Genomic DNA, 56,184 nt, shown 5'->3' on the forward strand with positions numbered 1-56,184 from the left:
GCGGTGACGAACCACGGATGGCGAGGGTTACTTACCCGCTTTCTTATCGACTTTCTTGTCCGCCGGGGTTTCTGCCAGCAATACCACCTTTTTCAGGATGATGGGGCTGGTCGGCACATCGTTGGCACGCAGAATGGGGCTGTAACCGGTCTGCACCTGAGCCAGCTTGTCCAGCACCTCCATCCCCTGCACCACCTGGCCGAACACGGTATAACCGGCGGCACCATTGGCGTTGAGGTTGTTGTTATCGACCAGATTGAAATAGAACTGGCGAGTGGCGCTGTCGACCGCCTGGGTACGGGCCATGGCGATGGTGCCACGCTGGTTGGGTAGACCACCACGAGACTCGTTGACCACCGGCTCATAGGTAGGCAGTTGCTGGAACTGCTGGTTGTAGCCGCCCCCCTGTACCACGAAGTTCTGGATCACCCGATGGAAGATGCTGCCATCGTAGCTACCATCGGCCACGTAGCGCAGGAAGTTCTTTACCGTCTGCGGCGCCTGCTTGGACGCCAGCTCCACCACGATATTGCCGTGGTTGGTCTCCATTCTGACTTTCGGGCCCGCGAACGCCAGCGGGGTGATAAACATGACCAGCAACCAGATTTTTTTCATCATCAGACCCCTGCACCGTTCGGTTGACCTTTCAGATAACCGCGCAGCGCCTCGTCGGCCATGATCTGCTGCAGTGCGCTACCCAGTTGCAGGTTGAGGGTGGATTCCAGATCCGCCATGCTTGGCTCGCTCGGGCTCTCCTTGCTGGAGGACATGTTGAACTGCTTGGTCAGACGGTTGCCCTGAAAATCGGCGATCACCTGCAGGCTGACGCGAGATTTGGTGACATAGGTAAAGGTCTTCTCTTCCACATTAACTGCGGCGTTGGAGATCACCAGCGTCAGGTTGGTGGTGCCACTGTTGCCCACCTCCAGGCCCTGGCTGCGCAGCCCTTCGGCCAACCGCTCGGCCATCAACAGATTAAGCGGACGCTCGCTATTGACCAGTACCGGCGCTTTCTCTTTATGTTTGATGGAGAAGACGTAGGCAGCCGCACGCTTGTCTACCCCTTCCATGGTGATGCGATTGCCAGAGTAGTATTGCTGGTTGGCGGGGATCACCTGCGGATTGAGCAGCGCCGTCTCCGGCCAATGAGTGGCACACCCGCCCAGCATCAGGGCGGCCAGCAGCAAGAGTGACTTTTTCATCATGGTTTTCCTTTGGCTTTAGCGTTTGATGGCTTTCAAAATAACGAATTTGCTGTTTGACGCAACGACTTGTGCGTTGGCAAACAAGCGCTTGAGTTTGTTGTGATAGTCCAGATGACGGTTGCCTACTATCCAGAGTTCCCCCCCCTGAGGCAACACCCGGTGCGCATCGCTGAACATCTGCCAGGCGATATGATCGGTGATCGCCTGCAACTGATGGAAAGGAGGGTTGCAGAGGATCCGATCCGCCGAGCCGACCGCCACCCCGTCGAGACAGTTATTGACCATAAAGCGGGCGCGCGGCAGAGCATCGGGCAGGTTGTGCTCGACGTTGAGCCGGGCCGAGGCGACCGCCATATAGGATTCATCGATAAAGGTCACCTCCACCTCGCTGTCTTTGGCGAGCAGCGACAACCCCAGCACCCCGTTGCCACAGCCCAGATCGATCACCTTGCGGGCACTGTGGATGGGCAAGTTGTCCAGCATAAAGCGGGCACCGATATCGAGACTGGTGCGCGAGAAGACATTGGCATGGTTGTGGATGAGCATGTCAGTTCCCTCCAGCGGCCACACGGTCGGGAAGGGATTGGCCAGCGCGGGACGCTCTGCCTGCGGCTCGCAGTGAATGAGACGCGCCTTTTTCCAGGCCAGCGAGGTACGAGTAGGCCCCAGATACTTCTCGAACAATTTAAGCGTAGAGGTATGAATATCCTTCGCCTTGCCAGCAGCGATGACGCGGGTTGCCGGTGTCACCACCTCCCGCAGCGCCAACAGTTGCTGCTCCAGCAAAGCCTGATATTTGGATACCTTAATCACCACCAGCTCAGGGGCATCGGGCAGCGGCGCCAGCGCATCCTGCAAGCGGATCCCGCCCGCATCCAGCCCGTTTTCGGCCAGATTGGCCAGGGTCGCCCGCTCGCTGATGTAGGAGTCGGTGACGCAGCAGGGGGAGTGCGGGTGCAGATAGGCGGCCAGCGCGCCAAAGTTGTCATTCATGATGATGACGGGGCCCGCCTGCTCGAGGGTGGACTCCGCCAGGGTATTGATCAGATATTCGTCAGCCGCATCCCAGGCTTGCAGGGTCTCCTGACTCTGGCGCGGATAGCGGTAGAGCGTGAGCTGGCAATGGGGAGTGTCGAGAAGGGTTTGCATAGGAAGAGTCCAACCTCGGCTTGATTCGTGTATCCAGGCGCCAGGGGCGACGCAAAGTGGCGCTATTCTAGCGAGGAGCAGGAATTTCACCAGTTCGATGCGTATTAAGAGGACAACTGACCGGTGATTTCCCCCTTACGGGGGCTTATTCCATCGCGCGACTGCCGATAGAATGGCCCGACATTCACTCTGGAAACCGATCCGATGACCATCCAACAACTGATTGAAGCCAAGCTGACCGCCGCCCTCTCCCCCACCGTGCTGGAGGTGATCAACGAGAGCCACATGCACCGGGTGGAACCGGGCTCAGAGAGTCACTTCAAGGTGGTGATCGTCAGCGAGCAATTTGCAGGGCAGCGGCTGCTGGCCCGTCATCGGCAGGTCAATGCCGTGCTGGCCGACGAGCTGGCCGGCGCGATTCATGCACTGGCGCTGCATACCTACACAGAGCACGAGTGGCAGGAAAAAGGCCACGCCCCGCGCACCCCGAGCTGCGTTGGCAAACCGTCACTCTCCTGAGCCCCGCGCTCATCCTTGCATAGGCGCTCTGCACACAAAAATCTAACAAACCACCCCTATACCCCCCCAAAAAAAACGACATCAATAGGGGTATTTTCAAACATTACAGGTTCTTCTTAACCGTCTACACCCAACAACAAATACCCCCATCGAGGTATCTAAATAAAAAACCTTTAAAACCACTACTTACAAGGGGTTCTGGCGTTATTCATTACAAGTTAATTTTGTGATGGCACGGGGGGTTTTGCCCATTTGGCATGGCAGAAAATGCACCTTAAGTGGTAAACTCTGCCACCTCTGAGTGAGCTTGCATGTTGAATAATTGTTGGGCCTGACCGTCTGGCGCAACCACAACATCAACACATTCAACCACCCGTCGTGATGTATTTCTCGGCGCTAACCAATCTCTCCCGTAACGGTAGTGCAATTGAGTATGATTACAATCAAAAGAGGACTGGACATCCCCGTGCTGGGTGCGCCAGAGCAAGTAATCTACGATGGCCCCGCCATCACCCGTGTTGCGACACTGGGCGAGGAGTTTGTGGGGATGCGACCTACTATGTTCGTCAAAGTAGGTGATCGCGTCATCAAAGGTCAGGATCTTTTTGAAGACAAGAAGAATCCGGGCGTTAAATTCACAGCTCCTGCCACCGGTGTGGTTTCAGAAATCAACCGTGGTGCCAAACGTGTTCTCCAGTCCGTGGTCATCGACCTCGATGGCTCCGATGAACAGGTGACCTTTGAGCATTTTGCCTCTGCCGAGCTGGCCAAGCTCGAGCGCAGCAAGGTGCAAGAGATCCTGGTCGCATCAGGTCAGTGGACTGCGTTTCGTACCCGTCCGTTCAGCAAAGTCCCCGCGGTAGGCTCCGCCCCGCGCGCCATCTTTGTGACGGCAATGGACACCAACCCGCTGGCAGCCAATAGCGATCTGATCATCAAGGAACAGCCACAAGCCTTCCTCGATGGCTTGGCCGTATTGACCCGTCTGACCGACGGCACCGTTTACGTCTGTAAAGGGGAAGGCAGCCTGCCCCACTCTCCGCTGGCTCAGGTCAAGGAAGAGATCTTCGTTGGTCCGCACCCTGCCGGTCTGCCAGGTACCCATATCCACTTCCTGGATCCGGTCAGCAGCACCAAGGTGCAGTGGCACATCAACTATCAGGACGTGATCGCATTCGGCAAGCTGTTCACCACCGGCCAGATTTGCACTGACAAGGTGATCGCGCTGGCAGGCCCGAACGTGCTCAAGCCGCGTCTGCTGCGTACCCGCATGGGTGCCTGCATCAGCCAGCTCACCAACAACGAGCTGCGCGCTGACGAAAACCGCGTCATCTCCGGTTCTCTGCTGAGCGGTGCCAAGGCTGACGGTGTTCACGACTATCTGGGTCGCTACCACAATCAGGTTTGCGTACTGGGCGAAGGTCGCGAGAAAGAGTTCCTGGGCTGGATCAACCCCAGCGCCAACAAGTTCTCCATCACCCGCACCACCCTTTCTCATCTGATGAAGGGCAAGCTGATCAACTTCACCACCACTACCAACGGTAGTGACCGTGCCATGGTGCCTATCGGCAACTATGAGCGGGTGATGCCACTCGACATCCTGCCGACCCTGCTGCTGCGGGACATGATCTCCGGCGATAGCGATGGTGCGCAAGCACTGGGCTGCCTGGAGCTGGATGAGGAAGATTTGGCGCTCTGTACTTTTGTCTGCCCCGGCAAGACAGAGTACGGCCCAGTCTTGCGTGAGTGCCTGACCAAGATTGAACTGGAAGGTTAAGCGATGAGTTTCAAGCAACTTCTTGAAAATATGGAACACCACTTCGAACCGGGTGGAAAGTACGCCAAGTACTACGCCCTGTTCGAAGCGGCGTACACCCTGTTCTACACCCCGGGTACCGTTACCCGCAACGCCTCCCACGTTCGTGATGCGCTCGATCTGAAGCGCATGATGATCATGGTGTGGCTGGCCGTGTTCCCGGCCATGTTCTGGGGCATGTTCAACGTGGGTAACCAGGCGATTGCCGCCATTGCCCACATGGGCTCGGCTGCGGGTGCCAGCAGCTGGCAATATGCGCTGGCCACCATGCTGGGCGCCTCCCTCGATCCGGCAGTTGCCGGTATCGGCAGCAAGATGCTGATTGGCGCCACCCACTTCTTCCCGATCTACCTGACCGCGTTCCTGGTCGGTGGTTTCTGGGAAGTGCTGTTCGCCATGGTGCGCAAACACGAGATTAACGAAGGCTTCTTCGTGACCTCCATTCTGTTTGCTCTGATCGTGCCGCCCGAGCTGCCCTTGTGGCAAGCTGCGCTGGGTATCACCTTCGGTGTGGTGATGGCCAAAGAGGTGTTCGGTGGTACCGGCAAGAACTTCCTGAACCCGGCGCTGGCTGGTCGTGCGTTCCTGTTCTTCGCCTACCCGGGCCAGATCTCCGGTGACGCCGTATGGGTTGCCGTCGATGGCTACTCCGGTGCAACCGCGCTGAGCCAGTGGGCCCAAGGCGGCCAGATGGCGCTGATCAACGGTGCAACCGGCCAGGCTATCAGCTGGATGGACGCTTTCCTCGGCAACCTGCCGGGTTCCATCGGTGAAGTCTCTACCCTGATGATCCTGCTGGGTGCGGCCATGATCGTTTACATGCGCATCGCCTCCTGGCGCATCATCGCCGGTGTGATGATCGGTATGATCGCCACCTCCCTGCTGTTCAACGTCATCGGTTCCGACACCAACGCCATGTTCAACATGCCGTGGCACTGGCATCTGGTACTGGGTGGCTTCGCCTTCGGTATGGCCTTCATGGCGACTGACCCTGTCTCCGCTGCCTTTACCAACAAGGGCAAGTGGTGGTATGGCGCCCTGATCGGCGTAATGGTCGTGCTGGTGCGCGTGGTCAACCCTGCGTTCCCGGAAGGCATGATGCTGGCCATTCTGTTTGCGAACCTGTTTGCCCCCCTGTTTGACCACTTCGTCGCTCAGGCAAACATCAAGCGGAGGATTGCTCGTGGCGTTTAATAAAGATTCAACCCTCGGCACCGTCAGCGTGGTCACCGGCCTCTGTCTGGCCTGTTCCATCGTGGTATCCGTTGCCGCTGTGGGCCTGCGTTCTACCCAGCAGGAAAACAAGGCGCTCGACAAGCAGAGCAACATTCTCGCCGTAGCCGGTGTGGATGTGAGCGAAGTGGCCAAGCGCGACCTTGCCAAACTGTATGGCGACAAGATCGAAGCCCGTCTGGTAGATCTGACCACCGGTGATTTTGTTGACGGCGATGCCGACAACTTCGACACCAAGCAGGCAGCCAAAGATCCGGCCCGCAGCATCCGTCTTGCCGCCGCTGACGACAAGGCCAGCCTGCGTCAGATCTCCAAGCAGATCCCGGTATTCTTCGCCAAGGATGCCGAAGGCAAGATCGACAGCATCATCCTGCCCATCTACGGTCAGGGTCTGTGGTCGACCATGTATGCCTTCGTCGCCGTCGCCGCTGATGGCCAGACCATCAAGGGCATCACCTACTACGACCACGGTGAAACCCCGGGCCTGGGTGGCGAGATCGAAAACCCGGCCTGGCAGGCGCTGTTCAAGGACAAGAAACTGTTCGACCAGAATGGCATGCCGGCGCTGCGCGTCATCAAGGGCCATGCTCCGGAAGGTTCCGAGCATGATATCGATGGCCTGTCCGGCGCTACCCTGACCGGTAACGGCGTACAGCATACCTTCGACTTCTGGATGGGTCCCAAGGGCTTCGGTCCTTTCCTTGCCAAGGTTCGTGCAGGAGAAATCAACAATGGCTGACAAGAGCGAAATGAAGAAGTTGCTGTTGACGCCTGTGCTGGGCAACAACCCCATCGCCTTGCAGGTGCTGGGTGTCTGTTCTGCACTGGCGGTTACCAGCCAGATGAAAACTGCGTTTGTAATGACCCTGGCGGTCATGGCGGTCACCGCCTTCTCAAACCTGTTCATCTCCCTGATCCGCAACCAGATCCCGAACAGCGTCCGGATCATCGTGCAGATGGCGATCATCGCCTCACTGGTTATCGTGGTTGACCAGGTGCTCAAGGCCTATGCCTATGACATCTCCAAGCAACTGTCGGTGTTCGTGGGTCTGATCATCACCAACTGTATCGTGATGGGCCGCGCCGAAGCCTACGCCATGAAGAGTGCCCCGCTGCCCTCCTTCCTGGATGGTATCGGTAACGGTCTGGGCTATGGCGCCATTCTGCTGAGCGTGGCGACCGTGCGTGAACTGCTGGGCTCCGGCACCTGGTTCGGCATCGAACTGCTGCCACTGGTGAACAACGGTGGCTGGTATGTGCCCAACGGCCTGCTGCTGCTGCCGCCGAGTGCATTCTTCATCATTGGTCTGATCATTTGGGGCGTACGCACCAAGGATCCCAAGCAGGTGGAGGCGAAGGATTAAGGTATGGAACACTATCTGAGTCTGTTGATTAAATCGATCTTCATCGAAAACCTGGCACTCTCCTTCTTCCTGGGGATGTGTACCTTCCTGGCGGTGTCCAAGAAGGTAAAGACCTCCATGGGTCTGGGTATTGCCGTTATTGTGGTGCAGACCATCGCGGTTCCTGCCAACAACCTGATCTACAACTACGTGCTTAAAGATGGCGCTCTGGTATCCGGTCTGGATCTGAGCTTCCTGAGCTTCATCACCTTCATCGGTGTGATTGCAGCACTGGTACAGATCCTGGAGATGGCGCTGGACAAGTACTTCCCGGCACTCTACAACGCGCTGGGTATCTTCCTGCCGCTCATCACCGTGAACTGCGCCATCTTCGGTGGCGTCTCCTTCATGGTGCAGCGTGACTACAACTTCATGGAGTCTGTGGTCTACGGTGTGGGTTCAGGGGCAGGCTGGATGCTGGCGATCGTTGCGTTGGCAGGTATCCGCGAGAAGATGAAGTACTCCGATGTTCCACAAGGCCTGCGCGGTCTGGGCATCACCTTCATCACCGCCGGCCTGATGGCGCTGGGCTTCATGTCCTTCTCTGGTATCTCCCTGTAATCGGCTTTCCTGCAATCAGAAAGGAACGATAGATGGAAATTATTTTGGGTGTGGTCATGTTTACCGTGATCCTGCTGGCACTGGTGGCAGTCATTCTGTTCGCCAAGTCCAAGCTGGTGACCGCGGGCGACGTGACAATCAGCATCAATGGTGACCCGGCCAAGGCTGTGACCAGCCCGGCCGGTGGCAAGCTGCTCGGCGTGCTGGCTGGCAGCGGTATCTTCGTCTCCTCCGCCTGTGGCGGCGGTGGCTCCTGCGGCCAGTGCAAGGTACGGGTGAAATCCGGTGGCGGCGATATCCTGCCGACCGAACTGGATCACATCAGCAAGGGCGAAGCCCGTCACGGCGAGCGCCTGGCCTGTCAGGTTACCGTTCGCTCCGACATGGATATCGAACTGCCGGAAGAGATCTTCGGAGTGAAGAAGTGGGAATGTACGGTTATCTCCAACGATAACAAGGCCACCTTCATCAAGGAGCTCAAGCTGCAGATCCCCGATGGCGAGAGCGTACCGTTCCGCGCCGGTGGTTATATCCAGATTGAAGCCCCGGCTCACCACGTGCACTACAAGAACTTCGATATTCCCGAGGAGTATCGCGGTGACTGGGATCGCTTCAAGATTTTTGAGCTGGAGTCCAAGGTCGATGAGCCGATCATCCGTGCCTACTCCATGGCCAACTATCCGGAAGAGTTCGGCATCATCATGCTGAACGTGCGTATCGCAACGCCCCCCCCGAGCAACTGGACTGCCCCTCCGGGACAGATGTCCTCCTACATCTTCAGCCTGAAGGCTGGCGACAAGGTGACTATCTCCGGTCCGTTCGGTGAATTCTTCGCCAAGGAAAGCGATGCCGAAATGGTGTTCATCGGTGGTGGTGCAGGTATGGCGCCGATGCGTTCCCATATCTTCGACCAACTGCGTCGCCTGAAGTCCAAGCGCAAGATGAGCTTCTGGTACGGTGCCCGTTCCAAGCGCGAAATGTTTTATGTCGAAGACTTTGACATGCTCGCCGCCGAGAACGAGAACTTCACCTGGAACGTCGCCCTGTCTGATCCGCAACCGGAAGACAACTGGGACGGCTACACCGGCTTCATCCACAACGTGCTCTACGAGAACTATCTCAAGAACCACGAAGCACCGGAAGATTGCGAGTTCTACATGTGTGGACCTCCGGTGATGAACGCTGCCGTCATCAACATGCTCAAAGATCTGGGCGTTGAAGACGAAAACATCCTGTTGGATGACTTTGGTGGTTAATCCATGCACAGTGTTGTAAAGACCTGGCTAGCCTTCGGGCTAGCCTTTTTCTTGACTGGGTGCGGTCAGGAGATGGTCCAATCCAAACCGGAGATCCATATCACCGGTAGCACCATGGGCACTTACTACTCCATCAAGGTGGCGGACAGCGCCATCAGCGATCCGGCCAAATTACAGGCCGAGGTCGATGTCTTGCTGGAGCGGGTCAACGATCAGATGTCGACCTATCGCCCCGATTCCGAACTGTCGCGCTTCAACCAGAGCCGTGACAACAAACCGGTAGTGGTCTCCCGCGATACCGCACGGGTCGTCACAGAGGCCATTCACATTGGCCGTGAGAGCCAGGGGGCGCTGGACGTCACCGTTGGCCCCTTGGTCAATCTGTGGGGCTTTGGCCCGGACAAGAAGCCGACCAAGATCCCTTCTGACGAGCTGATCACCCAGACTCGCCAGAAGACCGGCCTGGGCAACCTGCACGTCATCACCTCGGTGGATGCCGACACCCTGCAAAAAGATATTCCGGATCTCTACGTCGATCTCTCCGCCATCGCCAAGGGCTTTGGGGTGGACAAGGTGGCCGAGTATCTGGAGTCCCTGGGTGCGCGTAACTATCTGGTGGAGATTGGCGGCGAGCTGCGGATCAATGGCGTCAACGGCAAGGGGCACCCCTGGCGCGTGGCCATAGAAAAACCCACTGCGGGCACCGGCACGGTGCAAGAGGTGATTGTGCCCGGTGACAACGGGGTTGCCACCTCCGGCGATTACCGCAACTACTATGAACTGGATGGTCAGCGCTTCTCCCACACCATAGATCCGCGCAGCGGCAAACCGATCCAGCACCGTCTGGTGTCGGTCACCGTGATCCACCCTTCCTGCATGACCGCAGACGGGTTGGCCACCGTGTTTATGGTGATGGGGACCGAGAAGAGCCTGGCCTATGCCAACGAGCGAGGCCTGGCGATCTTCGTGATCACCAAGACCGACAAGGGCTTTGAAGAGGCCTATTCCGATGCCTTCAAGCCCTATCTGGTCAAGAAGTAAGAGGTAGAGATGCAAATTTTTCTGATCACCTTCGGGGTATTCATGCTGGTGATAGCCGCCATGGCTATCGGTTACATCTTCCAGAAGAAGACTATCTCCGGCTCCTGCGGCGGTCTGGGTAGCGTCGGCATCGAGAAAGAGTGCGATTGCCCGGAACCCTGCGACAACCGCAAGAAGAAGATGGCCAAGGAAGAGGCCCGTCGCAAGATGCTGGAAGAGAACCGCATCATCTGATGACCCTGATTTTTCAGTAAACAAAAGCGCGCCATTTGCGCGCTTTTTGCTGGCCGTTATCTTGCGTTAACGGTCAGGGCAGACGTTCGATATAGAGGATCACCTCGCCAAGATGGATACCGAACTTGCTGATGGCGGCGCGGTTGATCAGGCGATCCTCATCCAGCAGATACATCCAGTCATCGAAGCTCACCCGCACCACCTCGCCATCCGGCAGCGCCAGATCGAGCTGGTAACGCCAGTTGAGGGCAAACCCTTGGGTTTTACCCACCGCCTCCCCCACCACATCGGAAGCGCTACCGCGCCAGTGACCATCATCGCCCTGGCGCAGATACCAGGTCCGGGTCTGCTGGCGGCCATCGTCAAAGTAGAACTGCTCGAACAACTCCCCCTTACCGTTCTGCCAGCGCCCCACCATCTCGACCCGAAAGCGACTGGTCACTTCGCCGCTGCGGTCGGTCACCAGGCCGTGAGCCACCAACTTGCCGTTGAAGAAACGGGCGAGATCCCAGTTAGGCCCCTGCCCCCGATAGTCATCGAGACTGGCACCACAGCCGCTCAACAACAAAAAGGGGAGCAACAGCAACCAGCGGTATGCACGATAGAAAGACATCAGAAACTCCATGTTCAGGGTTGGCCACGCAGGCGGCGGGTCAGGGCGGGATCGCGGCTGTTGTCAGCCAGCCAGATGGCGAGGAAGGCAGCCGAGAATTGCGGATCGGCCAGGGTGCCGAGCGGCTTCTCCTGCCACCAGAAGTGGCCTGCCCCTCCCTTGTCGACATAGAAGGTGAGCTTGTCGCCCGCCTGTACATCGGGCCAGAGTGCGGCGAGCTGGCCGAGCCAGCGCTGACGCTCGGCCTCAGTGCCAAGACCGAGCCGCTGCCACTCGGCGGCGGTGGCGCTCAGCAGATCTTCCCGCTCGATGGATCTGGCATAGGTGAGGGTCAGAGCCTGTGGATAGTGACCGGGCTGATAGCGCCCGCTCACGCTGTAGAGGGTGGCATCGTAGAGCTTGAACCAGAGCCAGTTCATCTCCCCCTGCCCGACCGGGCGCAGCTGCTGCCAGGGGGCGGCAGAAGCCTGCACCGCGGTTGCAGCAAAGAGCGTAAACGCCAACAGCAGCGGGTTAATTCCACCCCATATGCCAGTGGTTGGGGTCTTCCAGTTCATGCCAGTCCATCTCCTGTTCCTGCAGGGTATTGATATCCTGCATCACCACCTGCACCAGCTGCCCCTGCGCATCCCGCTGGCAGGCAACCACCAGATAGAAGCGATCAGTGAGCTCGTACTGGCTCTCTTTGGTCCATTTGGAAAAAAGCAACGTGTCGGTCGAAAAGGCGTTCATCATGACTCACCCTCCAGCTTGACCATTACCCACAGGAGTACGGGTAACCACCACATCCAGATCACTGCCAGCAGCGCCGTACTGATCCAGATGCCCCAGGGTAAGTGTACTGCCCCCATGGCGGCCCCCGCCACATAGGAGGAGGCACCGCCAAACACGCCAAACAGCGCCTGCTGCCAGCGAGGCAAGCGCAGCAGCCAGCGCATGCCGTGGCCCAGCGTCAGGGCAAAACCGAGCCAGAGCAGCACCAGCCAGAGGGGAAAACCGGACGGGAACCGGAACAAGCCGAGCTGCCAGAGCAGCGCATCCAGCAGGCAGCCGGCAACCGCGATGGGGAGCAGCCGCCAGTCACGCTGGCGGCTGGGTGAGAAGAGAAAGTGCAGCAGCAACATTGCCAGCAGCGGGCCCGGTTGCTGCCACTTCACCGCCAGCAACCAGTAGAGGTTGAACCCCAGCAGATGAGCCCACTGCCACATGGTCAGTGACCGCTTACTGGCACATCACCCGACCAGCCAGCGGGCCCCGGCTTGGCGGCCTCCAGCTGCACCAGACTGATGCTGCGCTCCCAGAATCCCCCCTCGCAATAGGCGAAGTAGAAGTGCCACAACCGGATGAAATCCTGGCTGTAACCGAGCTTGGGCAGCTCGGGCGCCAGCGCCAGAAAGCGCTCGCACCAGTGAGCCAGTGTGCGGGCATAGTGATGGCCGTGATCGTGCAACCGCACCAGCTGCATGTCGGTCTCCCGCGCCAGCAACCCCGCCATCTGGGAGACGCTGGGCAGGCAGCCACCGGGGAAGATGTAGCGCTGGATAAAATCGACCCCGCGCAGATACTGGGCATGACGCTGATCGGCGATGGTGATGGCCTGAATGAGCAGACGACCACCGGGCTTGAGCAGCCGTGACAACTGGCGGAAATAGTCGGGCAGGAAGGCGTGACCTACCGCCTCGATCATCTCAATGGAGACCAGCTTGTCATAGGTACCCTCCAGCTTGCGATAATCCTCCAGCAGCAAGGTGATGCGATCCCCCAGCCCCTCCCGCGCAATCCACTCCTTGGCATAGTCGTGCTGGGCCCGGGAGATGGTAGTGGTGGTCACCCGGCAGCCATAGTGGCGGGCGGCATAGACGGCGAGGCCGCCCCAGCCGGTACCGATCTCCAGCAGATGATCGTCAGGCCCCAGTTCCAGCCGCTCGCAGATGGTGCGCAGCTTGGCCTGCTGCCCCTCTTCGAGGGTGGCCTCGGCGCTCGGATAGATGGCGCTCGAGTACTGCATATGGCCGTCGAGAAAGCCCTGATAGAGGGTATTGCCGAGATCGTAGTGGGCGGCGATGTTGGAGCGCGAGCCGGTCAGAGTATTGCGGTTGAGCCAGTGGCGCACCTTGTTGAAGGGAAAACTGAGCCAGCCGAGGCGCCGCTCGAGGGAGTCAAGCAGGGTCAGGTTGCGAGCCAGCAGCCGCACCAGTGCCACCGGATCCGGGCTGGTCCAGAGCCCCTCCACCCAGGTCTCCCCGGCGGCAATGCTGCCCCCCAGCAACAGGCGGCGATAGAAGGCCGGATCCTGCACCACCAGTTCGGCATGCAGATCGGTGCCCGCCACGCCAAAACTATGGCGCTCACCGCCATCCCGCAGCAGCAGTTGACCATGTTCGAGACGACCCAGCAGTTTGAGCAGCAATTGCCTTGCACTTTTATCGATGAATGAGGCTGAGAGGGTTGATTGAGCAAGTTCCATTAGCGGCTCTCCGGATGGGTAAAAATCGGGGTTCGTTTGATAAAAAGACGCAGGGCCTGCCAGTAGATCCCGAGCAGCACCTTCATGGTCATCCAGGGCCAGCGGGCCAGCAGGGCCACCAGCCCCTTGCGCGACAAGGGTTCGCGAGTGAGCGCCAGGGTTGCGTCAAACAGCTTGGCTTCACCGGATACGGGATGACTCTCGATGTGGATCAGTGTCTCCTGCGCGGGCGGCCTGATGCGCCAGTGATAACGCATCGCCAGCCCCATAAAGGGGGAGACGTGAAAATCCTTGTCATGGGGCGCCAGCGCCGCCAGATCCAGCAGGTAGTAGTGACGCTCGTTCCAGGGAGTGTTCGACACCTCCGCCAGCAGATAGCGCGCCTCGCCCTGCCGGTAGCAGAAGTAGAAGTTGACCGGACTGAAGTAGAACCCCAGACAGCGCACATTGCCGAGCAGCAGTACCCGCCCCTCATGATCGGCATCGCCACCCAGTTCGCTCACCTTCTGCCACACCGCCTGCTTGAGGCCCCCCTCACTGCCCTTGAGATAGTCATGGCGGTGAAACGAGAGCAGCCCCGCTCGCTCAACCCCGAACCAGCGCCCCTGATCGAGCTGCGGCAGCTCGTCGAGATCCAGTCCCAGCATAAAGAGGCTGTAGGAGAAGGTGTGGGCCCGCGGCGCAAAACGGCGATGGCGCACCGAGCCCTGCCAGATGGCGCTGGTGACACCTGCCAGTTCATCAGCACGCTCATGTTCGGTGGCCACGTTGGCGCCATTCATAGCTCGGCCCCGAAGCGCCTGGCGACATCCAGCGCACTGCGCACCCCATCCTCGTGGAAGCCGTTGTACCAGTAGGCGCCGCAGAAGTGGGTGTGCTGCTGGCCGCAGATCTCCGCCCGCCGCTGCTGGGCGGCGATGGAGGCCTGATTGAACACCGGATGGTGGTAGACGAAGCGGCGCAGCACCTTGCTCTCATCCACCTTGCCCTTGGGATTGAGGCTGACGCAGAAGGGCTCTGGCGAGTTCACCCCCTGCAGGATATTCATGTTGTAGCTCACCAGCGGCCGCGCCTCGTCGTTGCCATCGAGCTGATAGTTCCAGCTGGCCCATGCCTTGCGGCGGGTAGGCAAACAGCGGGCATCGGTATGGAGCCAGACATCGTTGGCCTGATAGGGCATGTCGCCGAGGATGGCCTGTTCCCGCTCGCCGGGATCTGCCAGCAGCGCCAGCGCCTGATCGCTGTGGCAGGCGAAGATCACCTCGTCAAACCGCTCCTCGCCATAACTGCTCTGGATCACCACGCCGTCCGCGTCCCGCCGCACGCTCTGCACCGGACAGGCGAGGCGGATCTGCGACTGCCAACCCGCGGTAAGGGGGCCGATATATTCCCGCGAGCCACCCGGAATCACATACCACTGGGGACGATTGGCCACATCGAGCAGGCCGTGGTTGGCAAAAAAGCGCAGGAAGAAGCCAAGGGGGAAGGCACGCATATCGGCCAGGGTCGATGACCAGATCGCCGCCCCCATCGGCAAGATGTAGTGGCGGGCGAAGTAGTCGCTAAATTCCCCCGCCAGCAGAAAGTCCCCCAGCGTCAGCTCGGGGCCCGCCCCCTGATGTTGACCATCGGCCAGCCAGGCCCGCGCCTCCCGATTGAAACGCAAGATCTCGGCGACGAAACCGTAGAAACGGGGGCTCAGCAGATTGCTGCGCTGGGCAAACAGGGTGTCAAGGTTGTGGCCGTTATACTCCAGCCCCTCCGGACTCTTCACCGAGAAGCTCATCTCGGCCGGTTGCCGCGCCATGCCGATCCGCGCCAGCAACTTCAAGAAGTTGGGATAGGTACGATCGTTGAAGACGATAAAGCCGGTGTCGATGGCATAGCTGCGGCCAGCCTGATTCACATCGACAGTGGCTGTGTGTCCCCCCAGAGTCGGCGCCGCCTCGAACAGGGTTATGTCATGGAGTTTGTGTAGCAGAAAACCGGCGGTGAGCCCCGAAATCCCTGAACCGACGATGGCGATCTTTCTCTTCATGAATGGCTTCCTTTCGATACGAGTGCGCGGCCAAGGCGCAGCCAGAGCCCCACCGGCAACGCACCAAGCAGGCGCAGCAACCAGATGAAACGGCGGGGAAAGTGGATCTGGTGACGACCAGCGGTCAGCCCGTCCATGATGGCGCTGGAGGCCTGCTCCACCGTCACCAGACAGGGCATGGGAAAATCATTTTTGGCGGTCAGCGGCGTCTGGACAAAGCCGGGACGGATCAGGGTCACCCCAATCCCTTTACTGGCCAAATCGAGGCGCAAGGTATCCGCCAGATAGTCGAGGGCCGCCTTGGAGGCACCATACGCCTCGGCTCGCGGCAGCGGCAGCCAGCTCACCGACGAGCTGACGATGGCTAGCCGTGATCCCGCCCCTAACAGCGGCAAGAAGGCGGCCAGCGCATGGCCGGTGGCGGTCAGATTGGTGTCGATGACACGGGCAAACAGATCGCTGTCAAACCCCTCCGCCACATCCATGTACTCGCAGTTGCCTGCGTTGAGGATCAGCAGATCTAGGGGGGGCAGGGTGGCGACTACCCCGCGCATTGCGGCCAGATCCCGGGCATCGAACTGCAGCGGGGTGACGCCTGCTTGCGCCAATTCCTGTAACCGCTCACCATCGCGGCCACAGCCCCACACCTGCCACCCGGCCTGCTGGTAGTCCAGCGCCAGCTGACGACCGATCCCTGAGCTGGCGCCGGTGATCAATACGCGTCCATTCATGAACCCAATCTCCCTCTGATCGCTCGCACCACTGAGCCCAGTAGCGGCAACTGCTCGTAGAGCATGGCGCCAAGATCAAAATAATCGCGGTGCATAACTACCTTACCAAGCTTGTCAAAGGTGAGTCGAGTGGCACCTTCTACCGTAACCGTCTGACCGCTAGCCAGCCGTGGATGAGAAAAATGCATTATCCAGCTGAGCCATGCCTCCTGCCCTTGCTGCTGCTGACTGGTGATCTCGAAGCGGCAGTAGGCGAGGCGCTGGTACATAGCGGAAAAATAGTCAGTAAGCGCTGCCAGCCCATCGATACGGTGGGCCGGATCGGTAAAGACCACCTGTTCGGCATAGACCTCGGGCAAGCGGTGCAACTGCTGTTTGTCCAATTGCTGATAAAGGCCAATAAAGCGGGCCAGCGGCTCGTTCATCCTATTTCTCCAGAGAGCGAAACATCTCGATGGCTCTCACCCGGGCAACGGCGTGATCCACCATGGGTGCCGGATAATCCTGTCGCCCCTTGAGTCTCAGCCAGTCGTGGGGCTGATGCACATAAGCGGCAGGAATATCGGCCAGTTCAGTTACCCAAGTACGGATAAACTCCCCTTGTGGATCAAATCGTTGCCCCTGAGTAGTGGGGTTGAAGACCCGGAAATAGGGCGCCGCATCGGCGCCGGTACCCGCTGCCCACTGCCAGCCACCGTTGTTGGCTGCCAGATCTCCGTCGATGAGCCGACTCATGAAGTAATCCTCCCCGAGCCGCCAGTGGATATGGAGATCCTTGGTGAGAAAACTCGCCACTATCATCCGCAGCCGGTTGTGCATCCAGCCGGTGGCGTTGAGGCAACGCATCGCCGCATCGACGATGGGGTAACCGGTACGGCCCTCGCACCAGGCGGCGAAGGCATCCGGATCCCAGCTCCACGGCAAGGCTGCCGTCTCGGGCTTGAAGGGGAGATTCATGGAGAGGGTCGGGATCAGCACCAGCAGGTGGCGATAAAACTCGCGCCAGACCAGCTCATTGAGCCAGACAAAGCCGGGCTGGGCCTTGGACTGGGGCCGATAGCCAAGCCGCTGCTGGAGCTCCGCCACACACTGGCGCGGGCTGATGATGCCCGCCGCCAGATAGGGGGAGAGCACGGACGTGCCCGCGATGGCAGGAAAATCCCGGGTCTCGCCATAGTCGAGCACCGCCTGCTCCAAAAAGTCATTCAGACGGCGGCTGGCCTCGGCCTCCCCTACCGGCCAGCGGGGGTCTGCCGTCAGCTCGCCGAGCGCCTCATCAACCCACGCCCGTTCGGCCAGCGGCTGCCACGGCAAGGGCTCGCCACGGGGCGCAGGGGCGCGATGAATGACAAAACCCTCCTCATCGAGAGCCTTGAGCCAGGCGCGACTGAAAGGGGTGAAGACCTTAAACATCTCCCCCGAGCCGGTCAGCACCCGCCCCGGCGGCAACACGCAGCAGCCGTTGAGCCAGTGACAGCTCACCGCCTGCTCTGCCAACGCAGCGCTGACGGAATGGTCGCGGCGCTGCTCGTCTATCTCGATGGCCTGATTGGCATAGAGCTGGGTCACCCCCAACTCGCGGCTGAAGTTCGTCAGAGCTGTGGGCACCTCGGCAAAGGTCTCCACGCGCAGCAGATGAAGCGGAATGCCGAGCGCCGCCAGCTCGCGCCCCAACTCATCCACCTGCGCCAACATAAAGCGCTGGCGGATGGGGGCCATTTTGTGCAGCCGCCACTGGGTGGGGGAGACGATAAAGAGTGCGGCCACCGGCTCATCATCGGCGCAGGCACTCTTTCCACAACAAGCGCGCAGCGCCGGGTTGTCGGCAAGGCGCAGATCGTTGCGCAACCAGACCAGCTTCATGATTTTTTTCTCCCGCGTCCGCTGGCGCCAGCCGAAGCAGGTGCGTCCACCATCAGCTCGGCAAGGCTCGCCCGCCAGCCGTGGGCTTGCAGCCACTCGTCGTCGTAGAGGCGCCCCAACTCGCCAAACAGGCGCGTGCCTGCGGGCCACCCGGCGGCCAGCTCCAGCTTGCCAAGCCCAACCCCCAGCAGTACCAGCCAGGGGGTGACGGCACGTCCTTCCAGCAGGCTGACATGGCGAGGTTCGACCGCTCCCAGCAGTTGCACCTCATAGCCGTGACCGATCAGCTCGTAGGCGGCCCAGACCAGATCGAGCGGGCCGACCTGTCCCCAGCTCGCCAGCGTGATCGGCACGCCCTTCTCCTGCTCGATCAGGTGGCGGGCGAAGCGGGTATGCAGCCAACCCAGCCACACCTGTTGCAGCAACTCGCCATCAGGCCGCTCGCGCCACAGCCCCAGCAGCCGCTCCACCAGCGGTTGCAGTACCCGGCTGCGCACCAGCTCGAACGGGTAACTCGCCAGCAGGTCGTTAAGCTCGGCCTCTGCCTTGCGCTGGTTGAAGGCGAGCAGCGCCTGACTGAATTGCTCCAGGGTCTGCTGCCAGTGATCGCTCACCGGTTCGGAATGGGGTTCGCTCAAGAGCCCCTTCACCTGCCCGATACTCACCCCCCGCTCCAGCCAACTCAGGATCTCGCCGATCTGGCGAATATCCTGTTCGCTGTAGAGGCGGTGGCCCTTTTCGGTACGGGCCGGCTGCACCAGCCCGTAGCGGCGCTGCCAGGCACGCAGGGTGACGGCGTTGACGCCGGTGAGGCGGGAGACCTCGCGAATGGGGTAGATCCCCTCATCAGCCATAGGAGCAACTTCTTGCGGTAAATCAGACATGACAACGTCCATCAAACAGAGGGGTCAAGCTCCCCGGCGCAAACCATGCACCGGGGCAACAGAACGGATTCAGAGCCCGTAACGCAGCTTGAGCGTGTCGGGGTGAAGGTCGAGATAGACCTGCTCGACCGCACAAAACAGCATTCTCAGAGCCCGTAGCGCAATTTGAGCGTATCGGGGTGCGGATTGAGATAAACCTGCTCAGCGAGATAGGGATTGGGGTACTCGCGCAGGTAGTGACGGATCAGAGTGAGCGGCACCAGCAAGGGGAAGATGCCGGTGCGGTACTTGTCGATGGTATCGGCAAGCTCCTGCTTCTGGGCTGGGGTCAGCACCCGCTTGAAGTAGCCCTGCAGGTGCATCAGCACATTGGTATGGCTGCGGCGGTTGGCCCGCAGGGTCAGCGCCGTCATCAATCCCTTGATGTAGTTGTCGGCCACCTCCTGCAGGTTGGCGGACTTGCCCAGATTGCCGAGCAGCTTGCCAAGCGCCCGGTAGTGGGTGGTGGCGTGGGAGAGCACCAGATACTTGTAGCGGGAGTGAAAGCGGATCAGCGCAGAGGCGGTGATGCCACGGGCGCAGAGCTGCTGCCAGTCGTGGTAGGCAAAGACCCGCAGCACGAAGTTCTCCCGCAGGATGGGGTCGCACAGGCGGCCATCCTCTTCGACCGGCAGCAAGGGGTTGGCCTCCATCAGCGCCTTGGCAAACAGGCCGATCCCCTCCTTGGCGCTCCCCTCGTTGTTGGCGCCATAGACCTTGACCCGCTCCATGCCGCAGCTGGGGGATTTGGCACAGAGGATATAACCGGAGATAAAGTCGAGCTGGCGGGCTTTCTGCTCGCTGAAGGCAATCAGCTTTTCGGTGACATCGAAGCTGCCGTTGCTCGCCTCGGCGCGGATCTCGCCGTGGCGCTTGACCAGCCGGATGGCGGCGCGGGGCGCCCCGAGACCAATAGCCATCTCGGGACAGACGGGGTGGTAGTCAAAGTGAGCGCCAAGATCCCGTTCGCAGAAGCTGGAGCGCTTGTGGCCCCCGTCGAAACGCACCTCTTGTCCCAGCAGGCAGGCACTGATACCGACTTTAATCTTGTACATGATGACGCTCCTTGTATAAGCATTGATTAACTTATAGCAGTTATACAAAGAAATGGAAGTTGTATAACTATTTGCGACTGATACGACACAAGGAGAAAAAAGGGATCACCGGAAAAAGAAAAAACCATGACCGAAGTCATGGGTAAAAATGGAAGCACGACAGGAAGGATGATTAGACGCCGGGGAAAAACACATTGTTGTTCAGATAGTCGGATTTGGTGTGCGCCTAGGTGGCGGACCCGTTGCTAGCGAGCGGGTATGGCATCATTGTGCGGCCAAGTTCCCGGCTTGCCGAGCGGCAAGCTGTTGCAGAACCCAGTCAGATGTAAGCAGATATTGCAGGGGATGTCAGCGGCAACACGTTGCCGGCCCAAACGGTTTGCATGGGCCGGAACTGCGCAAAATCAGCGGAAGACCACTTCGTCAATTTCGACCCGCACCAGTGGCTGGCCGGTCAATCCGGCAGGACGGGGGATCTCGAGGGCCAGCGATGGACGGGCTTGCCCCTTGCGCAGATAGGTCTCCGGCAGGCGGTTCTCGGCAACCCAGAAGCGGGCCTCCTGACGGCTCAGCTGTACGCCGTCAGCACTGAACAGGGTCACCATGCCGCGCACCCCGACCACATTGCGATTGCCGGTATTGCTCACCATAAAGGTCAGCAGCAGCGGGTCAGATCCCTCGATCTTGTCCAGCTTGACCACCACACCGTCGCGCGCTATCTGGGCGAGCAGTTCCGGATTGGCCTTGGCCTGATCGGTCAGCACCGGAGCAGCGACCGCCACCACGGCCCCCGCCTTCTCATCAGCCGCCACGCCCTGCACGGGTTCTGCCGGTTTGACCACCAGATACTCCCAGGTGAAGTTATCGTTGAGCTGAACCTGCCGGCCATCGGGCAGCGTCACCTGAGAAAGAGGGGCCGCCTGCGCCAGTACGGGGGAGAGGCACAGGGCAATCAGCAGATGGGAGAAGGGTTGCATAGGGCGAAGCTCAGTAACGGGTGGAAGGGCGACAGTATAAACAGTCCCGTTGCCCCTTGCCTATGACAGCACTCACGTTCTGGCACCCGCATCGCCCGCCCGCAGGCTAGATGGCGAGATCGTGCCGCTCTTTGTGCGCCATATCCAGAGTCACCAGATCGAACTTGCTCCCCTTGAGGGCGGACAGAATATCCGATTGCATATCAAAGGCCTGCGCGCGCTGATGCTCGGGCAAACGCACCCGGGCCAGGGTGGTAGAACAGTCGCACAGGGTATGGAAAAAGACCTGTGCCTCGTCCAGCCCCATGTCGGCCAGCATCTGTTCAGCCTGATCCACCATCTGCAGATAACGCAGCTCCAGCATCCGTGGATTGGTGAAGCGATTGCTCAGGCAACCGTTGCTCCCCTTACCCCAACGACCGAGCCGACGCTTGTTGAAGCCATAGCGAAAATCGCGGCTCATCACCCCGTTGTCGGCAAAAAACCAGATGCTATTGGCCGGCAGGGAACCGAACTGAGCCAGATAGTGATCACGCTCCTCCACCGATGCAGGGACCAACAGAGGCAGATGAGCCCATTCCGGACGCGTCTTAACATGCTCACCCATGTGGCGAACTGGGTCGATCAGCCCTTCAACATTTGGCAGGCGATCGCAGAAGACAATCTCGTCGCTCTTGATGACCCTGTGCTCGATACCATAGCGCTGACAATAACGCCGGGTACGGGCCACTTCGCTGCGACTGCGGGTCGGGTTATCGAGGGTAATAGCGTGGATTTTCACGCCGGCAGCGCGGCACAGATCGATGCTGTAGCAGGATTCCAACCGCCCCGAAAAAGAGACAATCAACTCGTCATAATCCGCCAATCGCTCAAGTAATAGCTGCTCCCTAGCCTGAAAAGAGTGGTCATATCCCTGATTCAGTACAACTATATTGGCACCCATTAAACGGCTCCAGGATGATGAACAGGTGCATTATTGTGGGGGGGAAAAGCTGAATAAACCCTGAAAAGAGTCAGGTTAAAATTAAAACTTTATAATTATTTCCTGTGATCCTGCCGACATATCTTCATTTTCGGCATCATAAATTCGCAATTTTGCCTGATTAACCCGATGAGCTCGCAAGAAACCTTGCGCCTGATCCAGCGAGGTAAAGGTCAGCCGCCCTCCCTCGCTGTCGGTCAGGCAGAGGCACGCCCCTTCCGCCTCGATACAGAGCTGATAACCGCTGCCATCCTTGCAGGCGATGATCAGCGTCGCCTCGGGATAGCGACTGAGCCAATTGCGAAACCGGCCATGCTCCATAACGCTCCCACAGGGGCATTACCCCTTGTCATTAACGGGAAAACAGCCCAGCGCAACCAGTTGTTGGCGACAACTCACCGCATCGGTGAAGACGATCCCGTTGATGCTAAGGGCCTCAGCCGCCGCAATATTGGCGGGACTGTCATCGATGAAGATACACTCTGCCGGTTTCAGATCGAACGACACCAGCAGATAACGGTAGATATCCGGCTCCGGCTTCATCATCCGCACCCGCGCCGATACCACCTTGCCGCTGAAGAAGCGCCAGAACGCCTGATGCTGCTCCAGCCAGTCGATACTGGCATGGCCCATGTTGGAGAGGGCATACAGAGTGTGCCCCGCTCCATGCAACTCGGCTATCAGAGTTAGCATAGCGGGATCTGGCAGCAGGGAGGCGGGAACGGCCTGTAAAATGGCCAGATTCTCCGCCGCCGAGAGGCCGGTGCGCACTTGTGCTTCGCGGGCCATGGTGTGGAGCGACATGGTGCCTCTGTCCACCTCCAGCCAGTCCGGGTGGTTAAAGAGCTGTTCTGCCACCTGTTCGGCCCCTTGCGAGCCACGCACCGAGCGCACTATGCCCACCGGATCCCAACTCACCACCACCCGCCCCAGATCGAAAATAATCGCCATCGTCTTTACCTCCCCCACTGCGTTGTCGCCGCAAAAAAAGAGCCAATAGAATATTGTTCATACGCCATTTTCTTAACCGGATACCCTGCCCCCATCCCCGCCTGCGGGCAAGTTTTACTTGCATCAGACCGGCAAATCCCTTAATGGTTAGGGCGTTACCATAAGGACTTTGACCATGCAGCCAACATTCTTCTTTGCTTTCTCGTTTATCCGGCCCGTTTGAGGGAAGGCCTGTCGTCGTGTGAACAGAACGCAAAGACGAATCGAGCCTCCCCTAGCGGAGGTTTTTTTTTGCATTAATATCAATCGATTACTTGGATAGGGAACAATCATGGCAACGCTCGACGAGATCAGACAAGACATCACCCGGTTGGATCAGGAGCTGCTTGCCCTGCTGGCGAAACGCAAGACCCTCAGCATCGAGGTGGCCCGCGCCAAGCAAGCCAACCCGCGCCCCATCCGGGACCACCAGCGGGAGCAGGAGCTGCTGGTCGCCCTGATCCAGAAAGGGCGCGTGCTGGGGCTGGATGCCCAGTACATCACCCGCATCTACCACACTATCATCGAGGACTCGGTGCTCTCCCAGCAGGCCTATCTGCAGAGCCTGCTCAACCCGGGACAGCAGGAGCCGATGACCAGCGTCGCCTATCTGGGGCCCCGCGGTTCCTACTCCAGCCTGGCCGCCCGCAAATATCTGGCGCGCTACAAGGATCAGGTGATCGAGGTGAACTGCCAGAATTTTCGCGAAGTGCTGGATGCGGTGGAGTCGGGTCGCGCCGCCTTTGGTGTGCTGCCCATCGAGAACACCAGCTCGGGCTCCATCAACGAAGTCTATGACGTGATGCAGCACACCAGCCTCTCCATCGTCGGCGAGCTCACCTACCCCATCGAGCACTGCATTCTCACCGCCGTGCCGACCGAGTTAAGCCGCATCAAGACCTTCTATGCCCATCCGCAGGTATTCCAGCAGTGCTCTCACTACCTGAGCAAACTGGAGGGGGCCCGTCACGAGATCTGCGACTCCTCCTCCAGCGCCATGATGAAGGTGAAGGAGCTGGCCAGCCCCGAGGCCGCCGCCATCGGCAGCGCCGCCGGTGGCGAGCTCTATGGCCTGGATGTGCTGGCCGAGCAGTTGGCCAACCAGAAAGAGAACTACAGCCGCTTTATCGTGGTGGCGCGCAAGCCCATCGACGTGGCGCCGCAAATCCCGGCCAAGACCACCCTCATCATGTCCACCTCCCAGAAGCCGGGCTCGCTGGTCGAGGCGCTGCTGGTACTGCGTAGCCACGAGATCAACATGACCAAGCTGGAGTCCCGTCCGGTGCAGGGCAACCCGTGGGAGGAGATGTTCTATCTGGATGTCTCCGCCAACCTGCAGACCCCGGCGATGCAGGCCGCACTGGTGGAGCTGACCAAGATCACCCGCTATATCAAGGTGCTGGGCTGCTACCCGAGCGAGGATGTGAAACCCACCACAGTACCGCCGGTGCTGATGGGGAGCTAAGCCCACAACGACAAAAGGCGAGCACCCTGCTCGCCTTTTTTTGATGCCTGCGTTGATGCCTGTTTTCAGGTCAGGCAATCAACTCAGAACTGACCGGCCATCAACTGATTGATGTTGTAGAGGGCGCGGGTATCGAGCTCCATCTCGGTGGCATAGGTGTTACCACGGGGATAGGAGGCCACCACCCGGGCACCGCGCACCACACCCGCCACCGACACATCCAGCGAGTTGGAGATCTGGGTCAGATCGCGGTAGCTGCTCTGGCCACGCACCTGCTGACCGTTGAGTTGCTCGGCCAGCTCGCGATAGGCATCCATCTTGGAGGCACGAATGGCTTGCAGCATCTTCTCCGACTGGGAGGGGCCAGGCTGGATATCGATCACCGCATAGCCCACCGCCTTGAGTACCGGAAAATCATCGGGCTTGCCACCCCGGGTGTAATCCACCACCCGGTTACCGCTGCAACCGGTGAGCAAGAGTGCCAACAGGCAACCAAACAGGATCTTCATGACTCGCTCCTCACGGGGTCAGGTTAACCAGATGACCGCCCGGCCGCGCCTGACTGTCACGCATCAGATAACCGCGATTGATCGATGCCCGACCAAACGAGTTGTTGGCACCGAACAGATATTTTTGCGGGATCAGGCTCTGGGCCGTGGTCTCCACCATCTTGGTGCGCATGTCGATAACGCGGGCGTTGACCAGGATCCCCTTGCTGTTGCGACTGAAAGTGCCGACCAGAATGCGAGAGATCGGCAAACGGGAAGAGAGATCCTTGTAGTTGCGGCTCAGCACGAAATCCCCCTGCGGCGTCACCTTGATGCTACCGGTCAGTTTGAAGTCCACCACCACCTCGCCGCGGCGGTTGAGCTCGTAGATAAAGCTCTCTTCAATCTGCTGCCCCATCCAGTTGGTATCTTGCAGGGTATCGAGATCGACGAAAGAGGCCACCGCGATGGGCTCGGTCAGGGTGGTCAGCGATTTGCGCTCCATCAGCTGTTCGGTCATACGGGCCACCAGCCAGTTGAGCTCCATCCCCTGCGCCGCCTGACGGGGGTCACCCTGATCCCGATTGATAGGGTCGGAGCCGCACCCGGTCAATGCCAGGGCGAGCGCCAACGCCATGATGAGTTTGTTCATGGATACCTTTCCTGTATCTGCACCTGACTTATTATCGGACGCGCCAGACAAAGCTTGAGCCGGGAATGAGGCATGATTCTTGCTTTTTAATGGTCATTGTCAGCGCCAGTGTGCGCTGCCACCCGGAAAGTGTTGTGATCCATGTCGGCCAGCGGATGCCATTTCCTCAAAATGGCTCGGCTGCCCGCCAACTCAAGGTATCTGCTATGAAATTACCGCTGCTGTTGACCCTGCTGCTGGCCAGCCTGAGCGCCCGCGCCGAGCTTATCGAAGCACAGGGCAGCGCCGCCATTCTGGGGGGCGATGAAGTCTATGCCCGTGAGCAGGCGACTCGCGACGCCCTGCGTCAGGCCTTGCTGGCCAGCGGCGCGGCTGTTTCCAGCGTCCAGCGTCTGGAAAATGGCAGCCTGCGCTCCGAGCAGATCCAGATCCGCTCCGGCGGTGACATTCGCCAGTATCGGCTCAAGCGGGAAGAGGTGCGCAACGGCCGCATGTACATCACGCTGGTGGCCGACATTCAGGCCGAGCGCCAAATCTGCCAGACCCAGCACTTCGCCAAGGATTTGACACTGGTCAGGCTACGGATGCGCTATCCGGATCAGGCCAGCTATGGCGCCATGGACGATATGCCGGAAAACCTCTCGCGACGGCTGTTCGAAACCCTCGCCAACGCACCGCAAGGGGTCGCGGTGCGCCAGTGGCTGGATGAAAACCTGCGTATCGATCCGCTGCATTTGCAACAGGGGGATCGCAGCGCCCTTGAGGAGATCAAGGCGCTTAGCCTGCGTACCGACAGCCAATATCTGGTGCTCGGCAGTATCGACGATCTCTCCATCGAGCCACAGGGCAACCAGCTGACCAGCTGGTATGAGGACCCCGTGCGCAACTTTCGCATGCAGCTCTACCTGTTTGACGGCATCAACGGCAGCCTGGTCAACCGCAAGGTCTACGAAGGGCGCGCCACCTGGACCTTTGGCAAGCGGGAGCAGGTGGGCAGCAGCAGCGGCCAGTTCTGGCAGTCGAGCTACGGCCAGGAGGTCAACTACCAGTTGCAACAAGCCGCTCAGGATCTGGTGGCCCAGCTCACCTGTGCCCCGGTCACCGCCCGGGTGGTAGGCCAGAACGAACGCGGTCCCTACATCAATCTGGGGCGGCGCAACGGCGTCAAACTCGGCGATCAGTTCCGCATCCAGCACAACGCCGACTTCATCGACCCCTACGGCAAGTCGCGCATGATGCGCAACCCGGCCGACGGCCTGTTCGAGGTGGTACAGGTATTCGACGATGGCGCCATCATCAGCAGCCAGAACAAATATTCACCGTTTAACATCCAGAATGGGGATTTGGCAGTATTGGAATAAGAATCAAGGGTTTAAAAGGGAGTTGCTTCTTGTATAATGCCCGCCACACAGCTCCCGTAGCTCAGTAGGATAGAGCGGTCCCCTCCTAAGGGACAGGCCACTGGTTCGACTCCAGTCGGGAGCGCCATATAAAACAAGGGGTTAGCATCATCATGATGCTAACCCCTTGGTCATTTTTGGCCCCATACCCCTCTCCGTACCCCTCCAACGAAGTTCATTGTCTCACTAAAAGTGACCGATAAGAGATGCTTATTCACGCGCACTTAAACATCAAATGATTATCATTATAATAATTTACAGATATATATTATCTCCATGAACCTACCCAAGGGACTGCTCTGTGCAGTCCCTTTTTCATTGGAGATTTCTCATGGCTCACCTGATCGATACGATGGCCTACACCGGTCAAACGCCCTGGCATGGCCTTGGCAATGTCTTACCCCCGCAACAATCTCTCGATATCTGGCTACAGGCAGCCGGGATGAATTGGACTATCGAGCAGAGCGACGTGATGTTTAACGTCGCCTCCGATGCACTCCATATCCGCCCCTACAGCGACAGCAAGGTACTTTATCGCTCCGATACCCTTGCCCCCCTATCGGTGGTCTCAAGCCGCTACAACGTGGTACAGCCTCACGAGGTGCTGCACTTCTATCAAGACCTGGTGGAAGCTGGTGGCTTTGAGCTGGAGACTGCAGGCTCGCTCAAAGGCGGCCGCAAGCTGTGGGCACTGGCTAAGACCGGCCAGGATCTAAAACTCAAAGGCAATGACTTGGTAAAGTCCTATCTGCTGTTGGCGACCAGCTGCGATGGCACACTCTGCACCACGGCGCAGTTCACTTCGCTGCGGGTGGTATGCAACAACACCCTGCAGATGGCACTGCGCGGTTCGACCGGTGCCATCAAGGTGCCCCACTCCACTCAGTTCGATGCTGCTGCCGTCAAAGAGTCGCTCGGACTGGGGATCTCCCATTGGGATGAGTTCAAAATCCAGAGCAAGGCGCTGGCACAACGGCCCGTCGCCCCCGAAGAGGCGCTACGCTTTTTCAGCGACTTGCTGGCGCAACCGCTGGATGAGGAGAGCATCATTCTCACCAAGCCGGTACAACGGCTGCATGAGCTCTATCAGGGCGCGGGTATGGGCTCAGAGCTTGCCAGTTCCCGCAATACAGCCTGGGGGCTGGTCAATGCGGTCACCGAATACGTGGATCACCACCGCCGTGCCCGCAGCCAGGATCACCGGCTCGATTCCGCCTGGTTTGGTCAAGGCGCCCAACTCAAATCCCAAGCCCTGAATCAGGCACTCACTCTGCTGCAGTAATTCCGCTTCCCCATTCAAACCGCATAACGACCTCCCCCGGACTGGCACAAGCCAATCCGGGCGTAGCCATTTATGCCGTCAACAAGGAATAGTCATGAAAGCAAAAACCAAATACGGCCAAGCCCTGCGGCTGGCCTCCACTACCCAATTAACCCGCGAGCAGTGGCTCGCTATCCGCAAACTCGGCATTGGCTCCTCCGATGCCGCCGTGGCAGTGGGGCTCTCCCCCTACAAATGCCCGCTCAGCCTGTGGTTGGAGAAGACTGGCCGCAAGGAGCCGGAAGATATCTCCCATAAGGAAGCGGTGCTGTGGGGCATCGAGCTCGAACCTGTGCTGGCACAGGTCTATGCCAAGCGCACAGGCTACAAGGTGCGCCGCGTCAATGCAGTGCTGCAACACCCCGAACAACCCTTCATGCTCGCCAACCTCGATCGGGAGGTGGTCGGCCACCCCGATGGGCCGGGCATTCTGGAGATCAAGACCGCCAGCTATCACAGCGCCCCCCAGTGGGAGGAAGGCGTGCCGGTGGCTTACCAGTGTCAGGTACTGCATCAACTGGCCGTTACCGGCCATGCTTGGGCCGAAGTGGCAGTGCTGATCGGCGGCCAGGATTTTCGGATTTACCGCATCGAGCGCGATGAGGAGAAGATCCAGGATCTCACCGAGCGGGAAGCGCAGTTCTGGCAGATGGTGCAACAAGACCAGCAGCCCGAGCCTGACGGCTCGAGTGATGCCGCTAATACTCTGAGCTGGCTCTTCCCCCGTGACGATGGCCAGACGGTGGATCTCTCCGATTCTCCCGAGTTCAACCAGCTGTTTGGCGAGCTATTGCGATTGCGTCAGCAAAAGGAAGCTGTCGAGCAGCAGGAGTCACAACTCAAGCAGCGGCTACAAGCCACTTTGGGTGAAGCGACAGCCGGGCTGTTTGCCGACGGCAAGATCACCTGGAAGCGCAGTAAAGACCGGCTGGCACCGGATCTGGATAAGCTCGGGCAGGATCATCCCGACTTGCTCACCCGTTACGTCAAACCGGTGCCAGGCGTGCGCCGCTTCACCATTCAACCCTTGAGGCAAACACCATGATCAAAGGACTGGCGATTACCCCGCCCGTGATCGGACGGATCTGCATCGGCAAGCTGGTGCAAAAACAGGATAAGTGGGTGCCAGAGAAGGACGACAGCTTCACCCTCACCACTCAGGTACAACAAAAGGGGGGATGGTTACTCCATCCCCTGCACCAACACTACTCATCGCAAAAGAGTGGCCAAGGTCAGGAGCAAACCAAGATCCGCGCCATTCCGGTGCGAGTGCTGTTCAACGACAGCGACTTGAATCTGCGGGCGGAATACAGCGCCTTTGACCGGCAAACCGGCAGGCCGCTCTGTGTCGGGAATGGGGAGGTGGCAAGACGAGTGGGGGCACAAGGCATGGAGGAGGTCAGCTGCTCTGGACCAGAGCGCTGCGCCTTTGCTGGCCAACAGGGCTGCAAGCTGTACGGGCGACTGAACCTGTTTGTGGAGGGGCAAGGGGATGAGCTGGGCAGCTTTATCTTCCGCACCACCGGCTACAACTCGGTACGCACCCTGGCGGCACGGCTGAAGTATCTGGAGGCTGTGAGCGGTGGCCATACCCGTTATCTGCCGCTCACCCTGAGGCTGCGGGCCAAGAGCACTGCCCAGTCCTACCGCACACCGGTCTACTACGTGGATTTGACCTTACGGGAAGAGACCAATCTGACCGAGGCCGTCAGGCTGGCACAGGAGGCCGCCCAGCGTGACCAAGAAGCGGGGCTCGCCATCAACCAGATGGAGCAGGCCGCTCGTGAGCTGCTGCGTAACGGCCAGTTTGAGGATATCGATGAAGAGGTGCCGATGTTACTGGAGGAGTTCTATCCCGAAACAAACAGCGACGAGACGGCGAGTGGAAACGTAGGGGCAGTGGAGGTTGCCTCGCACAACGCACCGCAAAGCCAAGCAACCAGAACGTCACAGAGGCCGCAACCAAGAAGGAGTCCGCTCACCAACAAATTGGGAAAAGGGACCCCATCCCCTCCCCCAGTAAATGGCGGGTGATCAGCGGGAACGAGCCAACCACTCCACCAACCGTTCTACCGTTTCCAGCAACAGGGTTCGGTCTGCATCATCAAGCCGAGCCAGTTGCTGGCTTAGCACAATGCCCTGCTCGGTCGGGCGGTTGCTGGTCTCGCGCAGAAAATCCGCCAGCTCATGAAGAACTGCAAAAGGCGAACACCAACTTAATAGCAGGCCAATTTAATTGCGATTATTCAGGCGACCGAGGTGTTTGCTCACAACCAGGTCACTCGGCTACCTGTATCCACCTTCACCCCCCAGTTTCATCAACCCCTGAAGATCACCGTGAGCAATAATTAGTCCGCTCAGAAAAAACAAAGCCAAAGGGCGTCACCATTACGGTGACGCCCTTTTTCATTTCCAATTCTTGATGAGGATCATCACCCCATGACACGACATTTCATTATCGGCGATCACTTGGTAACACCGCAGCCTGAAGGCCAGCATCATGGCCTCTTTGTTGGCCATGACCAGATCATTCACTGTCTACCATTAACTTTTGGAGAGCACTCAGGCCAACTGACGTTGACCTCGTTGGCGCAATTCAGTCAGCACTGCGCTATTGAGGTCAAGCCCCATGCCATGCGCCTGTTCAGTCGAGAGGAAAGCCTGACGCGGGCTTACGCCCGACTCAATGAAGGTGAGCAAGGTCAGCCCTTTGCCAGTGGCGAGCAGTTTGTTACCTGGTGCATCGAAGGGCTTGTGCGCCCCCCCAGGTTGCTGCAAACCGCTTTAGCAACGGTGGTGGCTGCCGAAGTCGCTCGTCACACGTTAGGCAAGGCGGCCACCAGTGCAACGGCAGGACTTGCTGCCAGCACCCTAGCCACAACGGCTGGCGGTAGTGGCGCAGCTGCAACGGTAGTATCGGTGACCGGTATTGCCACAGCCCCATTGTTAGCACCCCTTGCCGTGGGTGCCGTCGCAGCCTATGGCGTCAGCAAGCTGTGGGATTGGTTAAACGACTGACCCATCACTTCAAAGCAAAAGCAGGGGGCTCCCCCCCTGCTTGAACTCAATGAGGAAACACCATGACCATTCCCTTTTTCCGGGACGGCTTTGCCCTGCCCGTAACCCAAGCATTGTTGGTTCTGCTCAACCAAGAGGTCGCTAACACCGAGCTCAACCTTGAGCGCTTAACCCAACTGACCTTCAACTTTCGCAACCCCGGCTACAGTGCCGAGCAAGGCGGCGTGCACCCGGTCGAGATCCGCCTGATCCGTGGGCTCGATGGCTGGTTGTTCGATTACGTCACCGACTTTAGCTACCAGGGGCGGGGCCATGATGCCGAGCTCTGCAAGGAGCTCGATTTCAACTTCCTCGATGGAGAACACACCATGCTGGGCTGGGGACCGCTGCGGCTGGCCGAAGCGCGGGAGTTGTTCGACATCTGGCAGAGCAACTTTATTGCCTACTGCCGGTTGGAATGCTTCAGCGTCACGGTCGCAGGAGATTAGGAGGACACGATGAGCCAAGAATTAGCGCTCTCCCACTACTCACGTCAGTGGTTGGGACAAATCACCACCAACGCCAAGATAACACCCACCAGCTGTGGTCAGCGTTGGCTGCTGCACCTGACACCGGATAGCCAACAAGCCAGCACAGTCACCTTACAAGTGCGCTGGTCTGGCGTGCAGTGGCAACTGATCTCCCTCACCAATGCTGAGGACTGGCACACCATAAGCCAGCCGAGGGATGAAATCTGCATCGACCCCGAACGTCGCTGTTTCTGGCGCAGTCAAGCAGGACCCGTGCCACTCACCGAACAACCCCGCGTACTGGCCAACTTTCTGGCCGACCTGCAACGCATCTGCATTCATCGCGGCTATGCCGTGGCGAGTGACCCCATCCCTGACAAGGAGACCGAAGATGATTAACGCTGTGCTCGCCATCGAGCTGGAGGCTTATCTTGAGCATGATGGTCAGATTGAAGCAGTGCATGACCAAAGCCAGCCGGTGGACGGTTACGCCCTCTACCTGCGCTATGAAAACGAACGGGGTGACGCACTGGCGCAATGGCTGTGCGATCACCCGGATCACTACTGGCTAACACGGGTAGGTAACTTGCTCGCCACCAGTTACCACATTCCGCTGCACGACTACACCCCGCTCACCCTGGCGGCCAGAACACCGCCAACCAAGCCTGCGGTCACCCCCCATTCAGTAACCCATTAACCAACTACCTCGCCTACCCTGCCGCATCCCACGCGGTGGGGCGATGGCGTATGGAGCACCATCATGTTGCATCACAAACTGATCGCCGGGGAGATCCCCGGTACCTATCGGGTAACTGACCTTGTCACCGACGACGACCTGCTCACCATAGCCCAAGCTGTTGCCCGCAAGAAACTCGCCAAGGGCGTTGCCATCACCGATAAAAACTTGGCCCATCAAGCCCTGCAAGGACTGCTGCAAACACGGGATCGCGAAGTTTTTGCGGCACTGTTCCTCGATAACCAACACCGGATCCTGGCCTACGAGGAGCTGTTCCTTGGCACCCTGTCCGCTGCGACCGTCTACCCGCGCGATGTCGTCAAGCGGGCACTGCACCACAATGCTGCCGCTCTTATGCTGGTGCATAACCACCCGTCGGGATACCCAGAACCCAGCCGGGCAGATATCGAAATCACCCAACGATTGCAGAACGCGTTGGAGCTAGTCGATATCCGCACCCTGGATCACCTGGTTGTCGGCACTGAGGGGTGGTGTCGCTGGCAGAGAGAGGATATTGCTAGCCCTGCCGATACTCGACGGTGATGCTTCATATGTGCTCCAAAACGCGACATGTGTATCTATTCAGTATCGTCACTCCTCCCTGAAATCCCTACACTGGGGGCCTCCCAGATAGGTGCTAACCACTGACTTCTGGGTACATCGGTTTTGCGGCAGATTGCCGTGCATATCGCAATTTTCATCTCTTCTAAGTCAAGCAATCCGTCGTTGCTGGTTGTGCTTATTCATCACCTCAGACTGTGAGCTGCTCGGCAATTCGCAACATCGTTTCAGAAATCGAGTTGGGTCGGCTTGTGACACATCGACAAAGGAGTAGGATGCTGCCCTCAAATAAATCAAGGATTAATAATCATCCATGCCAGGGAAACAGAGCATGAGACCTAACACTATGAAACATCTGCAAAGTTCCGCTCAGGGTGCCCTTGTCGGGTTGGCCGTGGGAGATGCGCTCGGTACGACTCTTGAATTCAGCCAGCGAGACTCTCGTCCTGCATTGTTAGATATGATTGGCGGTGGCCCATTCAAGCTGGCGCCCGGTCAGTGGACTGACGACACCAGTATGGCGTTGTGCCTGGCAGACAGCTTGCTGAATTGCCATCGCCATGACCCCATCGATCAGCTTGAGCGTTATGTTCGCTGGTGGCGCCAAGGGGAGAATTCTGTCACTGGCCACTGCTTTGATATCGGTATGACTGTGAGTCGCGCACTGCAGTGTTATATGGACCAACATGAGCCCTATCCTGGCCTGCAAAGTGAACACAGTGCGGGTAATGGCAGTCTGATGCGACTGGCTCCCATCGCCATTTTCTATAGCAGTTACCATTCATTGCGTGATGAGAAAGCCGCGCTGTCGAATTTGGTGGAAATGGCGCGTCGCTCATCCATGACGACGCACCGACATCCTTTGGCGGTGTCGGCGTGTCAGGTCATGAGCCTGTTTATTGATCATGCCATGGCAGCATTGGCGCCTGATGAAAACGAACAACCGTCACAGCACAGTAAGAGGTCAGTGCTGACTCTGTCAGACCTCGAGCTGAGCTTGCTCGGTACCTTGCCGGCCGAAATCGCGGCCATCGTAGCAGGCAGTTATCGTAATAAGCGCCGTGATGAGATCCGCAGCTCGGGTTACGTGGTGCATTCGCTTGAGGCTGCACTTTGGGCTTTTTGGCATAGCCAGAGCTTTGCCCAAGGGGCCTTGCTGGCCGCCAATCTCGGTGACGATGCCGATACGGTTGCCGCTATCTATGGACAGTTAGCCGGCGCTTACTATGGCATCGATGCTATTCCAGCCGAGTGGCTCAAGAAGCTGGCGTGGAGTGAGCGTTTAATCGGTCTTGCCGCCACACTATCAGATCGCAACCTGCACCGTGTGCCTCAAGATGATGAGTTGCTGGTATTGCTCGAAACCATGCAGCGAAGTGCACAGGACGATACCACGCATCAGGGCTCTCTCTTTCTGGAATTGGTCTACGAGTGTGGTGTGATGCAGCCTGACGGTATGACGGCACCAATTGCCAGGCAGGTATTTGGGAACGGGGTGAGTTGCAGTGAGGCGTTGCTGGCTGAATCGTTACTCTGGGGTAGGGAAGAGTGCTGTTGCCTGCTCGGTGCGCTGGCGCGGGCATCCCGCTTTAACAGTTTTTGTGGATCCGATGGTATCGCGGTGGACATCGAGAGTGGAGTGATCCCGGTGATCCTGCTGCGCTTGGCCACATTGCTTGGTACCACGTTTCATCACCCCTATTTGCCAACCGACGTGGTGGAGATCCCCGCACCATGAATACTCCTCGCAATCTTATCTTCATCGGTGATGTGCATGGGCGTGCCGACAAGCTGGAGTCACTGCTAACAGCACTTAACTTTGACGCTGCCGATCCCCACTCTCGTGCCGGTGATAGCCAGTTGGTGTTTGTCGGCGATCTCATCGACAACCGTGATACCAGCAATGTGGATCATCTGCGCATCCTCTCACTGGTCAAGGATCTGTGTGAACGCGGGTTGGCCTATTGCCTCATGGGTAATCACGAATTTAATGCTGTGGGTTTTTGGGCCACGCATCCTGAGAGCAACGCCCCCCTGCGTGAGCACAACGAGAAGAATCGTCAGCAGCATCAGGTGTTTCTGGATGAGGTGGGTGAGCAAAGTAAGCAGCATCAATCGTGGATCGAGTGGTTCAAGGCGCGCCCGTTGTTTCTCGATTTTGGCCCGTTGCGAGCCATCCATGCCTGTTGGGATGAACGTGCCATTGAGCGGCTGCGCCCTTATCTCGATGACACGAATGCGCTGAAAGAAGAGCACTGGGTCAACGCCTTTGACCGCCAGCATGAGCTTTTCACGCTATGTGAAGTCGTGCTCAAAGGTCCAGAAGTTCCGCTGCCAGAGGGGCACCATTTCCTCGACAAGCATGGTGTGCCGCGTCACCACATTCGGGTGCGCTGGTGGAAGGAAAATGCCACCACTTACCGTGAGTTGGGTCAGGTGCACGATGCGGCCGTGGACAGTTTGCCTGATCTTCCACTCTCAGACAGCAACCAGCCGCTCGCACAAACGGTGCCCGTCGTGGTGGGGCACTACACACTGGGTGGTCAGCCAGCACAGCTCGGCCGGCAGGTGATCTGCGTAGACTACAACGCCGCCCATCCGGATCACCCCCTGGTGGCTTGGGAGTGGTCGCTTGACCGTCCTTCACGCTTTGTCGTGGCACCTCCGGTTTAGCCGCCCCGGAGGCCTGGTGACGTCAACTCGTTATCTCACGAGGATATACATGAATAGTTCAGTTCGTTATGGCATGGGGCGAAGGGGCCCTATTGCCTGCGCCGACAACGGCGAAAAATTTCTTATCCAATACGCAAGGAGACTGGTTGATGAGCAGTGAAGAGTGTCTGGTTTTTATCGGAGATGTGCACGCTCAATATGACCAGTTGCAAGAGCTGCTCAAGTCTGTTGATTTTGACCTCGATGATGCAGACTCCATGGCTTATTGCCCCTTCGTCACCCTGGTGTTTGTTGGGGATCTTATCGACAACAGTGCCCAGCCTGGCATTGATCATGGCAAGACGCTGGCGCTGGTCCATCAACTGCACCAGGCAGGGCGAGCCCAATGCATCATGGGGAATCACGAATTCAATGCTACCGGTTTCTGGATGCGACATCCGGTCACAGGGCTACCGCTGCGTGAGCACACCCAGGTGCATCGTGCGCAGCATCAAGGGTTCCTCGATGAGGTGGGTGAAGGGAGTGAGTGTCATCAACAGTGGGTTGAGTGGTTCATGACCCTGCCACTCTTTGTCGACTTTGGGCATGTGCGTTCAGTCCATGCCTGTTGGGATGATGATGCGATTGCCAGGTTGCGCCCCTATCTGAATGAACACAATGCCCTGCGCAAAGAGCATTGGGTCGATGCGTTCAACCCCGAGCATGAGCTGTATGCGCTGTGCGAGCTGCTGCTCAAGGGGCCAGAAACAGCGTTGCCTGAAGGGCTCTGTTTCTACGACCGAATGGGACATCCCCGGACCTCGGTGCGTCAGCGCTGGTGGCTGGAGCAGGCAACCACCTATCGAGAGTTGGCGCAGGTAAGTCGGGATATGCGTCGGTTGGTCCCTGATCTGCCCTTGCCGGCTCCATGGCAAGGTCCCGATTTGGACGTGCCTGTCGTCGTAGGACATTACGCATTGGAAGGGGTCCCTGGCCCACTGTCAAACCGGGTCATCTGCGTCGATTACAGTGGTGCCAGTGCTGAGCGACCACTTGTTAGCTACACCATCACGATTGATGAAGAGAACCCGGGGCCTCATTTCCCATCGGAAAGTCACTACTTCTCGCCTTGGTTATCGACCTACCTTGGCAGTGCCGGTGACGGTATGAATCGACAGATGTGGAAGTTGCTTGAAGAAGAGCCCGTTTGGCAACTGTCGTCGGCTCAGCATGGTGAGTTTGTGGCTCATGTGGACGAGATCCTGTGGCGTTGGTGGGATCCGGTCAATATCAACTGGCTCGATGAGTGCCGTAACGAGTATTACGGCTATGTGGATAACGTGACGACCGTTGCTCTGCTTGGGGATCTCGACACGCTGGCTGGATTTTTACTCTGCCTTGAAACCACCCATTTTGGCTCCAACCATGATAACACCCGTTGCGGACGGGTCGCCCGGCGGATTATGGATGCCTTACACGACTGTGGCGAAGCCAATGACCTGCACTAACAACACCCCCTCTCACAAAAAGCGTCGCCGGGGCACCGTCATAGTCGAACTGCCTGACGGTATTTTGCTGACACGGATGCGTCGCGACCATTACCTTCTGCCGGGGGGACAGGCTGAAAAGAACGAGCCGCGCATCATGACAGCAATCCGTGAACTCAAGGAAGAGACCGGCTTGATTGCAGAAGAGGTACGTTACCTCTTCGACTTCGAAAGCCACTATTATCGTCATAAGGTGTTTTATATTCGAGCCAGTGGTATCCCGGTACCAAGTCATGAAATTGATACGCTGGCTTATTATCAAGCGGATATGCCAGATTTGGCCGATAGCTCGAGAAAGATCATCGCGTGCTACTTGGCTCAGCATAAGAGCAGCATGGTTTAACCTGCGCACATAAGAGCAGCCTCTTGAAAAAGAGGCTGCTCTTGAATATGAAGTCACGCCAGTACCAGCTTATCTGCTTTATCTGCTTGTATAAGGTCCGTCATCTCTGATGGCTAATCGCTGTTCATCCCTCTGTGGGCATCCAGTACTCGCCAGTCAATATCTGTTTGTTGCTTACCATCCCACCAATAAAATCGGCTGCTTCTTCGTTTCTTTAAATGCTCAAACCATGGCAAAGTGATATGGTAGAAAGAGTGATAGTGCTCATTATCGGTATAATCCAGCTTGCCCAGTCTAATTATGTTTTCGACGTTTAACTTGGTTTTCTTGTGGATATATTTGCCGATGGTGACCAGGGGCGACTCTTTGCAAGAGAGCGTCAGCGTTGGAAATGTATAGCATGACGCTCCGGGCTCTTTGCTCAGCAGCCAGCCCCGCGAATCTTCGATAAGCAACGTGAGTTGATTGGTTTTCTTGATGTCTCCACGGTGCAGGAACTCGTGAAAATTACCATCATGGATCAACTCACCGCCAGTCTCTCCCTTGAACTGTACCGCAGGCTCAGAATAGAGATTGGTTAGTTCAAGCCAGGGCAAGTTAAAGCCACCGTAGTCTTTACCCGCTTGAAGTCCCCACTCGGATAATTGGCCATGGATCATGGCCGCATCATAGTCGTTCATGGCACCAAGCCGCAGTATACGACCATCATGATAACCCCAGAAGAAATCCGGATCCCAAAGTGCGGCTCGACCGCCAGGAAAGACGTCGGCTAGCCGGTCGAAGTGAACGAAGATATTCATGCATGAAATGGCAACTGCCATAGTATCTCTCCAATATGTTAGAGAATGATAAGGTCAATAAATTGATGTAAAGAATAAATAAACGGTACTTTTTAGGTGTGTTTTAAATGGCCGTGAAAATATGTCGGTGATAGTGTCTACTGGCTGTTATTATTTTTTCGAGATCGGGATTAACTGTGGACGGAGTGATTATCTCACTGCTTATTGAACCATTTCGCGATCCAGCTCACGCCTGAGCTTGGGTGAGCCGTGTGGTGATATGGTTATGTCGCATTTTCAGGCAGATATATTGGCTGCCAGCTAACTCAGGCAGCCTCATAAGGCGAGAGGTTAAACTCTTCAGCGTCATCTTGAATATAGGTCAACATGCCTTGATGTATCGTCAACCAGCGGCGCAGTAATTCGGTATCAGGTAACTCATCGCGCAGTATCCACTTATCTTCTTCATGATCCTTAATCAGTTGCATGGTGGAGGATAGTGGTGTTTCGCGCAAAATTCTGGCTAATGGTTCGGCAATAATGGCATGCAGCCGTATGGGGGCTCTGGCGTGAAATTGCCCATGGCCTGCTGCCAGATAAGCATCGATGTCAAAATCAGAGGCATCATCCAAGGTTTCACCGTGCAATAGCTGCGCACTGCTCATTCGATGCAGGGCAAAGAGCTTGTTCTGACGTGAGCCAGGAGAGCGGCCAATCAGATAGGTGACCTGCGCTTCCTGCAGCAGGCCAAGCGGCATGATATGGCGCTGGCGCGCCGCGTCATCTCCCAGCCCCTGATAATCAACTGCCAGAGGGATCGATTCGGCAACGGCGTGTTGAACGACGTCAAGAACGGCCAGGTCAATGGTCGGTGGCTGCAGCAGATAACAGGGGGGAATAATACGCACCTTGTTCATCAATGAGGCATGGCGATTAAAGCGCTTATCTTCTTCAAGCAGTGTTCTGGCCTGGGCAAATTGTGTTTCCAGCACCTTCAGCAGTGAGGCGGGAAGCAGGGGTTTCAGCTGTTGCTCCAGAAGGGAAAAGCTCAGCGCTTCGGCGGTCGTCATGGCCACAAATTGTTGCTGGCGAGAAGGGCGGAGCCAGAGGCAAGGGTTCTTGCCTGATGCATGAACCAGCCCGACTTCCTCAAGCTGACGCAGGTCCCGCTCGGTGGTGCGCTTGTCTACAAAAAAACCGTGTTGCTCCAGAGCCTGATTGGCGGATCGACTGGTCATGCCCTGTCCATGCTGCGGCAATAATTGTAATAAGTGCCATTGTCTGCGCAGGGGTTGGCGACTGTCGGCGCTTGGCATTTTCATTCCTTGTTATCTGCGATGGGCCCAGAGTGTCTTGCATAATTGAGCTCTCATTCAAGTAGTTTCTCCCCAAGTTGTGAACCGGCCAGATAATCCGTCTGCATTCCTGATGGCTGTTGTATCTCATTGATAATGCTACATGTGTTTTTATCCAGTACGAGCAATCCCCGAAGGCGCGACCTATAACGTCGTACCTGGATCGTATGATCGCTGCATCGATGTACTGAGGGAGATGTAGCGATATGCCCATGATCAACAAGTATTGGCAGAGCAATGAAGTGGATGCATTGGCATGCACTTATCTGAGCCGTTTGTTGCAAGAAGTCCCCGAACTGTTTGAACATCTGCAAGAGACAGAGCCACAAGATTTGCCGGAGTTTTATCTGGCCAAAGAAGACCTGACCAGCAAGGTAATGCTCAAGAAGGTACTCACCGTCCGGATGTCGCGACCGGTGACAGGGCCGTTTGCCAGTAATAGCCAGTCACTCTGTCGCCAGATGGGCGATACCAGCGGTATCGGCTTGGCGCTGCTGCAGTTTGTGACCATCTATACCCTGCACCAGGGACTGCAGGAGGCGCTCACTGAAGCCAGTTATCTCAGTGAGCACCGCACCCGCCTTTCGCTGCTGGCAGCCCTCACTGAGCAGCCGGTTGATGAGTTAAACCGGTTTTTGGTTAATCCCAACTGGATGGTCGATGTAGACATGCTCTGGCGTGAGCCTACGGCACTGTTGGGGCTCTCCATCCGCATGGATCTGGGGATGGCCGAACGCCTGTTTCATCATCCACTGCACCATCCGCTTGAGCTGGTGGCAAACTGCCTGGAGGCGATGCCGGGTGGTGACCTGACACTGGCTGATTATCAGCATATGTCGTTGGGAAATTTGGTTGAGCATGCTCGCCAGTTGCCACGAATGGCCCCAGTCGGCTGGAACACCCTATTGTGGGGGCGACCTGGGACCGGCAAGACCCAGTTTGCTTGCCTGCTGGCCAGAGAAGCAGGAATGACGCTCTATTCACTGCGCTGTGTAGAGCAAAGTCGCTATCGCCAGGGAGCAGAGAGCCGTAGCCGGTTGCGCGATCTGTTGTTAGCGCAGCGCCTGCTTAGTGGCTGCAACAACAATATGCTACTGGTTGATGAGGCCGATGACCTGCTTGGTCAGGGGGCCATGCCCAAGCAGCAGCGCCATCAGTTGCTGGAGAAAAACCCGGTTCCGGTGATCTGGACTACCAACGATATCACGCAAATCGAGACGGCCACTTTGCGGCGCTTTAACTGGCTGCAGCGGTTTGAACATCCTGACGCAGATGTCAGACTGCACATCTATGAGAACGCACTGCGTGGCTGCCGTATCCCCAAACAGCAGATACTGATCTGGGCCGGACAGCGCTGGATGTCCCCTGGGGATATCTGCCGAATGGCTGATGTGATTAAGGGGATGGGTCTCAAAGGTAACAAGGCGGTGATGGCCATTGAGCGCTGGATGTGGCAACGAGAGCAAGCGATCACCGCGGCGTCACACTCCCCGCATGAAGTGATGGAGATGGAGGGCTCCGACACGTACACCGTTTATATGAACACGCCTTATCGCATGGAGGGCGTGTTCAACCCCGGTCTGCTCAGCCTGCAGGGGCATGACAGCGTCATGAAGCAAGACATTGAGGTTGGTGAACTGCTGTCAACCCTCATACAGGCCAGAGAGGGACGGGTGCTGCTGCATGGCAAACCGGGGACGGGCAAAACAGCACTGGTTCATTATATCGGCGAGCAGATTGGCTGCAGTGTTGTGAAACGGCTGGGATCCGATCTGCTGCAAAAGTATGTCGGTGAATCGGAGAAGTTGATCGCCGCCGCCTTCACCGAGGCAACTGAACGTCGGGCCATTCTGTTTCTCGATGAGGTCGATAGTCTGCTCAGTGATCGCCGTGGACACTACCAGGGGTGGGAAACCAGCCAGGTCAACGAGCTATTACAGCAGATAGAGCAGTTTACCGGCATGTTGGTGATTGCCACCAACTTCATCGAACGGCTCGACAGTGCGGTGGCACGCCGCTTTGACTACCAAATTGAGTTACACCCGCTTGCTACCGATCAACTCATGACAGCACTGGAAGAGTTTATCGACTTTATTACGATGTTTGAGTTGTCACCGCGGTTGAGCGAGCTGGGTGATATCACCCTGGGGGATATTGCCGTCCTCAAGCGCCGTCAGCGTCTGCAGCGACGTGTTCTCAGCGCCGATGAGATCATCAACATACTCAGCAAGTTGGTCGCGGGTCGCGAGAAGGGTAATCCTCGCCCCATGGGATTTGTGAAATCCGCCCCGATTATGTTTAAAAAAACGGGCACCGACTAGGTGCCCACGCCTGGTGACTGAAACCGCTGGAATGCTACCGTTATCCGGCCATCTCCACCACCGGATAACAGGCATCTCCCCACAAGGTATCGGGATTGTCGAGCATCAGCTCGATGATAAGGGGGACCAGCTTGTTCAGCAGACCCGCGCAGTCACGCAATTGTTTGCGATTGATCGTGCTATTCCAGGTTGCACCGCCATGCATCAACTGATTGCGCAGGGTATAAAGACGACTGAAAACAACACCAAGCAGAACCGGGGTATTACCACTGGAGAGCGCCAGGCTGGCAGTTTTCTTGCCTTGCGCCAAGCGCTCTTTCCACTCGCTTTGTGTGATCTTGCCGCTGTGAAAATCCCAGAAGCTTTGCAAGACATAGGGCGTATCGAGCAGAACACGGATACTGCCTGAGAACTCCTGCCAAACCAGATTGTCGATCTGCTTGCGTTCGTCGAGTTCGCTCAGTTTTTCAAGAAAAGCCTTGAAGGTGGCCTGCTCGGACAAACGGCAGCGCTCGTCAATCTCGCTGGCATAAGCGGCGTTAAAGGCGATCCAGAGAAAAATAAAACGCCCATCTTCGTCTTCTGCCAACTCGGCACGCTGCAGCCAGCTCAGAGCACGATGCGCTCTGAGATTCAGGTTAACGGGATAGTTATCACGCAAGGTCCGGTGACGCTGCTTGAGTTGCTCGTAATTCAACAATGTTCTCCATGTTGGTAACGCCCCGGCGGAGCGGGGCTGTAAAGTGGAAAGCAAATAACCAACCAGGGGCGGCACTTACTTCTTAATGAAAAGCGGCAAAGTTTAAGCCGATGCTCCCATCATGCGTTTGACCCGACTTATCATCTGCTCAGTGAGGCTGGCAGGCCGGGTTTCCAGCGGTTGATGCTGGCAACTGGGGCTGGCGTCGAACCAGTGATGATTACGGATGAGCACGTCACTGGCCGACATCACCGTCTTGTGCCAGCCACAGTGGGGGACAGGTGTAGGCTTCAGGCGCCATCGGGACCGGCATGGTATCCTTGCCAATAGACTCTTCTATTGAGACCAAGGCTACCACGTTGCATGGCGGTGAACCGTTTCCAGCCTCACATTTTGGCTTTCCTGGTTACCCATGATCAGCAGTCACCACGAACTATACTGATCTTACGTGGCGCTGTTCCAGAGCCGTATTGGTGGCAAGCGTTATACTTATTTCAGGTTATTTGAGTAAGGAGCTTGCCATGGACAGCCAAGCGTTTTCCTCAATGCTGCGTTCTTTTGCCCAGCTCGACCCAATCCAACTAGAACGCGCCCAGGAACAACTTCGTCACCATCTGCAACGTGATCAACTCCATCAGGCATTAGCAAACCAGAGCGAGGCTGTCGCAGCATGCCCCTGTTGCAATTCCTCCCATGTCATTCATTGGGGACGTGCTCGTGGTCAGCAGCGGTTCCGTTGTAAGGCATGCGGCAAAACATTCAATCAATTGGATGGTTCTGCTTTGGCGGGGCTTCATCACAAGCACAAGTGGGCTGCCTATGCTGACTGCCTCAGTCGTGGGTTGTCGCTGCGAGCCGCTGCCAGAGAGTGCGCCATCAACCTGAAGACCGCATTTCGTTGGCGCCATCGCTTTCTGCGCTACGCACTGACCACTCGAGCCAAGCAATTGGCCGGGATCGTAGAGGCCGATGAGGTATTTGTAGCCGAATCATTTAAGGGACGACGTCATCTGGATCGTCCAGCAAGGCGCCGGGGCGCGAAGGGTAAAAAACGTGGGCATATACCCTTGGTCCCGCTCTTAATCGCGCTAGATCGATATGGTCGAGAAAGTGATGCTGTGTTGTTAGATAAAAGCCTGAGTCAAATCGAACCTTCCCTAAAACCACTCCTCACGGCGGGAACAATCCTGTGCACGGATGGCAATCTAAGTTACAGCACGATTGCACAGAACGCGCCGGGCGTGATCCATAAGCGGTTGATCGCCAGCGCTCATCATCGAGTAGAAGATGATGTTTTCCACATCCAGACCCTCAATAACTACGTGAGTCGTTGGCGGGAATGGATGGCCAAATTTCACGGAGTAGGAACAGACTACCTGGAAAACTACCTTGCTTGGTTTCGAGTGGTGAACCAGGAGCCGAATACATCCTGTTCATGGCTGCTTGGCGGAGTCACTCGGCTCACCTACACGTAAAGGGAACAGCGCCTCTTACGTACAGTTACTGAGGTGCGAGATCATGGCCAAAAGCAAAGTCCAATTCCAGAAAGGCTACAGCCTGTTTGAGTTTTTCAAGGACTATGGCACTGAAACGCAGTGCGAAAACGCGCTGCTCGCTTGGCGTTTTCCACACGGTTTCGTCTGTCCTGAGTGCGCCAACAAGACCTGTTGTCACCTGAAAAGTCGGCCACGCGTGCTGCAATGCAATCACTGTCGTCACCAGATGTCATTGACTGGGAACACTATTTTCGCAAACACCAAGCTCCCTCTGACCAAGTGGTTTCTGGCAATGCACCTGTTATTGCAGACCAAAACAGGCTTGTCAGCGATGGAGCTAAAGCGCCAGTTGGGCGTCAAATATGACACCGCCTGGATGCTCAAGCACAAGCTGCTGCAAGCCATGAAAGAGTCCGATGACAAGCAGCCCATCAGCGGCATCATTCAGCTCGATGATGTCTACTGGGGTGGCGAGCGCCGTGGTGGCAAACGGGGTCGGGGCGCGGCAGGCAAGACGCCATTTGTGGCAGCAGTGGCCCTGAATAAGGAAGGGCATCCAATCAAGATGCGGATGACGGTGGTCGATGGTTTCAAAACCAAGTCCATTGCGGATTGGGCAAAACGGCATGTTGCCAGTGGTAGCGCGGTGATATCCGATGGATTGGCCTGTTTCAAAGCGGTCAAAGAGGCCAATTGTGAGCACCTGGGTGTTGTCACCGGGGGCAACCTTGATTTGCTGGATCATCCGGCATTCAACTGGGTAAACACGATGATAGGGAATGTGAAGAACTCGCTGCGGGGCAGTTGCCATACGCTCGGAGCGAAGCATTTACCGAGACATCTTGCTGAATACTGCTTCCGGTTTAATCATCGTTTTGACCTCAAGAGCATGTTGGTTGAATTAGGGCATGCAGTCGTGGCAAGCCCTCCGATGCCATATCGACTCTTGAAGCTGGCTGAGGGTCATGGGTAATCAGGTTCTGTTATAGCATCGCTCTGACTTCAGAGTGACGAAAAACGCTTCAATATTGGCCAGACATCAGTTAATAAAAAGTAACGTAATCATAGAAGCCACTTGGTTCACTAACACTGATGTTCATAAGCGATGACCGTCTTATCCGAGTGATAACAACCATCATTATCCAGATGCCTTGGGGTGTTATGTAAGGGAGATGCTATGTAGATGCTAAATAATTTGATTTACTTCTCACCTATAAATTAAGTATTAAAACCCTCGAGGTTACCAGTCTGGTTGGCTATCGCAATGCCAATGCTATAGGTTTATATGGTGTGCAGTGATACCCATATTGATGTAAAAGCAATCAACAATCATGTAGCCGTCATTCCGCACCTAATATTTGCATTTTAAATGGTGATGATTCTCACACTGCCAGGATTGAATTGAGAAAACTCGTGACTTCACTCACTTTGCTACGTAAAGATGTTCTGTTGGGTAATGGTTTGCATCATTTCATGGGGGGCGAAAGAATGAATCTGAGCATTTTAGCTTTTGGTCACGCCTCCATTGCCAATACCTTGATGTTGTCATTTGCTGTGAACGTGTAGGCATCGTCTCCGAAAAAAAATCCCCAATCAGGTGCGGAATGTCGGATGTAGGCTTGGTGCTGCTATTAACTGTGATCAATCTTTCAATTCTTAGGGTTGCATTTCTTTGTAGATATGATTTTGCTTGCATTCTGTGAATCTATATGTACGATAACAAATTCTGTTGATTTGTTGGTCAATATTGGATTTGGCTTAACTTATAAGGCCATTCTTCCTTAGTGGTCATACATTAAAAGATATTTCTAGACCGTGGCATAACAATGCTAAAACGTATAGTTGGTATAAAAATTTGAATGATAAAATAGGTGCAGGATACTGAGTTGTTATCGAAATTTGAGAATCCTGCACTGGCTCACGCAGATGAACCACTTACTCGATTATTGCATCATCCTCAAGGCAGGGATGGCGTCTGGATTTGGACGTGATGCGGTCTGATCTGATTAAAACAACAACAAATCAATGAGTTGTTCGTAGAAATTATATAAGTTAGACAGCAGGCTATGGCCTTTAATGATGCTGGTTGTCGAGCGTCACATTCGAGGTGTTATGCAAGTAAACAAGAGTACCCGGCACTCAAAAATTACAGGGGATTTTGCAGAAAACCTAGTTCTGTACTGGCTTTCGAAATACGGGTTCGAATGTACCATTGTTGACCACACCGGAATCGACATCTTGGCTAAAAACCCGCATACCAACGAGCTAATGGGGATTTCAGTTAAATCCAGATCGCGTAATGCAGGTAAAGAAAATCATTACTTGAGTATCGATAACGAGCATTTTAACAAGGTGGATGTGGCTTGCCGGGCGTTCAACTGCGAGCCTTATTTGGCTCTGGTTGTCGATTGCAAGGATGACATCAAAGTGTTTATAACCTCAAAGGATCATCTGCTGTCGATTCATCCTAAACGCCAAGTCTGTGTGGGATGGAAGATGAGTGATGATTGGATCACAAAGTACCGGGAAGACCCGAAGATCATGATGATTGAATTTCAGTACAGAACACCCCGCTGGTGGTCACCCTCATCGTGATCGGAGTTGCATTTAAAACGGGCATTACGTTTTAGCTGCCTTTCGCTAAGCCCTGTTCGAAAATGCGACATGTGCAAATGTTCAGTATCGAATCCACCCTCTGTAATCCGTATTCTTGCCCTATCAACGATGATTACTACTTGCCGTGTCGCATAGCGCGCTCTGCAATATGTTCCGATGAGCGCGAACAAAAACTGACGCATCTATAGGCAGGTGGCTATGTCATATAGCCAAAAAGTGGTAATTGTATAGTCCGGTCATGTTCATATCGGTAAGCTGCTGGCGTTATTATCGATCGTGGCCTTTCAACTTTTTCATGATGACAAGCGCGGTGAACTAAAAGGTCAAAATAGCGGACTCTCCATGGCTATCAAGAAGAAAAATTTCTGCTTCTCCATGTTGGCCTGCGGCCACAGCTAATATGCATGGCCAACCGTAGCAAGAAGACGCATCAATTTGAAAATAATGAGAAAGTAAAACTAGATTGCCGGTGGATGCGTACCCGAAACTAGCCGGTTGGTTTTGAGGTACGCCTTAGCCGAGATCACAGAGGATGTTCCAACAGATGCATCATAACCATGAGTCATCAACAGCTATGTCGCAGGACAGGACTCAACCACATAATCCTAAGGGTATCGACAAGCAGGTGCTGTCGGTAAAAGGCTTGCTGGCACTGCCGAATTTGCAGATCCCCCATTACCAGCGTCCATATCGTTGGGGGGAGAAGCATATCGCCGATCTGTTTACCGATCTGGCCCAGCAACAGGACAAAAAGGCCTATCGGCTGGGCTCTTTGGTGTTTCATCAGCATCAGGATGAACAGACGCACCAATGCTGGCTGGATATTGTCGATGGCCAGCAGCGCACCCTGACCCTGCTGTTGACCGTCAAGGCGCTGCTTGAGCTGTTGGATGACCCGCAGCAAGCGGGCCGTTTCAACCGCCAAGATCTTAAGAAGGATTTAGCTAACCTGGCTGCCCCCGTGAATGCCTTTATGGCCCGGCAATCCTTTCCTAGCCTGGACTCGGCGCTGAATCTGCGTCGAAACTATCTGGCGCTGCGGCGATGGGTGGCTCGGCCTGAGTTCACGGAAACGCAGATCAACTTCTTGCTCAATCACTGTCAGGTGGTCTGCTTTGTGCTCAAGGATATCTCGGAGGCGTTCCAGTTCTTCGATTCGCAAAACGCCCGCGGGCGTGATCTGGCGCCGCACGATCTGCTCAAGGCCTACCATCTGCGCGAGTTCCCCGAGGCAGAGGGGCATCTTAAGGCCGAAGCGGTCGAGCATTGGGAGCGCCTGCCGAGCGATCAGTTGGCCGTGTTGTTTGCCGACTATCTCTTCAGGGTCAGGCAATGGGCCGAAGGGAAATCGGCGCGTTATTTCGGCAAGGGCGATGTGGATCTGTTTAAAGGGGTCAACCTCGACAAGGTGGGCCATTTCCCGTACGTCGAATCGCTGCGTATCGCCCATCACTTTGTGGATGACTATAACAGTCAGTATCAGCGCAAGATTGATGGCCAGCGGATGCGATTCCCGTTCCATCTCGACCAGATGATCATCAATGGCCGGCGCTTTTTCGAGATGGCCGAACACTACCAGAAGCAGGTGGCCAACATTGTCAAAGCGCAGATGCCGGAGGCCAGCACAGCTGACCACACCGTAGCGACGCAACCAGCCGAGCGCGGGACATTACAGTGGGCGCAGCTTTCGCCACAAGCACAGCACATTTTAAGCACACTCAACAGCTATGCCCGCCGCTATCGCACCGGCGATGGTTATGTACGCGCCATGTTTGACTGTGCCCTGATCTTCTATCTCGACAAGTTCGGTTGCGCGGGGCTGTCACAGGCCATCGAGAAGTGTTTTATCTGGGCCTATCGCTGTCGCATTCGCCAGCAGGTGGTTCAACTTGCCACCGTCGATAACTATGTGCTGGAGCACAACCTGATCCGCGCGATTCGTGATGCGCGCTTGCCGGCAGACCTGCATGCCTTCCCGTTGCCGAGCCTCAGCCCGTCAGAAAACAGGAATAATCGTGACGGCAGTGATGATGAGCTGGTCATGCTGTTTAAGGAGATGAAGTACTATGCCTAACGCTGTGCGTCCGTTTTCCATCCGGCAACTGCTGGGCGATCATGCCCGCTATCTGGTGCCGATGTACCAGCGTAATTACGCCTGGGGCGAGGGTGAGATCACCCAGTTGCTGCAAGATGTGCTGGATTATCAGACCAAGTCATCGCGACAGGGTGAGCCACAGACCTACTATATCGGTACGCTTGTGGTGCATAAGCGTGATGATGGTCGTTATGAGGTGATCGATGGCCAGCAACGCTTTACCACCCTCTCTCTGTTGGCCAATTGGCTAAAGCACCAAGCGAAAGATGCGGTGGATATGAGTTGGTATCAGGCTATCAACCTTGCTTTTGAAAGTCGCCCGATATCGAGTCACACCTTCGAGTGTTTATGGAAAGGTGATGCCCCCCACGATTTGCGTGGGAGTACCTTCAATGACGGTTTGGTGGACGGCTTTGAACTCATTGGCAAGGCATTGGCTGTTCTTGGTTTAATTGGGACCAGATTGACGGTTTTTTGCGACTACCTCTTCAAGCATGTGCAAATCTCCCGCATCGAGGTGCCAGAGGATACCGATCTCAACCACTTCTTCGAGGCGATGAACAATCGCGGCGAACAATTGGAGAAGCATGAGGTGATCAAGGCGCGGTTGATGGAGACGCTCAACCGGATGGCCGATCCGCTCTGCCGCCAGCAGAGCCTCGATGCCCTGACCCAGGTCTGGGATGCTTGCGCCAATATGGAGCGCTATGTGCAATACGGCTTTACCCCGGATCAGCGCCATCGTCTGTTTGGTCAAGATGATTGGGGGCGGTTTGTCCCGCGCGACTTTGCTCATCTGCTGGCCTTGCTGGGCGAGTCGATTCCATCGTCCGCCATTGATCCGTTGACGCGACGCGAACAGGCGCCAACCCTGGCTGCCATCTTGCAGGACGTGACGCTGGACGGCGAGCGCAGTCAAGTAGAGGAGAGTGCCGGCAGTGAACGCTTTAACAGCGTGATCAACTTCTCCAACTTCTTGCTGCATGTGCTGCGCGTGGTCAGGCGGGACCCGTTGCAGACCGAAGGCGTGCCGCTGGATGACAAACAGATGATCGAGCAGTTCGAGTTGCGCCTGCTCAAGCAGGACGATGCGGTGGCCAGGGTGCAGCACTTTGTTTTTGCGCTGCTCAAATGCAAATACCTGTTTGATCAGTTCATCATCAAACGCGAGTTTAGCCAGGGCAAAGATGGCTGGAGTCTGAAACGGTTGCATTGGTACTCCAAAGAGAGCGTCAGCTATATCAATACCTTTGATGACAACGAGGATGGCTTTGACGGCATCAACCGGCGACTGCTGATGCTGCTTGCGGCTTTCCATGTGTCGACGCCGACTCTGGTCTACAAGCATTGGCTCAATGGCGCGTTGCGTTATCTGTTTGATACCTGTCACAGTGACCAAGGGTTAGATGCGGGAGAGTATCTGCACTATCTGGAGAGCATGGCCCGCCGCTTTGTGTTCCAGCGTTTCCTGGCGCCGGGCGAAGGGGCCTCTTACTACCAGATGCTGTATGGACAGGTGTCAGCGCTGACAGCGTCTGCTGGGGATGAATGCTGGCGTCAGGCTATCAGCGAGAAGCTGCGATTCGGGGTCATCGAGAATAACTTTGTGTTCAATTATCTCGATTATCTGCTTTGGGTGGCAGGCGCCAACAAGGATGTGGTGACGCGCAATTTCGAGTTTACGTTCCGCAGCTCGGTCGAGCACTTTTCACCGCAGCACCCGATGGATGGATATCCAAAGATTGCGGATACGGCGCTACATGCTTTCGGCAATCTGTGCCTGATCAGTCACAGCAAAAATTCGCGGTTGAGTAATTTCCAACCCATGCAAAAACAGGAACATTTCGCGGTCAGTCTGGCGCGAAACGAGATCGATAGTCTGAAGCTCCATGCCATGCTGCAATTGATGCAGCAACGCCAGGCATGGGGAGAAGATGAGATCGATTTTCATCAGAAAGAGATGATGACGGTATTGGCCACCGAGGCTAGCAAGATGGAGAGCCAGAACGCATGAATACAGTTGGCCAGCTTGAGCTGGTCACACCGGCGTGTGTGATCAATCTGTTTGTGCAGCGATAGGGCTATCTAGGGAAGGTGCGAACAAGTGGGTCGCACCTTCATCATGAGTAACTTGCCCTCGTTTGAAATGCTCATTACTCCGAGCTTCGGATGTCTTTCCGCAAACATTGGGCTTTTAAGTGATATTTCGCCCCATTTTAGAGGCTTATTTCGATTTTTGGGCACAGCTATCCCATGCCCGTATCATCTGGTCCACTCGAAACAGGTTCGCCAGCGTAAACAACATTGCCAGTTGGTTGTCGTTTTTGCGTAGCCCCTTGAATCGAGCCTTTACAAAGCCAAACTGGCATTTGATGATCCGAAACGGGTGCTCCACCTTGGCGCGGATGCTGGATTTGAGCCTCTCAACGGCAATGACTGCCTTGTTTTTTCGAGGATGCTTCTTGAGCACCCCGAGCTTGCCAGGTCGCATCGCAATCGCCCACTCAACCTTCACATCGTTCAGTTCTTCACGTTTTTCCGCCCCCTGATATCCGGCGTCAGCAAGCCACTGGTTGACGGCCTCGAAGAACTGACGGGCCAGTTGGTGCTGCTCCAGCAGATGACGGAAATTCATGATGGTGGTGCGGTCAGGGATGGCCTGGTCCAGGGAGAGTTTGGCAAACAGACGCATTGAGGCTATCTCGTAGAGGGCGTCCTCCATGGCGCCGTCGCTGAGGTTGTACCACTGCTGCATGCAGTGAATGCGGAGCATGGTGTCGAGTGGGTAGGGACGACGCCCGTTACCGGCCTTGGGATTAACCGGTTCGATGACCCCCTGCATCATCGCCCATGGGAGCAGATCCTCCATGCGGGCCAAGAATATCTCTTTGCGGGTTTTACGGCGTTTGCCATTGAACTCGCTATCCGCGAAGGTGAGCAGGTGACTCATACTGAACCTCATCCCTGATACCAAGTGAGGGTCATGATCTCACACCAAGGACTTGTTCGCACCTTCCCTAAACTGGCTGGTTAACCGGACACAAGATGGCAGGGTAACGACAGCCCTGCCTCTTCAATCCGTCCGATCTGACAGATAGAAAGCGCCAGACAGCAGACCATAAACCAATCGCACTCGCTCATCCCTGCCCCGCAATGCGGCAAGCAATATCTCGCCGCTGGCCAGATCATCACTATGCCAGAAGCACCAGAGGGCTGCTTCTACCACATCCAGCCAGCTGGCATGGCCCAGCTGATTGCGTGATTTGCGCCGCCAGCAGCCCCGCACCACGGCGCCGCTATTCAGAGATGTGGCTGCCAGCGCCCGCTGCTCTATGACGCTTACCGTGAGCCCATCCAGCTTGGCCTGACGGCCGCCGCGCCCTCCCCGCAGTAACTTATCGAGCAGTAAAGCCAACAGGCGGAATGCATCCTGATCTTCAAAGCTGGCCCCCTCCCCCAGCAAATCGGCAGCCCCCGCCATCAGTTGCTCACGCCCCTGGTAGATGGGTTGTGAAGTGCGATCCAGCCGATGTTGCTCAATATGGAGAGCCAATGCCGTCACCACCGCCAGCTGTGCAGTATCACCCTCCTGGTGAAACGAGCCTTTGGCGAGGAAAGAGGTCAGCGCCGTGACTCGCTCGGCTGACAGCAGGCAACAGATCCCCCTGATCAGGGGCATGGCCGCCTGATCCGATAACAGTCTTGAGTTCATAGCGCCTCAGTGACGATCACGTTTGAAGTGAGTGGTTTTATGACCGACGGTAACAATCTCGCAGTCTTGCAGGACTAGATAATGACGGCGTAGACGCTGGCAAAACTGCGCAGACAACCTGCCGCCGGTTTGCAACATCGCCAACCCTCTCAGGTCGAGATAAACCAGCTCGCGCCCTTGGTGATAAGCAGAACGTCTGATGCTCAACAGCAGCTCCACCAGCTCGGGAGCAATACCACGCGGCTGCATCCGGCATGATGGCTGTATGCACTATCCAGCTTCCCGTTCATGAGATGCTCCTTTGGCGCTCATTTCGATGGACTCATTATATGTCGCCTGTATACTCATGCCGATACTGGTTACATACACATGTCGCATTTTGGAGCACATATGACCCCCAAAGAGCTCACTTGGGATCAGACCCTGCGTTTTCGTCTGCTAGAAATCGTGTTGCAGTGGGAAGGACGGCTGACCACCAATCACCTGATGACTGCCTTCAATATCGGCCGCCAACAAGCATCACGGGATATCAATCACTACCTGACCCACTATTCACCGGAAGGGTTGGTCTATGACCGAAGCCTGAAGGGATACAAACCCACCGAGCAATTTGTGCCGCGCTTTAGTGAGGGCAAAGTAGATGAGTACCTGATGCTGTTGCACCGTGAAAAACAGCATCAACGCCAACATGAAGCGGGGCTGTTGACCCTGCCGCTGATGGATCTGCGCTACGGCCATATCGAGATCCTGGATGTGCCCAACCGCCATATCGACCCCAAGATTGTCCGGGGTCTAGTACAAGCTGCGCGCGGTCAGCTGCGGGTCGATGTCGATTACGTGTCGCTCAGCTCAGCGGAGCAGAGTGGCCGCAACATTGTGCCCCACACCCTGGTCTATGACGGGATCCGCTGGCATGTGCGCGCCTACTGCGAGAAAAAGGGGGAATATCTGGACTTTGTGATGAGTCGTTTTCGTGGGGAGCCGGATCTGCTGGATGCCTCCCCTCATGGCCGAGAGCAGGATCTTGAGTGGAACACCCGGGTCACCGCCGTGGTCATCCCTAACCCGGGCCTCAGTGAAGGGCAACAAGCCATCATCGCCAGCGATTACGCCATGCCAGATGGCAAGCTGTTGATCAGTCAGCGCATCCCACTGATGCATTACGCGCTGGAGCGAATGCAGGTGAGCTATAACGGCGATCACCAGCAGCATCCGCTACTCTACCCGCTGGTGCTGGCAAACCGGGAGGAGCTCATCCAGCAAGGCTGCACCTTCAAGCTTAAGAGTGCGGATCTGCAAGTGATTCCGCATTAACCCTGACGCATACACTGGCTGCGAGACGATGAACCGACTGAAGAAAAGTTAGACTTCGTTTATGGGATGTTGAAGATGGCCAGATACGATCACCAGATGTAGTTCTGGCCCTTGCTCCCCACTTCAGTAAGTGGATAGTTTTTAAAGAAATCCAAAGGGGTAACTTGCCAGTTAAAGACCTGCGCCTAGGCTCAAAAACAGTATGATGGCGTCCATATACCATCGGCAGGCATGGAAGACCTGCCGGTGGCGAGGTAGCCCTGAGTCGGTTAGCTGCGAGGCTAGATGGTTACACGTCAGGATCCAATACCTCCCAACGTCCGCTCTTACGCGGCCCAACAAAACGTAATCGCCCGTCTTTGACCAGCACGGCAACAGCCCTCTCCACGGTACTAGTCGACTTGCCAATCCGCTCTGCAACTTGCTTGAGCGTTATGGTCGGCTCAGCCGCCAATTCCGCCAAGATGGCCTGCGGTGTTTTCACCCGTTTTTCTACCTGCGTTTCAACCTTCATTTCTACCCGCATTTTCTCCTGATGAGGTGATACTACTGCTGGTTGAATTGCAATCGCTTGGGCCAGCGCATCGCGCAGAGCTTCCAGTAAAAAGAGGATGAACTCGGTACAATCACTGCGACTATCAGCCTGACTTAGCTGCTGATAGTAGTGCTCCTGCCGAGCCTTGATCACCGTCTCCACTGGCAAGAAGGCCATTACAGGCTGCCAGCGACTCAAGATCACTGTCTGCCATAACCGCCCCATCCGACCATTTCCATCCGCAAAGGGGTGAATAAACTCCAACTCATAATGCAAGGCACAGGAAGCGATCAGCGGATGAGCCTCGGTCTCAGCCAGCCAAGTCAATAGCTGTCCCATCAGACGAGGGACCTGGTTCGCAGGGGGAGCCATATGCACCAACTGCTCGCCTCGATATATACCTACGCCACCGCTACGCCAGTGACCCGCATCATCGCAGAGTCCACGCATCAGGAGTCCGTGAGCACCGAGTAGATCATCAGCGGAAGTAGGATCCCAATCAGGCATTGCTTCATAGGCCGCAAACGCATTACGGACCTCTTGGATTTCCCGTGGAAGCCCAAGCACCGTCTTCCCCTCAATCACTGCCGTCACCTGCTCGACACTCAGGGTATTGTGCTCTATAGCCAAGGAGGCTTGGATAGTGCGGATCCGGTTCTCTCGACGCAGCATCGGCACCTGAGAGCTCTGAGTAAACCGCCACTGCCCCACCAACTCGGCGATCTCCGCCACTCGACTCAACATGGCGTGGGTCAGGGTGAAGGGAGGGGAATAGGCTGCCATGGGTTACTCCAACTGATGCGATAACAAATGAGGGTTAGCTTAACAGATCCGGGAGCAGAAACTCCCGGATCAGATGCCATGTAAAACTGCAGTAGGAATTGATTTAATCGATGGGCGAAGCTCACGTTGAATCTCGAGTAGTGTCTCATGGCTAATGTCTACCCGAGGGGTATCACACTGTTTGCAGCGATCACCCACTTTCAAATATCGTTTCATGTTTCTGCTTTCCTGCTAAATAAATCACCAATGTGGGCCGGGCTCAATCTCTGTCTTGACCCAGGTCTATGACGGGATCCGCTGGCATGTGCGCGCCTACTGCGAGAAGAAGGGGGAATATCTGGACTTTGTGATGAGCCGATTTCGTGGGGAGCCGGATCTGCTGGATGCCTCCCCTCATGGCCGAGAGCAGGATCTTGAGTGGAACACCCGGGTCACCGCCGTGGTCATCCCTAACCCGGGCCTCAGTGAAGGGCAACAAGCCATCATCGCCAGCGATTACGCCATGCCAAATGGCAAGCTGTTGATCAGTCAGCGCATCCCACTGATGCATTACGCGCTGGAGCGAATGCAGGTGAGCTATAACGGCGATCACCAGCAGCATCCGCTACTCTACCCGCTGGTGCTGGCAAACCGGGAGGAGCTCATCCAGCAAGGCTGCACCTTCAAGCTTAAGAGTGCGGATCTGCAAGTGATGCCGCATTAACCCTGACGCCGAGAGGCACGATCGGCC

General features: G+C 56.6%; 57 protein-coding genes, 1 tRNA gene, 2 pseudogenes and 1 other annotated feature. Of the genes and pseudogenes, 32 read left to right on the forward strand and 28 right to left on the reverse strand.

The window, feature by feature from the left end:
* Positions 1-27: 27 nt before the first annotated feature.
* The 3 genes from NMD14_15000 to NMD14_15010 are packed head-to-tail and all read right to left on the reverse strand — an operon-like array spanning position 28 to position 2,354.
* The gene (locus NMD14_15000; GenBank protein XEI32055.1) at positions 28-615 is read right to left on the reverse strand and encodes a peptidylprolyl isomerase; all 588 of its coding nucleotides are present in this window, start codon (positions 613-615) and stop codon (positions 28-30) included.
* 2 nt (positions 616-617) lie between these two features.
* Entirely contained in the window at positions 618-1,202 is a 585-nt protein-coding gene (locus NMD14_15005; GenBank protein ID XEI32056.1) for a YajG family lipoprotein, read from the reverse strand.
* 18 nt (positions 1,203-1,220) lie between these two features.
* Positions 1,221-2,354, reverse strand: a complete 1,134-nt coding sequence (locus tag NMD14_15010; GenBank protein ID XEI32057.1) for a methyltransferase — start codon at positions 2,352-2,354, stop codon at positions 1,221-1,223.
* A 204-nt stretch (positions 2,355-2,558) separates the two neighbouring features.
* On the opposite strand from NMD14_15010, the gene NMD14_15015 reads away from it, so the two are divergent.
* The 9 genes from NMD14_15015 to nqrM all read left to right on the forward strand — a co-directional run bounded on the left by NMD14_15015 (position 2,559) and on the right by nqrM (position 10,417).
* Positions 2,559-2,873, forward strand: a complete 315-nt coding sequence (locus NMD14_15015) for a BolA/IbaG family iron-sulfur metabolism protein (GenBank protein XEI32058.1) — start codon at positions 2,559-2,561, stop codon at positions 2,871-2,873.
* Positions 2,874-3,306: 433 nt separating this feature from the next.
* Positions 3,307-4,650 (forward strand): Na(+)-translocating NADH-quinone reductase subunit A, encoded by a 1,344-nt coding sequence (locus tag NMD14_15020; protein ID XEI32059.1) that lies wholly within the window; start codon positions 3,307-3,309, stop codon positions 4,648-4,650.
* Positions 4,651-4,653: 3 nt separating this feature from the next.
* Complete coding sequence (locus NMD14_15025) at positions 4,654-5,883, forward strand: NADH:ubiquinone reductase (Na(+)-transporting) subunit B (protein XEI32060.1); 1,230 nt, start codon at positions 4,654-4,656, stop codon at positions 5,881-5,883.
* Positions 5,873-6,661, forward strand: coding sequence for a Na(+)-translocating NADH-quinone reductase subunit C (locus NMD14_15030; GenBank protein ID XEI32061.1), 789 nt, complete (start codon positions 5,873-5,875; stop codon positions 6,659-6,661). Before NMD14_15025 ends, NMD14_15030 begins: the two co-directional genes overlap by 11 nt.
* Entirely contained in the window at positions 6,654-7,286 is a 633-nt protein-coding gene (locus NMD14_15035) for an NADH:ubiquinone reductase (Na(+)-transporting) subunit D (protein ID XEI32062.1), read from the forward strand. Before NMD14_15030 ends, NMD14_15035 begins: the two co-directional genes overlap by 8 nt.
* A 3-nt stretch (positions 7,287-7,289) precedes the next feature.
* Entirely contained in the window at positions 7,290-7,886 is a 597-nt protein-coding gene (gene nqrE, locus NMD14_15040; protein XEI32063.1) for an NADH:ubiquinone reductase (Na(+)-transporting) subunit E, read from the forward strand.
* Between the two features lie 32 nt (positions 7,887-7,918).
* Entirely contained in the window at positions 7,919-9,142 is a 1,224-nt protein-coding gene (nqrF, locus tag NMD14_15045) for an NADH:ubiquinone reductase (Na(+)-transporting) subunit F (protein ID XEI32064.1), read from the forward strand.
* A gap of 3 nt (positions 9,143-9,145) precedes the next feature.
* Positions 9,146-10,183, forward strand: coding sequence for an FAD:protein FMN transferase (locus NMD14_15050; GenBank protein XEI32065.1), 1,038 nt, complete (start codon positions 9,146-9,148; stop codon positions 10,181-10,183).
* Between the two features lie 9 nt (positions 10,184-10,192).
* Entirely contained in the window at positions 10,193-10,417 is a 225-nt protein-coding gene (gene nqrM / locus NMD14_15055) for a (Na+)-NQR maturation NqrM (protein ID XEI32066.1), read from the forward strand.
* 73 nt (positions 10,418-10,490) lie between these two features.
* Here nqrM and NMD14_15060 read toward each other — a convergent pair whose 3' ends face one another.
* From NMD14_15060 to NMD14_15135, 16 genes are all read right to left on the reverse strand, one after another.
* The gene (locus NMD14_15060; GenBank protein ID XEI32067.1) at positions 10,491-11,030 is read right to left on the reverse strand and encodes a DUF3833 domain-containing protein; all 540 of its coding nucleotides are present in this window, start codon (positions 11,028-11,030) and stop codon (positions 10,491-10,493) included.
* Between the two features lie 14 nt (positions 11,031-11,044).
* A complete protein-coding gene (locus tag NMD14_15065) occupies positions 11,045-11,587 on the reverse strand; it encodes a chalcone isomerase family protein (GenBank protein ID XEI32068.1) in 543 nt (180 codons plus the stop codon).
* Positions 11,544-11,762, reverse strand: a complete 219-nt coding sequence (locus NMD14_15070) for a TIGR02450 family Trp-rich protein (GenBank protein ID XEI34778.1) — start codon at positions 11,760-11,762, stop codon at positions 11,544-11,546. Before NMD14_15070 ends, NMD14_15065 begins: the two co-directional genes overlap by 44 nt.
* On the reverse strand, positions 11,762-12,238 hold the full coding sequence (locus NMD14_15075) for a DUF2878 domain-containing protein (protein ID XEI32069.1): 477 nt from the start codon (positions 12,236-12,238) through the stop codon (positions 11,762-11,764). Before NMD14_15075 ends, NMD14_15070 begins: the two co-directional genes overlap by 1 nt.
* Before the next feature lie 2 nt (positions 12,239-12,240).
* A complete protein-coding gene (locus NMD14_15080) occupies positions 12,241-13,497 on the reverse strand; it encodes a cyclopropane-fatty-acyl-phospholipid synthase family protein (GenBank protein ID XEI32070.1) in 1,257 nt (418 codons plus the stop codon).
* On the reverse strand, positions 13,497-14,279 hold the full coding sequence (locus tag NMD14_15085; protein XEI32071.1) for a DUF1365 domain-containing protein: 783 nt from the start codon (positions 14,277-14,279) through the stop codon (positions 13,497-13,499). Before NMD14_15085 ends, NMD14_15080 begins: the two co-directional genes overlap by 1 nt.
* Positions 14,276-15,535 carry an FAD-dependent oxidoreductase gene (locus NMD14_15090; protein XEI32072.1) on the reverse strand — a complete coding sequence of 420 codons (1,260 nt, stop codon included), beginning with the start codon at positions 15,533-15,535 and terminating at the stop codon, positions 14,276-14,278. The genes NMD14_15085 and NMD14_15090 overlap by 4 nt, the downstream gene beginning before the upstream one ends.
* Positions 15,532-16,266: an SDR family NAD(P)-dependent oxidoreductase gene (locus tag NMD14_15095; GenBank protein XEI32073.1), complete on the reverse strand. Its 735-nt coding sequence runs from the start codon at positions 16,264-16,266 to the stop codon at positions 15,532-15,534. Before NMD14_15095 ends, NMD14_15090 begins: the two co-directional genes overlap by 4 nt.
* Positions 16,263-16,691 carry a nuclear transport factor 2 family protein gene (locus NMD14_15100; protein ID XEI32074.1) on the reverse strand — a complete coding sequence of 143 codons (429 nt, stop codon included), beginning with the start codon at positions 16,689-16,691 and terminating at the stop codon, positions 16,263-16,265. The genes NMD14_15095 and NMD14_15100 overlap by 4 nt, the downstream gene beginning before the upstream one ends.
* A gap of 1 nt (position 16,692) precedes the next feature.
* A complete protein-coding gene (gene phrB / locus NMD14_15105) occupies positions 16,693-18,129 on the reverse strand; it encodes a deoxyribodipyrimidine photo-lyase (protein ID XEI32075.1) in 1,437 nt (478 codons plus the stop codon).
* The gene (locus NMD14_15110) at positions 18,126-19,013 is read right to left on the reverse strand and encodes a MerR family transcriptional regulator (protein XEI32076.1); all 888 of its coding nucleotides are present in this window, start codon (positions 19,011-19,013) and stop codon (positions 18,126-18,128) included. Before NMD14_15110 ends, phrB begins: the two co-directional genes overlap by 4 nt.
* A 146-nt stretch (positions 19,014-19,159) precedes the next feature.
* Complete coding sequence (locus NMD14_15115) at positions 19,160-20,107, reverse strand: DUF523 and DUF1722 domain-containing protein (protein ID XEI32077.1); 948 nt, start codon at positions 20,105-20,107, stop codon at positions 19,160-19,162.
* Between the two features lie 404 nt (positions 20,108-20,511).
* The gene (locus tag NMD14_15120; GenBank protein XEI32078.1) at positions 20,512-21,084 is read right to left on the reverse strand and encodes a DUF3157 family protein; all 573 of its coding nucleotides are present in this window, start codon (positions 21,082-21,084) and stop codon (positions 20,512-20,514) included.
* A gap of 106 nt (positions 21,085-21,190) precedes the next feature.
* Positions 21,191-22,027 carry a hypothetical protein gene (locus NMD14_15125; protein ID XEI32079.1) on the reverse strand — a complete coding sequence of 279 codons (837 nt, stop codon included), beginning with the start codon at positions 22,025-22,027 and terminating at the stop codon, positions 21,191-21,193.
* Positions 22,028-22,108: 81 nt separating this feature from the next.
* The gene (locus NMD14_15130; protein XEI32080.1) at positions 22,109-22,387 is read right to left on the reverse strand and encodes a DUF6482 family protein; all 279 of its coding nucleotides are present in this window, start codon (positions 22,385-22,387) and stop codon (positions 22,109-22,111) included.
* Between the two features lie 18 nt (positions 22,388-22,405).
* A complete protein-coding gene (locus NMD14_15135; protein XEI32081.1) occupies positions 22,406-23,017 on the reverse strand; it encodes an HAD family phosphatase in 612 nt (203 codons plus the stop codon).
* A gap of 171 nt (positions 23,018-23,188) precedes the next feature.
* Positions 23,189-23,310: a sequence feature (Phe leader region), on the forward strand.
* Between the two features lie 38 nt (positions 23,311-23,348).
* Between NMD14_15135 and pheA the strand changes: the two genes are divergently transcribed.
* On the forward strand, positions 23,349-24,521 hold the full coding sequence (pheA, locus tag NMD14_15140; protein XEI32082.1) for a prephenate dehydratase: 1,173 nt from the start codon (positions 23,349-23,351) through the stop codon (positions 24,519-24,521).
* An 83-nt stretch (positions 24,522-24,604) separates the two neighbouring features.
* Here the strand turns inward: pheA and NMD14_15145 are convergent, their stop codons facing one another.
* Both NMD14_15145 and NMD14_15150 read right to left on the reverse strand, forming a co-directional pair.
* Positions 24,605-25,030, reverse strand: a complete 426-nt coding sequence (locus tag NMD14_15145; GenBank protein XEI32083.1) for an LPP20 family lipoprotein — start codon at positions 25,028-25,030, stop codon at positions 24,605-24,607.
* Between the two features lie 10 nt (positions 25,031-25,040).
* Positions 25,041-25,661, reverse strand: coding sequence for a FlgO family outer membrane protein (locus NMD14_15150; GenBank protein ID XEI32084.1), 621 nt, complete (start codon positions 25,659-25,661; stop codon positions 25,041-25,043).
* A gap of 206 nt (positions 25,662-25,867) precedes the next feature.
* On the opposite strand from NMD14_15150, the gene NMD14_15155 reads away from it, so the two are divergent.
* The 5 genes from NMD14_15155 (at position 25,868) to NMD14_15175 (ending at position 30,416) form a co-directional block, all read left to right on the forward strand.
* Positions 25,868-27,022 carry a flagellar assembly protein FlgT gene (locus tag NMD14_15155; protein XEI32085.1) on the forward strand — a complete coding sequence of 385 codons (1,155 nt, stop codon included), beginning with the start codon at positions 25,868-25,870 and terminating at the stop codon, positions 27,020-27,022.
* A gap of 50 nt (positions 27,023-27,072) precedes the next feature.
* Positions 27,073-27,149 (forward strand) — tRNA-Arg (locus tag NMD14_15160).
* A gap of 243 nt (positions 27,150-27,392) precedes the next feature.
* Positions 27,393-28,343 (forward strand): DUF932 domain-containing protein, encoded by a 951-nt coding sequence (locus tag NMD14_15165; GenBank protein ID XEI32086.1) that lies wholly within the window; start codon positions 27,393-27,395, stop codon positions 28,341-28,343.
* Between the two features lie 94 nt (positions 28,344-28,437).
* The gene (locus NMD14_15170; GenBank protein ID XEI32087.1) at positions 28,438-29,427 is read left to right on the forward strand and encodes a YqaJ viral recombinase family protein; all 990 of its coding nucleotides are present in this window, start codon (positions 28,438-28,440) and stop codon (positions 29,425-29,427) included.
* Entirely contained in the window at positions 29,424-30,416 is a 993-nt protein-coding gene (locus tag NMD14_15175; protein ID XEI32088.1) for a hypothetical protein, read from the forward strand. Before NMD14_15170 ends, NMD14_15175 begins: the two co-directional genes overlap by 4 nt.
* Here NMD14_15175 and NMD14_15180 read toward each other — a convergent pair.
* Positions 30,417-30,569: pseudogene (locus tag NMD14_15180) on the reverse strand (transcriptional regulator).
* A 252-nt stretch (positions 30,570-30,821) separates the two neighbouring features.
* On the opposite strand from NMD14_15180, the gene NMD14_15185 reads away from it, so the two are divergent.
* The 9 genes and pseudogenes from NMD14_15185 (at position 30,822) to NMD14_15225 (ending at position 37,748) form a co-directional block, all read left to right on the forward strand.
* A complete protein-coding gene (locus NMD14_15185) occupies positions 30,822-31,400 on the forward strand; it encodes a hypothetical protein (GenBank protein ID XEI32089.1) in 579 nt (192 codons plus the stop codon).
* Positions 31,401-31,462: 62 nt separating this feature from the next.
* Positions 31,463-31,888 carry a DUF2787 domain-containing protein gene (locus NMD14_15190; protein ID XEI32090.1) on the forward strand — a complete coding sequence of 142 codons (426 nt, stop codon included), beginning with the start codon at positions 31,463-31,465 and terminating at the stop codon, positions 31,886-31,888.
* 9 nt (positions 31,889-31,897) lie between these two features.
* Positions 31,898-32,308 carry a hypothetical protein gene (locus tag NMD14_15195; GenBank protein XEI32091.1) on the forward strand — a complete coding sequence of 137 codons (411 nt, stop codon included), beginning with the start codon at positions 31,898-31,900 and terminating at the stop codon, positions 32,306-32,308.
* Positions 32,301-32,606, forward strand: coding sequence for a hypothetical protein (locus tag NMD14_15200; GenBank protein XEI32092.1), 306 nt, complete (start codon positions 32,301-32,303; stop codon positions 32,604-32,606). Before NMD14_15195 ends, NMD14_15200 begins: the two co-directional genes overlap by 8 nt.
* A gap of 63 nt (positions 32,607-32,669) precedes the next feature.
* Positions 32,670-33,166: pseudogene (gene radC, locus NMD14_15205) on the forward strand (DNA repair protein RadC).
* 386 nt (positions 33,167-33,552) lie between these two features.
* Complete coding sequence (locus NMD14_15210) at positions 33,553-34,944, forward strand: ADP-ribosylglycohydrolase family protein (protein ID XEI32093.1); 1,392 nt, start codon at positions 33,553-33,555, stop codon at positions 34,942-34,944.
* Complete coding sequence (locus NMD14_15215; GenBank protein XEI32094.1) at positions 34,941-35,879, forward strand: hypothetical protein; 939 nt, start codon at positions 34,941-34,943, stop codon at positions 35,877-35,879. Before NMD14_15210 ends, NMD14_15215 begins: the two co-directional genes overlap by 4 nt.
* A 68-nt stretch (positions 35,880-35,947) precedes the next feature.
* The gene (locus tag NMD14_15220) at positions 35,948-37,366 is read left to right on the forward strand and encodes a hypothetical protein (protein XEI32095.1); all 1,419 of its coding nucleotides are present in this window, start codon (positions 35,948-35,950) and stop codon (positions 37,364-37,366) included.
* Positions 37,353-37,748 carry an NUDIX domain-containing protein gene (locus tag NMD14_15225; GenBank protein XEI32096.1) on the forward strand — a complete coding sequence of 132 codons (396 nt, stop codon included), beginning with the start codon at positions 37,353-37,355 and terminating at the stop codon, positions 37,746-37,748. Before NMD14_15220 ends, NMD14_15225 begins: the two co-directional genes overlap by 14 nt.
* 113 nt (positions 37,749-37,861) lie before the next feature.
* Here NMD14_15225 and NMD14_15230 read toward each other — a convergent pair whose 3' ends face one another.
* Together NMD14_15230 and NMD14_15235 are read right to left on the reverse strand one after the other, a co-directional pair.
* On the reverse strand, positions 37,862-38,569 hold the full coding sequence (locus NMD14_15230; GenBank protein XEI32097.1) for a hypothetical protein: 708 nt from the start codon (positions 38,567-38,569) through the stop codon (positions 37,862-37,864).
* Positions 38,570-38,853: 284 nt separating this feature from the next.
* Entirely contained in the window at positions 38,854-39,843 is a 990-nt protein-coding gene (locus NMD14_15235; protein ID XEI32098.1) for a WYL domain-containing protein, read from the reverse strand.
* 251 nt (positions 39,844-40,094) lie between these two features.
* Here NMD14_15235 and NMD14_15240 point away from each other — a divergent pair, with 251 nt between their 5' ends.
* A complete protein-coding gene (locus NMD14_15240; GenBank protein XEI32099.1) occupies positions 40,095-42,203 on the forward strand; it encodes an AAA family ATPase in 2,109 nt (702 codons plus the stop codon).
* A 40-nt stretch (positions 42,204-42,243) separates the two neighbouring features.
* On the opposite strand, the gene NMD14_15245 is transcribed toward NMD14_15240, so the two are convergent.
* Positions 42,244-42,900 (reverse strand): HEPN domain-containing protein, encoded by a 657-nt coding sequence (locus NMD14_15245; GenBank protein XEI32100.1) that lies wholly within the window; start codon positions 42,898-42,900, stop codon positions 42,244-42,246.
* 524 nt (positions 42,901-43,424) lie between these two features.
* Here NMD14_15245 and NMD14_15250 point away from each other — a divergent pair.
* The 5 genes from NMD14_15250 to NMD14_15270 all read left to right on the forward strand — a co-directional run bounded on the left by NMD14_15250 (position 43,425) and on the right by NMD14_15270 (position 51,124).
* On the forward strand, positions 43,425-44,378 hold the full coding sequence (locus NMD14_15250; protein ID XEI32101.1) for an IS1595 family transposase: 954 nt from the start codon (positions 43,425-43,427) through the stop codon (positions 44,376-44,378).
* Between the two features lie 43 nt (positions 44,379-44,421).
* Positions 44,422-45,372 (forward strand): IS1595 family transposase, encoded by a 951-nt coding sequence (locus NMD14_15255; protein ID XEI32102.1) that lies wholly within the window; start codon positions 44,422-44,424, stop codon positions 45,370-45,372.
* A gap of 1,103 nt (positions 45,373-46,475) precedes the next feature.
* Positions 46,476-46,994, forward strand: a complete 519-nt coding sequence (locus NMD14_15260) for a hypothetical protein (protein ID XEI32103.1) — start codon at positions 46,476-46,478, stop codon at positions 46,992-46,994.
* Positions 46,995-47,589: 595 nt separating this feature from the next.
* On the forward strand, positions 47,590-49,089 hold the full coding sequence (locus NMD14_15265; GenBank protein ID XEI32104.1) for a DUF262 domain-containing protein: 1,500 nt from the start codon (positions 47,590-47,592) through the stop codon (positions 49,087-49,089).
* Positions 49,082-51,124, forward strand: a complete 2,043-nt coding sequence (locus NMD14_15270; GenBank protein XEI32105.1) for a DUF262 domain-containing HNH endonuclease family protein — start codon at positions 49,082-49,084, stop codon at positions 51,122-51,124. Before NMD14_15265 ends, NMD14_15270 begins: the two co-directional genes overlap by 8 nt.
* A 210-nt stretch (positions 51,125-51,334) precedes the next feature.
* On the opposite strand, the gene NMD14_15275 is transcribed toward NMD14_15270, so the two are convergent.
* Positions 51,335-52,060 carry a transposase gene (locus tag NMD14_15275; protein ID XEI32106.1) on the reverse strand — a complete coding sequence of 242 codons (726 nt, stop codon included), beginning with the start codon at positions 52,058-52,060 and terminating at the stop codon, positions 51,335-51,337.
* Between the two features lie 123 nt (positions 52,061-52,183).
* Complete coding sequence (locus NMD14_15280; GenBank protein XEI32107.1) at positions 52,184-52,822, reverse strand: ADP-ribosylglycohydrolase; 639 nt, start codon at positions 52,820-52,822, stop codon at positions 52,184-52,186.
* A 390-nt stretch (positions 52,823-53,212) separates the two neighbouring features.
* On the opposite strand from NMD14_15280, the gene NMD14_15285 reads away from it, so the two are divergent.
* Positions 53,213-54,136 (forward strand): WYL domain-containing protein, encoded by a 924-nt coding sequence (locus NMD14_15285; GenBank protein ID XEI32108.1) that lies wholly within the window; start codon positions 53,213-53,215, stop codon positions 54,134-54,136.
* Between the two features lie 289 nt (positions 54,137-54,425).
* On the opposite strand, the gene NMD14_15290 is transcribed toward NMD14_15285, so the two are convergent.
* Entirely contained in the window at positions 54,426-55,454 is a 1,029-nt protein-coding gene (locus NMD14_15290; GenBank protein ID XEI32109.1) for a Fic family protein, read from the reverse strand.
* Between the two features lie 271 nt (positions 55,455-55,725).
* On the opposite strand from NMD14_15290, the gene NMD14_15295 reads away from it, so the two are divergent.
* Entirely contained in the window at positions 55,726-56,157 is a 432-nt protein-coding gene (locus NMD14_15295; GenBank protein XEI32110.1) for a hypothetical protein, read from the forward strand.
* Positions 56,158-56,184 lie beyond the last annotated feature (27 nt).

Source organism: Aeromonas veronii (assembly GCA_041319085.1).
Classification (GTDB): Bacteria; Pseudomonadota; Gammaproteobacteria; order Enterobacterales; family Aeromonadaceae; genus Aeromonas; species Aeromonas veronii_F.

What these genes read in the sequence shown, in the direction of transcription:
- NMD14_15000 (XEI32055.1), bottom strand. Translation starts at nt 615, where the DNA reads ATGAAAAAAATCTGGTTGCTGGTCATGTTTATCACCCCGCTGGCGTTC.
- NMD14_15005 (XEI32056.1), bottom strand. Translation starts at nt 1,202, where the DNA reads ATGAAAAAGTCACTCTTGCTGCTGGCCGCCCTGATGCTGGGCGGGTGT.
- NMD14_15010 (XEI32057.1), bottom strand. Translation starts at nt 2,354, where the DNA reads ATGCAAACCCTTCTCGACACTCCCCATTGCCAGCTCACGCTCTACCGC.
- NMD14_15015 (XEI32058.1), top strand. Translation starts at nt 2,559, where the DNA reads ATGACCATCCAACAACTGATTGAAGCCAAGCTGACCGCCGCCCTCTCC.
- NMD14_15020 (XEI32059.1), top strand. Translation starts at nt 3,307, where the DNA reads ATGATTACAATCAAAAGAGGACTGGACATCCCCGTGCTGGGTGCGCCA.
- NMD14_15025 (XEI32060.1), top strand. Translation starts at nt 4,654, where the DNA reads ATGAGTTTCAAGCAACTTCTTGAAAATATGGAACACCACTTCGAACCG.
- NMD14_15035 (XEI32062.1), top strand. Translation starts at nt 6,654, where the DNA reads ATGGCTGACAAGAGCGAAATGAAGAAGTTGCTGTTGACGCCTGTGCTG.
- nqrE (XEI32063.1), top strand. Translation starts at nt 7,290, where the DNA reads ATGGAACACTATCTGAGTCTGTTGATTAAATCGATCTTCATCGAAAAC.
- nqrF (XEI32064.1), top strand. Translation starts at nt 7,919, where the DNA reads ATGGAAATTATTTTGGGTGTGGTCATGTTTACCGTGATCCTGCTGGCA.
- NMD14_15050 (XEI32065.1), top strand. Translation starts at nt 9,146, where the DNA reads ATGCACAGTGTTGTAAAGACCTGGCTAGCCTTCGGGCTAGCCTTTTTC.
- nqrM (XEI32066.1), top strand. Translation starts at nt 10,193, where the DNA reads ATGCAAATTTTTCTGATCACCTTCGGGGTATTCATGCTGGTGATAGCC.
- NMD14_15060 (XEI32067.1), bottom strand. Translation starts at nt 11,030, where the DNA reads ATGTCTTTCTATCGTGCATACCGCTGGTTGCTGTTGCTCCCCTTTTTG.
- NMD14_15065 (XEI32068.1), bottom strand. Translation starts at nt 11,587, where the DNA reads ATGAACTGGAAGACCCCAACCACTGGCATATGGGGTGGAATTAACCCG.
- NMD14_15070 (XEI34778.1), bottom strand. Translation starts at nt 11,762, where the DNA reads ATGAACGCCTTTTCGACCGACACGTTGCTTTTTTCCAAATGGACCAAA.
- NMD14_15075 (XEI32069.1), bottom strand. Translation starts at nt 12,238, where the DNA reads ATGTGGCAGTGGGCTCATCTGCTGGGGTTCAACCTCTACTGGTTGCTG.
- NMD14_15080 (XEI32070.1), bottom strand. Translation starts at nt 13,497, where the DNA reads ATGGAACTTGCTCAATCAACCCTCTCAGCCTCATTCATCGATAAAAGT.
- NMD14_15085 (XEI32071.1), bottom strand. Translation starts at nt 14,279, where the DNA reads ATGAATGGCGCCAACGTGGCCACCGAACATGAGCGTGCTGATGAACTG.
- NMD14_15090 (XEI32072.1), bottom strand. Translation starts at nt 15,535, where the DNA reads ATGAAGAGAAAGATCGCCATCGTCGGTTCAGGGATTTCGGGGCTCACC.
- NMD14_15095 (XEI32073.1), bottom strand. Translation starts at nt 16,266, where the DNA reads ATGAATGGACGCGTATTGATCACCGGCGCCAGCTCAGGGATCGGTCGT.
- NMD14_15100 (XEI32074.1), bottom strand. Translation starts at nt 16,691, where the DNA reads ATGAACGAGCCGCTGGCCCGCTTTATTGGCCTTTATCAGCAATTGGAC.
- phrB (XEI32075.1), bottom strand. Translation starts at nt 18,129, where the DNA reads ATGAAGCTGGTCTGGTTGCGCAACGATCTGCGCCTTGCCGACAACCCG.
- NMD14_15110 (XEI32076.1), bottom strand. Translation starts at nt 19,013, where the DNA reads ATGTCTGATTTACCGCAAGAAGTTGCTCCTATGGCTGATGAGGGGATC.
- NMD14_15115 (XEI32077.1), bottom strand. Translation starts at nt 20,107, where the DNA reads ATGTACAAGATTAAAGTCGGTATCAGTGCCTGCCTGCTGGGACAAGAG.
- NMD14_15120 (XEI32078.1), bottom strand. Translation starts at nt 21,084, where the DNA reads ATGCAACCCTTCTCCCATCTGCTGATTGCCCTGTGCCTCTCCCCCGTA.
- NMD14_15125 (XEI32079.1), bottom strand. Translation starts at nt 22,027, where the DNA reads ATGGGTGCCAATATAGTTGTACTGAATCAGGGATATGACCACTCTTTT.
- NMD14_15130 (XEI32080.1), bottom strand. Translation starts at nt 22,387, where the DNA reads ATGGAGCATGGCCGGTTTCGCAATTGGCTCAGTCGCTATCCCGAGGCG.
- NMD14_15135 (XEI32081.1), bottom strand. Translation starts at nt 23,017, where the DNA reads ATGGCGATTATTTTCGATCTGGGGCGGGTGGTGGTGAGTTGGGATCCG.
- pheA (XEI32082.1), top strand. Translation starts at nt 23,349, where the DNA reads ATGGCAACGCTCGACGAGATCAGACAAGACATCACCCGGTTGGATCAG.
- NMD14_15145 (XEI32083.1), bottom strand. Translation starts at nt 25,030, where the DNA reads ATGAAGATCCTGTTTGGTTGCCTGTTGGCACTCTTGCTCACCGGTTGC.
- NMD14_15150 (XEI32084.1), bottom strand. Translation starts at nt 25,661, where the DNA reads ATGAACAAACTCATCATGGCGTTGGCGCTCGCCCTGGCATTGACCGGG.
- NMD14_15155 (XEI32085.1), top strand. Translation starts at nt 25,868, where the DNA reads ATGAAATTACCGCTGCTGTTGACCCTGCTGCTGGCCAGCCTGAGCGCC.
- NMD14_15165 (XEI32086.1), top strand. Translation starts at nt 27,393, where the DNA reads ATGGCTCACCTGATCGATACGATGGCCTACACCGGTCAAACGCCCTGG.
- NMD14_15170 (XEI32087.1), top strand. Translation starts at nt 28,438, where the DNA reads ATGAAAGCAAAAACCAAATACGGCCAAGCCCTGCGGCTGGCCTCCACT.
- NMD14_15175 (XEI32088.1), top strand. Translation starts at nt 29,424, where the DNA reads ATGATCAAAGGACTGGCGATTACCCCGCCCGTGATCGGACGGATCTGC.
- NMD14_15185 (XEI32089.1), top strand. Translation starts at nt 30,822, where the DNA reads ATGACACGACATTTCATTATCGGCGATCACTTGGTAACACCGCAGCCT.
- NMD14_15190 (XEI32090.1), top strand. Translation starts at nt 31,463, where the DNA reads ATGACCATTCCCTTTTTCCGGGACGGCTTTGCCCTGCCCGTAACCCAA.
- NMD14_15195 (XEI32091.1), top strand. Translation starts at nt 31,898, where the DNA reads ATGAGCCAAGAATTAGCGCTCTCCCACTACTCACGTCAGTGGTTGGGA.
- NMD14_15200 (XEI32092.1), top strand. Translation starts at nt 32,301, where the DNA reads ATGATTAACGCTGTGCTCGCCATCGAGCTGGAGGCTTATCTTGAGCAT.
- NMD14_15210 (XEI32093.1), top strand. Translation starts at nt 33,553, where the DNA reads ATGAAACATCTGCAAAGTTCCGCTCAGGGTGCCCTTGTCGGGTTGGCC.
- NMD14_15215 (XEI32094.1), top strand. Translation starts at nt 34,941, where the DNA reads ATGAATACTCCTCGCAATCTTATCTTCATCGGTGATGTGCATGGGCGT.
- NMD14_15220 (XEI32095.1), top strand. Translation starts at nt 35,948, where the DNA reads ATGGCATGGGGCGAAGGGGCCCTATTGCCTGCGCCGACAACGGCGAAA.
- NMD14_15225 (XEI32096.1), top strand. Translation starts at nt 37,353, where the DNA reads ATGACCTGCACTAACAACACCCCCTCTCACAAAAAGCGTCGCCGGGGC.
- NMD14_15230 (XEI32097.1), bottom strand. Translation starts at nt 38,569, where the DNA reads ATGGCAGTTGCCATTTCATGCATGAATATCTTCGTTCACTTCGACCGG.
- NMD14_15235 (XEI32098.1), bottom strand. Translation starts at nt 39,843, where the DNA reads ATGCCAAGCGCCGACAGTCGCCAACCCCTGCGCAGACAATGGCACTTA.
- NMD14_15240 (XEI32099.1), top strand. Translation starts at nt 40,095, where the DNA reads ATGATCAACAAGTATTGGCAGAGCAATGAAGTGGATGCATTGGCATGC.
- NMD14_15250 (XEI32101.1), top strand. Translation starts at nt 43,425, where the DNA reads ATGGACAGCCAAGCGTTTTCCTCAATGCTGCGTTCTTTTGCCCAGCTC.
- NMD14_15255 (XEI32102.1), top strand. Translation starts at nt 44,422, where the DNA reads ATGGCCAAAAGCAAAGTCCAATTCCAGAAAGGCTACAGCCTGTTTGAG.
- NMD14_15260 (XEI32103.1), top strand. Translation starts at nt 46,476, where the DNA reads ATGATGCTGGTTGTCGAGCGTCACATTCGAGGTGTTATGCAAGTAAAC.
- NMD14_15265 (XEI32104.1), top strand. Translation starts at nt 47,590, where the DNA reads ATGTCGCAGGACAGGACTCAACCACATAATCCTAAGGGTATCGACAAG.
- NMD14_15270 (XEI32105.1), top strand. Translation starts at nt 49,082, where the DNA reads ATGCCTAACGCTGTGCGTCCGTTTTCCATCCGGCAACTGCTGGGCGAT.
- NMD14_15275 (XEI32106.1), bottom strand. Translation starts at nt 52,060, where the DNA reads ATGAGTCACCTGCTCACCTTCGCGGATAGCGAGTTCAATGGCAAACGC.
- NMD14_15280 (XEI32107.1), bottom strand. Translation starts at nt 52,822, where the DNA reads ATGAACTCAAGACTGTTATCGGATCAGGCGGCCATGCCCCTGATCAGG.
- NMD14_15285 (XEI32108.1), top strand. Translation starts at nt 53,213, where the DNA reads ATGACCCCCAAAGAGCTCACTTGGGATCAGACCCTGCGTTTTCGTCTG.
- NMD14_15290 (XEI32109.1), bottom strand. Translation starts at nt 55,454, where the DNA reads ATGGCAGCCTATTCCCCTCCCTTCACCCTGACCCACGCCATGTTGAGT.